Here is a 54732-nt window from a genome sequence, read left to right as displayed (position 1 = left end):
GAGCTTCGTCAGCATGTGGCCGACGTGGGTCTTCACCGTCGTCTCGCTGACCGTGAGGGCCCGGGCGATCTCCGCGTTCGAATGTCCCTTGGCCATCTCGAAACGCGCCGACAGCCGCACCGCGACGGTGACGCTGAGCTCGCCGGTCTCGATCGTCGCTTCGCCGCGGTAGTCCTCGTCCCGGCCGTCCTCGCCCGGCAGGTCCTGGTCCGCGCTCATCGCCCGGTCACCGCCAGCCCGCCCGGAGTGTCGGCGGCGGCCCGGATGCCGGCGATGCCGCCCCAGAGGAACGTCGTCAGATACTCCGCCAGGGCGGTCCGGCTGATCGGCTGCTGCTGCCGCAGCCACCAGTCGGCCACTGTCTGGACATAACCCACGATCCCGTACGCCCACGGCAGCGCCGGCCCGGAGTCCAGGCCCAGCGCCCGCAACCGGTCGCCCAGGATCCGGGCCAGCCCGCTGGCCACGGTGTCCATCGCGTCGGCGACCACGTCGGTGTCGCGGGCGATGCCGCGCTGGTGCACGACGAAGCGGTACACGTGCGGGTCCGCCTCGATGAAGGTCAGGTACGCGTCGATCGCGGCGGCGACCACGTCCCGTTCCTCCCGGACCGCGGCCACAGCCGGCGCGATGGCCTCGACCACCGCGGTCGCCGCCTGCCGGCCCACCGCCAGCCACAGCCCCGACTTGTCCTCGAAGTAGCGGTAGAGCACGGGCTTGCTGACCCCGGCGTGCGCGGCCACGGCGTCGATGCCGGGCTCGGGCCCGAGCTCGCGGATCGCCTCGATCACCGCTTCGACGAGCTCGGTGCGGCGGCGCTCGCGGTGATCGGCCCAGCGGCGGCTGCGCCCGTCGGGACGGTTGACGCCCTCATCGACAGAGTTCATAGTACGAGAAGTAGCTGTTACTTCCGGTAACGTCAACCCCTCTGGAGGTTCTCCATGGTCGTCTCCGACCGCGACCGGACCGCGACCCGGCTGCTGCGCTCGTCGGCCGAGCACTCGTACGACCCGGAAGTGGAGATCGACTGGGACGCGCCGCTGGCCGACGACCGGTTCTACACGCCCGAGCACCGGTCCAGCCTCTACGGCACCGAGCTGTGGCAGGGACTCAGCCAGGAGCAGCGGATCACCCTGACCCGGCACGAGGTGGCCAGCATCGCCGGGCTCGGGGTCTGGTTCGAGACCATCCTCATGCAGCTGCTGATCCGCGAGTACTACCGCGCCGACCCCACCGCCGCCCACTCCCAGTACGCCCTCACCGAGGTCGCCGACGAGTGCCGGCACTCGGTCATGTTCGGCCGGATGATCGCCAAACTGGACTGCCCGGTCTACCGGGTCGGCGCGTTCGACGACGCGCTGGGCAAATGGATCGCCGCCACCGCCACCGGCCCCCGGATGTACGCGGCCATCCTCATCGCCGAGGAGATCCTCGACGCCCTGCAACGCGAGGCGGCGGCCGACGAGACGGTGCAGCCGCTGGTCCGGATGGTGTCGCGGATCCACGTCATCGAGGAGGCCCGGCACGTGCGCTACGCCCGCGAGGAGCTCGCCCGCCAGGTGCGCGCGGCGGGCACCCGGCGCCTGGCGTTCGACCGGGTGGTGATCGCCCGGGCGGCGTACCTGACCGGCACCCGGATCATCTCCCCGCAGGTCTACCGGTCCGTCGGCATCGAGCCCGAGGTGGGACGGCGGGCGGCGCGGGCCAACCCGTACCACCGCGAGACGATGCGCTGGGCGGGTGAGCGGATCGTGGCGTACCTGCGGGAGCTGGACCTGATCGGCGGGCCCGGTATGGCTCTGTGGCGGCGCTCCGGCCTGCTCTGAGGCGGTCCTGGCACGATGTGCGGTGTCCGCCGCCACCCAGCCAGGGGAGATCCGCCGTGCCGTTCGCCGACGAGCTCATCGGGGACCAGACCGCCCGGGCGCTGATCGCCGCGCTGGCCGCCGCGGCGCCGGGCAACGGGTGGCCGTCGCTGCGTACCGCGGCGGGTGATCTCGCCGGGCGCGCGCTGCGCGAACGCAGCGACCTGTTGCGCGATGCCCTGCTGGCCGACCTGCCGGGCGGCTACCCGGAGCTGGCCGCGACGGTCCGGGCCGCCGCGGCCGGCCCGCTGCCGTTCGAGGGCTGGCTGATCTGGCCGGTCACCGGCGCGGTCGCGGCCCGCGCGGTCACCGACGGCAGCGGTACGGCGTTCGACGACGCGATGGCGTTGCTGGCCGCCCTCACCGGCCGGCTGACCGCCGAGTTCGCCATCCGGACGCTGCTGGACCACGACCCCGGCCGGGCGCTGGCCATCGTGGGCACCTGGACGGACTCGCCGGACGAGCACGTACGCCGCCTCGCCTCCGAGGGCACCCGGCCCTTCCTGCCCTGGGCCAAGCGGGTGCCGGCGCTGCTGGACCGGCCCGAGCACACCCTGGAGATCATCGGCGCGCTCCGCCGTGACGACAGCGAGTACGTGCGCCGCTCGGTGGCCAACCACCTCAACGACCTGAGCCGCCACCACGGCGACCTGGTGGTCCGGACCGCCGCCGGGTGGCTCGCCGAGCCCGACCGGCACACAGCCCGGCTGGTCCGGCACGGCCTGCGGACGCTGGTCAAGCAGGGGCATCCGGGCGCGCTGGCCCTGCTCGGCTTCGCCCCGGCCACCGTGGAGGTCACCGGCCCGCTCATCGCGTCCGGCGAGGTGCCCTTCGGTGGTGAGCTGGCCTTCACCGCGACCGTCACGAACACCGGGGCCGCCGCGGCCACGCTGGCCATCGACTACGTCGTGCACCACCGGAAGACCGACGGCCGGCAGACCGGCAAGACCTTCAAGCTGACCACGGCGACGCTCGAGCCGGGGCAGCTGCTGTCGCTGGAGCGCCGGCACTCGTTCCGGGAGATCACCACCCGGCGCTATCACCCCGGCGCGCACGCCGTCGAACTGCAGGTCAACGGCGTGCGCTCGGGCCGGGCCGACTTCGTGCTGGGCCGGCCCGCGGACTGACTCAGCGAGCCGGCGCCGCCTCGTACGCGGTGCGCAGCGCCTGCAGGAACACGTCGGCGGACTGGGCGCCGGAGACGCCGTAGGCCTGGTTGAGCACGAAGAACGGCACGCCGGAGGCCCCGTACAGGCGGGCCTGGCGGATGTCGTCCTCGACGTCGGAGGTGTAGTCGTCGCCGGCCAGCACCCGCTGCGCCTCCGCCGCCGGGACGCCGATCTCGGAGCCCAGCCGCACCAGCGTCGCGGTGTCCAGCGTCGCGCCCTCGATCAGGTTGGCCCGCATCAGCCGCTCGTGCGCCTCCGCGCCCAGCCCGTGCGCCTTGGCCAGGTGGATCAACCGGTGCGCGTCGAATGTGTTGATGCTCACCGCGCTCGCGAAGTCGTAGTGCAGGCCCTCGGCCTCGGCGAGTGCGGCGACCTGCGCCGTCATGGCCTTGACCTGGTCCTTCGACCCGCCGAACTTCTTGGCCAGGGCGTCGTGGACCGGCTCGACCGTGCCCCGGGGGATCGACGGGTCGAGCTGGAAGCTGCGCCACACCAGCTCGACGTCACCGGCGTGCTCGAACGTGCCCAGCGCCGTCTCGAGCCGCCGCTTGCCGATGTAGCACCACGGGCAGACGATGTCCGACCAGATCTCCACCAGGACGCCGGCCATCTCAGCCACACATCCCGTCGGCGCAGGTCGCGGCATCCTCGGCACCGAGCACGATCAACGGCTGCGGGGGGCTCGCGGGCTGCGCCGGAGGGGGCGGGGGCGGGGGCGCGGACTGCTTCTGCACATCGGTCACCGATCCATCATGCGTCGGGAACCGGAGATCGTTAAGAAGGCACTTCCGGGTAAGTGCCCCGCAGGTGTGAGGCATTTGCCCGATAGGTCGGGCGGCCCCGTCGATCGACCGCCGGTCGGCTAGCGTCGACCTTTCGTGCCGAGCTGTCAGGGGGAGTCGTGGCCAAGGCCGGGGGAGTGTTCTGCGTCGAGGGTCAATGGGAGGACGACCTGAACAGCCGCGGGTCGGTGCTGCCCACCCTCGAACTGCTCGAACGGCTCGGCAGCATCCGCTACATCCACCGGGACACGGCCACGACCGAGGAGCTGCACTACTACCTGGACACCTGGCTGTCCCGCAAGTACGCCGACTACAAGGTGGGCTTCTTCGCCCTCCACGGTCAGCCCACCCAGCTGTGCCTGACCAGCAAGCAGACGGTCGAGCTGGACGAGATCGCGGCCTGGATGTCGGGCCGGTGCGCGGGCCGCATCCTGTACTTCGGCAGCTGTCTGGTCCTGCGCGCCTCCGACCGGGCCCTGAAGGACTTCCTGCACGAGACCAAGGCGGCCATGCTCTGCGGCTTCACCAAGTCGATCGACTGGGTGGAATCGGCGGCCTTCGAGACCGTGGTCCTCAACACCCTGGTCAACGGCGGCAAGATCGACAGCGCGGAACGCCTGATGCGCTCGTCCCGCTGGACGGCCCTGTCGGACCACCTGGGCTTCCGCGTGGTCTACGCCAACGGCCGGAGCTGAGCCAGGAGTCGTGAATTGGCCGCAGCCGGGGCGGCGGTCCGCGCTCTACCGTACGGCCATGGATCACAGCGAGAACGTCGGTTTTCTGGGGCTGGGCATCATGGGCGAGCCGATGGCCCGCAACCTCGCCGCGGCCGGGGTGCCGGTGGTCGGCTGGTCGCGTACCCCCCGATCGGTCCCCGGGGTGAGTCTCGCGGACCGGCCGGCCGACGTCTTCGCCCGGGCCCGGATCGTCCTGCTCATGCTGGCCGGGAGCGACGCGATCGACGAGGTCCTGGGCCGCGGCGGCCCGGGCTTCGCGGAGCTGGTGCACGGGCACACGATCGTGCACATGGGCACCACCGCGCCGGAGTATTCGGCCGCTCTGCGTGACGACGTGGTGGCGGCTGACGGGCGCTATGTGGAGGCGCCCGTGTCCGGGTCGCGGACCCCGGCGGTCGCCGGGGAACTGGTCGGGATGCTGGCCGGGGACCCGGATGCCGTCAAGGAGGTACGCCCGCTGCTGGCCCCGATGTGCCGCGAGGTCGTCGAGTGCGGTCCGGTCCCGCAGGCGCTGCTGATGAAGCTGTCGGTGAACCTGTTCCTGATCAGCCTGGTCACCGGCCTGGCCGAGGCGACGCATTTCGCCCAGCGGCACGGTCTCGACCTGGACCTGCTGCGGGGCGTGCTGGACGCCGGGCCGATGGCCAGCGGCGTCTCCCGGGTCAAGGTGGAGAAGCTGGTCAGCCGGGACTTCACGGTGCAGGCGTCGATCCGGGACGTGCTGATGAACAACCAGCTGATCGCCGACGCGGCGCGGGCGTCCGGCATCGCGTCGCCGTTGCTGGACGAGTGCCACCGGTTGTTCGGGGAGGCGCTGGCGCTCGGTCACGGTGCGGAGGACATGGCGGCCGTGGTGCGCGCGATCGAGGCCCGTACCGACGCGGGCTGAGCCGAGCACGAGGGTCCGGCCGGTCAGTCGTCGTCCCACACCACGGCGTCGAAGGTGACCGAGTCCTGGCGGCTGTCGATCTTGCGTACGGTGAGCCGGGCGATGCGGTCCTGGTTGGTCCGCGCACAGATGACCGCGCCGGTCTCGACAGCGCTGAGTTTCACCACGCCCTGAGTCAGAGACGCCTCCTGGCACTGCGCGAACTCCGGCGTGCCGGAACCGTCCCACCGGGCGAAGGCGGACGGCAGGCCGAGGGCGGCCTTGCCCACGTCGACCTCCCCGGCGTCGAGCCGCCCGAGACTGAGATCGGCGGCGGCCGCGGTGTCGTCGGTGGCCCGGGGCGGCTCCCGGTCCAGGTCGACGGCGTCGCTCAGGCTCGGGACCGCGGAGACGACGAGCCGCCCGGACCACCGCACCGGTACGCCCGTCGCGGAGCTCGGTCCGGTGGTGGCGGACGCGCCCGGAGGAGCCGGCTGGGCGGCTGCTGGCGAAGCGGTGGTGGCGGCGGGCGCACCGTTGCCGGCGGCGGGCGCCGCCGGATCGTCGTCGCCGCCGCCGGCCGCGATGAGGGCGAAGATGCCGCCGATCACCGCGGCGAGCACGGTGCCGGCGAAGGTCAGCCACATGTTGAGGTGGGCCGGGTCCGTTCGCCGCCGGGGCGTGGCCCGCTGCTCGCCGCCGTTATGTCCTTGTCCCCGCTGGTCCGGTGTCATCGCCCCCGCCGTACGTTCTCGATGTGCCGTCCGTCGCATGAGGACACTAGTCGCGCCGGGCGTCGGGAATCCAGGTGTGCCCGGAGGGTGCCGAGCCGCTCGACCAGCCCGGGCCCGTCCTCGGCCGGCCGCGGTGACGGAGTTGCCCGCGGCTTGACCGGGGCAGTGGGAGGTTCGCCCCTTTGCTGGCGCGGCGGGCCTCGCTGTCCGAGCTGCGCGCCGATAAAAAGCCTGGTCAGGTAGGGTCTTGCGGGCGATCGGCCGACCTCTCGGCCGGATCGGGCGGGCATCGTGGAGCCGGATGCGACCGCCGTGTCCGCGTACCGGGGAGAGGAAGCCCACCATGACCGCCGAAACCCTGGGCGGCCGCGGGCTGCCCCGTCGCCGGCTGCTCGCGTTCGCGGCGCTGGCGCTGCCGGCTGCCTGTTCCACTGCGCCGTCCGCGGCCCCGCCACCCGTTTCGCCCACCACCGTCGCCCCCGCGGCGTCGTCCGGCTCACCCGTTGCCAGCGCCTCGCCGTCGCTGTCCCCGACGCCGTCGGCGAAGCCTTCGCCGGCGCCCAAGAAAGTGGCGCCCCGGCGGGGCGGGCCGGTGCCGGCCGAGACCGGCAAGGCGATGTTCGGCTCCTACCTGGCGCTCAGCGGCATGTCGCTCAAGGAGAGCCTCGCGCTGCGCCGCCGGCAGCTGGGCCGTGAGCAGCGCATCGTGCACGTCTTCTACCCGTGGGACGGCTACGTGCCCTCGTCCGAGCCGGCCGTGGCCTCCTCCAGCACGTTGATGGTGTCGTGGCACGGGGCGCCGTACCGGCGAATCCTCGACGGCTCGTCGGACCGGATCATCGCCCGGGTGGCCCGCAAGCTGGCCGGGATGAAGCGGCCGATCCTGCTGCGCTGGGGCTGGGAGATGAACGGCGACTGGTTCGAGTGGGACGGCAGCCACAACGGTGACGACCCGGCCGGCTACGTCAAGGCCTGGCGGCGGCTGCACCGGATCTTCCGGGAGCAGGGCGCGGACAACGTCGCCTGGGTGTGGAGCCCGAACTGGAACTCGTCGCCGGACACCTCGTGGAACAGGTTCCAGCGGTACTACCCCGGCGACGACTACGTCGACTGGGTCGGGGTCTCCGGCTACGACTTCTTCTCCGAGTCGCCGCGCACGCTGTTCAGTGCCGTCGTCACGGCGTACGGCGGCCGCAAGCCCATCATCCTCAGCGAGACCGCCGCGGTCGACCACGGCCGGGGCAGCAAGGCCGCATGGATCAGGAAGCTGTCCTCGTGGGTCGAGGACACTCCGGCCGTCGGCGCGGTGGTCTGGTTCGACACCGACACCCAGGACGACAGCCCGCACAACTTCCGGCCGGACACCGACAGCGCGGCGCTGGCCGCCTACCGGGCGATGGCGCGCGGGTCCCGCTTCGCCGGCTGAGGCACGGCCGGGTCCGGCGGCCGCGCGTCGGAGCCCCATCGGGCGGTCATCCACCGCGCGACCCGGCGCCCGAACCGCTGCCCGGGCACCTCCACGAACCGGTACGTGAGCCAGGAGATCCCGACCACCAGGCCCAGGTACGCGGCCGCGACCGGCACCTCGGCCAGGGCGGGCAGCCGCTCACCGAGCGGGATCAGCAGGGGGCGCAACAGCACGATCAGCACGTAGTGCACCAGGTAGACCGAGTAGCTGATCAAGCCCAGGCGGGCCAGTGCGCGCGGCGTGCGCCGGCCCCGGGTGAGCCGGCCCAGCGCGAAGGTGCCGCCGATGACGAGCAGGGTGACGACCGAGCGGGTCACGTACCGCGGGTTGAGCCCGCCGAGGAACTCCAGCTCGGCGAACCAGTTGACCAGGAGCGCGGCGGCCACCACCGCGGCCGCCAGGCCCGCCTGCCACCAGCGGATCCGGCCGTGGTCGGCGCGGTGGACCGCCGTACCGACCAGCATCACCGCGACGATCAGCAGGCCGTCCCAGACGTGAGCCGGATCCTGGCCGGCGACCAGCAGTGTCACCGCCAGGCCGCCCAGGATCAGCGCGCCGGCCACCACGACGGCGCGCCGCCCGGTCGCGACCGCACCCAGCCCGAGCACCAGCGTGACCGCCACGACCAGGGTCAGCTCCCGCGCGGCGCCGGGTGTCGGCGCGAGTAACCGGGGCGCCAGCGGGGCGGTGCCGACGGCCACCACGGCCAGGACGACCGCCAGCACCGTTCCGGCGCGGTGCAGCCGTACCGCGAACAGTGCGCCGACCAGCAGGTAGAACGCCATCTCGAAAGTGAGCGTCCAGATCACCGGCGTGATCAGCGGTATGCCCAGCAGGTGCGGCAGCATCGTCACGTGGGCCACGGCCGCGGTCAGGGGATCGGCCCGCAGCGCGGGGTCGAGCGGCATCAGTCCGGCGGCGCCCAGCGCGACCACCACGGCGATGACCACGAGATACAGCGGCAGCAGGCGGCAGAGGCGGCTCACCCAGAACGTGCGCAGGCTACCGTGCCGTTCCAGCGACGCCGGGATGATGTAGCCACTGACCAGGAAGAACAGCATGACTCCGGCGGTGCCGGCGTGCAACCACTCGGCCGAGACCTCGCGCGCGCCGCGGAACAGCATGCGGCTGAGATGGGCGTAGACGACCAGCAGGACCGCCACCGCCCGGAGCCCGTCGAGCCAGGCCAGCCGGTCCGCCGGCAGGACGGCGGGGGCGGTCGGCTCGGCGGGCATCCGCGAACGATAGCCGGAGGCGCGGGTTATCTCACCAGGGTGACCCGGCCGCTGTCGAGGTCGTACCGGGCGCCGACGATGCGCAGCTCGCCCGCCCGGACGTGCTCGGCCAGCAGCTCACTGCGGGCAGTCAGCTGAGCGGCCTGGGCCCGGACGTTGGCCCGGACGGCGTTGTCCACCACGTCGCCGGGGCGGCCCAGCTCCGGCTCGACGATCGGCCGCAGCGCGTCGACGATCGTGCCGATGTGCCCGGGGGCGGCGGCGCCGCTCTCGATGGCGTCGATGGTGGCGGTCACCGCGCCGCACCGCTCGTGGCCGAGCACGACGACGAGCGGGCTGCCGAACTCCTCGACGGCGAACTCGATGCTGCCCAGCAGCAGGTCGTCGACGATGTTCCCGGCCACCCGGTTGTCGAACAGATCACCCAGTCCCTGGTCGAAGAGGAACTCGGGGGAGACCCGGGAGTCGGCGCAGCCGATCGTGATCGCGAAGGGGTGCTGGCCCGCGGCGACCTCGTGCAGGTCGGCCAGGGTCTGGTGCGGGTGGCGGGCGTGCCCGGAGACGAAACGCCGGTTGCCGGCGAGCAGCCGGGCGAGGGCGGCGGCCGGGGTGACGGCGGGTTCCGCGGTGCGGGGCCGGGCCGCGGACGCGGGGGTCGCGCCGGCGAGCAGGCCGGCGCCGAGGGCCGCGGCGCTCCCGGTGAGCAGCAGCGAACGTCGGGACAGATCGGGCATGAGGGACTCCTGAGGGGTGCTGCCGGCGATGCCGGGCCGGTCCATGAGGGACAGACGCCGTTCTATCAGCCCGGCCGGCCCGCCCGGCAGCGTGGTCTCACGGCAGGGCCCAGCTCTGATCGGCCGCGCCCGTGCAGTCGGTGACCGTGACGGTCACCGCCAGGGCGCCGGGATCGGTCAGGCAGCGGCCGGTCTGCGGGTTGACCAGCGAGCCGTTCGGCCCGGCCCGCCACTGGGCCGCGGGCCGGTCGTCGCAACCGGCGATCCGTACGGCGGCGTCGGTGCCCACGGCGGCGCACCGGTTCGTGACCAGCAGGGTGCCGTCGGTGGCCAGCGTCCACCGCTGGTAGCTCACGTCGGCGCAGCCCGAGGTCTGCACGGGAGCACCCTCGAGACCGAGGAGGCTGCCGAGGGCCAGGCACCGTCCACCGGCCGCTTTGATCGCGCCGGTCCTGGCCGCGCCGGGAGGCGGCGACAGCGTCGGCGTCGGCGCGCCGGAGGCCGCTGTCGTGGTGGTCGCCGGCCCGGGCGCGCCCTGGGCCGCGCCGGTGGTGGCCGTGGTTCTCGTCGCAGTCGCGGACCGGTTGACAGGGCTGCTGCCCGGGGAGGCGGTGATCGTGCCCGCACTCGCCACCGGCGCTGCCCCGGCGGACCGGGTGATGCCCGGCGCCGAGGGAGCCGGAAGCGCCGTCACGGGCTGGTCGCTCCGGCCGGACGGCAGGAGCAGGAACAGGCCGGCCCCGCCGAGCAGGGCGAGCACCCCGATCCCGGCCAGCACCAGCAGCTTCTGGCGGCGCAGGGCAGTGTTCTTCGCCACCGGGTCGGTGACGGTGACGGAGGCCGGCGCGACAACCGGCATCTCGCCGGTTCCTTCCTCGGGCAGGTCCGCGGTCGCCGGCCAGGTGGGTGCCGGCCGGTCGCCGGACCCCGCCGGTTGGGTGGTGATGTACGGGCGGACCAGCACCGGGTCGTCGCGCTCGGAATCGTCAGCCATCTCGTCGTCCTGCCGTGGGAAAGGCCGGTGGCCACGGGGGTGCCGACCGGTACGTCAAGATACGCGAGGCCGCCGGCAAGAGATCACTTGATGTCCACCCTTTCTGGACCTTCGGGGGAAAGGCTGGTCAAGACGGGTAGACCTCCGGGTTCGGACGCCCCCCGGCGGGCCCGGCCGAGGCCTACGCTGAGCACACCCGTCACCGCCGAAGGTGAGCACACATGGATCTCGCGACCCTGGCCGCCGGCCCGGCCGCCAACGTGTCCGCTCCGGAGCCGCCGTCGTGAGCAGGGTGATCGTGGCGGCGATGGAGGCGGCCACGGTGGCCGCGCGGGCCGCCCGGGTGCTGGTCCGCCCGGTGAGCAGCCTGGCCGAGCTGACCACGCTGGACCGGATGCTGGCCGGCATCTGGCAGGACGACGCGAGCGGCCCGCTGCTGAGCACCGAGCTGCTGCGCGCGCTGGCGAAGTCGGGCAACTACGTGGCCGGTGCCTTCGACGGCGGCACCCTGGTCGGGGCCGCGGTGGCCTTCTTCGCCGCCCCGGGCGAGCGGGAGCTGCACAGTCACATCGCCGGGGTGTCCGCCACCGCGGCCGGGCGCAGCGTCGGCTTCGCGCTCAAGCAGCACCAGCGGGTCTGGGCGCTGCAACGCGGCATCAGCACGATCAGCTGGACCTTCGACCCGCTGGTGGCCCGCAACGCCTACTTCAACCTGGCCAAGCTGGGCGCGATCCCGACCGAGTATCTGGCGAACTTCTACGGCCCGATGCACGACCGGATCAACAGCGACGACGACAGCGACCGGTTGATGGTGCGGTGGGATCTCGCCGCCCCGGCCGTCGTCTCCGCCAGCGCGGGCAAGCCGGTGCGCTGCGTCCGGCCGGCGACCGCCACCGTGGCGCTGCGCCGCTCGGGCACCGGCGGGCCGGTGCCGGGCTCGTTCCGGGGGCAGACCGTGGTGGTGGCCGTCCCGGAGGACATCGAGACCCTGCGCCGCCGGGCTCCGGGCGCGGCCAAGGACTGGCGGGTCGCCGTACGGGAGACGCTGAGCACCCTGCTCGCCGACCGGTTGCGCTTCGCCGGCTTCGACCGTGACGGCTGGTACGTCCTCACCCGCGGCCCCGAGGAGTACGGCCGGTGACATCGACCGGCTTTGCCCCGATTCTGGCCAAGATCAAAAGAGGGCAAAAGCTGAGAACAACGTCACGTTAGGCCCCGGAGGTTGGCCCCGCGCCGGGGAACGTGGTTACGGTCGGCCGGTCCGCTGACGCGGGCCCCGCGGTCGGTAACGCCGAGTCCTGCCGCCGACCGGGCTGGGACACCAACTCAGGCATGGAGCGGGGGACCCACAGGTTCTCCGGCGCGCCCAGCGCGCCTCGGGGTGAAGCCGCGGCACCACAGCGGCCGGGCAACCTCAGCCCGAACCCGACAGCTGACCTCGCAGGCGTGGAGGTTCATTCAATGGCACAGATCCACAAGCAGTCCCTGCGCGCCCTCGGTCTGGTCGTGGCCGGCGCCGCGGGCACCGTCGCCCTGCTGGGCCCGGCCTCCCCGGCCGCGGCGCAGTCCGGCGTCAACTGGGACGCGGTCGCGCAGTGCGAGTCCGGTGGCAACTGGAGCATCAACACCGGCAACGGCTACTACGGCGGCCTGCAGTTCAGCCGCAGCACGTGGAAGGCGTACGGCGGCGGCAAGTACGCGAGCACCGCCAACAAGGCGAGCCGCGCGGAGCAGATCCGCATCGCCGAGAAGGTGCTCGACGGCCAGGGCATCGGCGCGTGGCCGGTGTGCGGCAAGAAGGCCGGCTCGACGAAGTCCTACAAGGCCAAGAACACCGGCGGTTCGTCGTCGGCCGGCAAGAAGGCCACGGCGTCGCGCACCACCACCCACAAGAAGTCGGCCACCCACAAGAAGTCGGCGGTGACCAGGCACTCCTCGGTCAAGGCCACCGGCCGGCACTACACCGTGAAGTCCGGCGACACGCTCGCCAAGATCGCGGCGGCCCAGCACGTCAAGGGCGGCTGGCGCTCGCTGTACCAGCTCAACCGCGCACAGCTCGGCGGCAACCCCAACCTGATCTTCCCCGGTCAGCGTCTGTCGCTGTGATGAGCCGGCCCGGCTGCCTTACCCCCGTGGGGCAGCCGGGCCTCACGGTCTCTTGACCGTCCCCTTACTGCTTTACTATGTTCCTAGTAAAGCAGTAAGGGGACTCCGTGTTCGTCTTCCGGCTCGACACCCGCTCCGGCGTGCCGCCGTACCTGCAGCTCGTCCAGCAGGTCCGCCAGGCGGTGCTGCTGGGCTTCCTGCAGCCCGGTGACCGCCTCCCGCTCATCCGCGAGGTGGTCGAGGACCTGGCGATCAATCCGAACACCGTCGCCAAGGCGTACCGGCAGATGGAGCAGGAGAAGCTGGTCACCGGCCGGCCCGGCCAGGGCACGTTCGTCGACGAGCAGCAGTCGGCCGCGATGCCGCCGTCGACGTACACGTCGCTGCACCGCGGCCTGGCGACCTGGCTCCGCCGCGCCTACGCGGCCGGCCTCGACGAGCAGGCGGTCAACGCGCTCTTCGCTTCCGTCCATCAGCAGACGAGGAACGAGGAAGTGGCGTGACCGCAACCGAGTTCGCGCTGCGCACCGACGCTGTGGGCAAGCGATACCGGAAGGGCTGGGCGCTGCGCGACTGCACCCTGGCCCTGCCGGCGGGCGGCGTCATCGCCCTGGTCGGGCCGAACGGCGCGGGCAAGACCACGCTGCTGCGCCTGGCCGTCGGGTTGCTGGCCCCGAGCACCGGCACGGTGGAGGTCCTCGGCCACGACGTCACCGCCAGCACCCTTCAGACTCTGTCCCGGGTCGGCTTCCTGGCCCAGGACCACCCGCTGTACAAGCGCTTCACCGTCGCCGAGATGCTCCATTTCGGCCGGGCCTGCAACCTGCGGTTCGACCAGGGGCTGGCCGAGCGCCGGCTGGTGAAGCTGGGCATCCCGCTCGACCGCCGGGCCGGCACGCTGTCCGGCGGCCAGCAGGCCCAGGTGGCGCTGGCCCTGGCCCTGGCGAAGCGGCCGGACCTGCTGGTCCTCGACGAGCCGGTGGCCAGCCTCGACCCGCTGGCCCGGCACGAGTTCCTCCAGGTCCTCATGGGCGCGGTGGCCGAAGGCGGCGTCACCGTCCTGTTCTCTTCTCACGTCGTGCACGAGCTGGAACGCGTCTGCGACCACCTGATCGTGCTCAACCAGGGCAGGGTCACGCTCACCGGTGACATCGACACCCTCCTCGCCGAGCACCGGCTGCTCATCGGCCCGCGCACGGACCATGACCTCGACCGGTCCGGCGCCGTCGTGGAGGCCGTCCACAGCGACCGGCACACGACCCTGCTGGTACGCGACGGCGGGATCCCGGCCGCGCCCGGGTGGCAGGCCCAGCCGGTCGCGCTCGAGGACCTGGTGCTGGCGTATCTGCGCCGGCCGTCCGGGCCGGGCGCCGCGGTCACGCCGGGGGTGGCCGCATGACCGCCCGCACCGAGCGGCGAAAGGTGGGCCCAGCATGACGTGGTTGATCTGGCGCCAGCACCGGACCGAGGTCTGCGTCCTGGGTCTGCTCGTCGGCATGTTCGGCATCGCCCTGCTCGTGCTCGGGACGCACGCTCACGACCTGTTCCCCGGCGGTCCCGCCCGGTGTGCGGGAGCGGGCGGTGTCAGCGACGCCTGCGCGGCCTCCTTCCGCCGGCTCGACGAGGGGTACGGCTACGTCGAGAACCTCCTGGCGGCCTTCTACCTGGTCCCCGTCGTCATCGGTGCGTTCCTCGGTGCACCGTTGCTCGCCCGCGAACTGGAGGACGGCACCTGGCAGCTCGCCTGGACGCAGGCCGTGCCGCGGATGCGCTGGCTGGCGGCCAAGCTCGCGGCCCTGGCCGGCGTCACCGTCGCGCTCACCGGGGTGTTCACCGCGGTGCTCACCTGGTTCCGTCAGCCGTTCGACGCGTGGGAAGGACGGTTCCAGTACGACGCCTTCGACCTGGAAGGCTTTGTGCCGGTGGCGTACGCGCTGTTCGCGTTCGCCGCCGCCACCGCCGCCGGGGCGATCCTGCGGCGCAGTCTGCCCGCCTTCGGCGTCGCGTTCGGGGCGTTCCTCGCCGTCCGGATGTCGGTGGCGCTGGTGGCCCGTCCGGCGTACGCCACACCACTCACCACCATGGAGCCGGTCCCCGTCGGCGGCTCGCCGAACCAGCCGGGGCCCGGTCCCCGCCTCGCTGACTGGACGATCGAACGCGGCTACGCGGACGCCACCGGGCGCAGGCTGAGCTGGACGGAGTACGACGAGCTGGAGGCCGCCGCCAACCGGGCCGGCACCAACCTCAACCAGTTCCTGCACGCCCGGGGCATCCAGCAGTTCGGGGTCTACCACCCGGCCGAGCGGTTCTGGACGTTCCAGATCATCGAGGCGGCCCTGTTCATCACCGTCGCGGCGGTCCTGATCGGCGTGGTGGCCTGGCGGGTACGGCGCCGGGTGATCTAGGGCCGCGGCCACCACCGTTCCCGGTGCCGGTCAGCGGGGGCGTGGGTCAGGGCCGGCCTGGCGCAGGAGGCAGCGGGGTGAGCGCACCGCGGCGCACACCCCGCTGCCCGCGGCTCAGCGGGACCGGAAGGTGATCGCCAGCGGCGTGGCCAGGAACACCGACGAGTACGTGCCCACCAGAATCCCCACCAGCAACGCCACCGCGAAGTCCACCAGTGACGCCCCGCCCAGGGTGGCCAGGGCGGTCAGGATGAACACCGCTCCCAGGCCGGTGTTGACCGTACGCGGGACCGTCTGCAGGCAGGCCGTGTTGGCCAGCCGCGCGAACGGCACCCGCAGCCTGGGGCTGATCCTGCGCTGGCCGTGGACCAGTTCCCGGATCCGGTCGAAGACCACGACCGAGTCGTTGACCGAGTAGCCGACCACGGTCAGCACCGCGGCCAGGAACACCCCGTCGACGGGTTTGCCGAGCCAGGCGAAGACCCCGACCAGGATGACCACGTCGTGGACCATCGCCAGCACCGCCGCCGCGCTCCAGCGCCACTGGAACCGCACCGACAGGTACGCCAGCTGCGCGCCGAGAGCGATCGCCACCGCGAGCAGCGCCTTGTCTCTCAGCTCGGCGCCGAGGTTGGGCCCGACCTTGTCGTCCCGCAGCTGCTGGACGTCCCCGCCGCCGGCCGTGCCGAGCGAGGCGCGTACGCGTTGCTCGGTGGCGTCGTCGAAGGCACCCGCCCGCACCGAGACGTTGCCCGGGCCGACCTGGGTGACCACGGCCCGGTCGACCCCCGCGGCCTGCACGGCCACCCGGGCCGCGTCGGTCGACAGCGGCCGGCTGGTGGCGTACTCGACCATGCGGCCGCCGGTGAACTCGACGCCGAGGTTCAGCCCGCGGGTGGCGACGCCGCCGATCGAGAGCAGCACCGCCGCCGCCGACACGGCCAGCCACAGTCGCCGGCGGCGCATCAGGTCCGGGCCGCGGGACTCGATCGCCCGGCGGACCCGGCCGGCGTGGGCGATGCCGCTCCACCGTGGGCGCACGACCAGCCACCGCCGGTGCACCAGGTCCTCGGCCGGGAGCCGGGTGAGCACCAGCGCGGTGAACATGGACGCCAGCACCCCGATGCCCAGGGTGACGCCGAAGCCGCGTACCGGGCCGGAGGCGAGCAGGAACAGCAGGGCGGCCGCCACCAGGGTGGTCACGTTGGAGTCGATGATCGCCGACCAGGCCCGGGCGAAGCCGCCGCGGATGGCGCTGCGCAGGGTGGGCCGGCCGGCGTACTCCTCCCGGGCCCGCTCGAAGACGAGCACGTTGGCGTCGACCGCCATCCCGATGGCGAGGACGAACCCGGCCAGGCCAGGCAGGGTCAGGGTGGCGCCGACCGCCAGCAGCGCGGCGTAGGAGATCAACCCGTACGCCACCAGCGCCACCGCCGCCAGCGCACCGACCACGCGGTACACCGCCACGATGAACGCGATGGTCAGGAGCGCCCCGATGAGCGCCGCCTGCGCCGACGCCTCGATCGCCTGCCGGCCCAGGGTGGGCCCGACCACCTGCTGCTGCACGATGTCCACGGGTACGGGCAGCGCGCCCGCCCTGATCAGCAGGGCGAGGTCGCGGGCCTCGGCCGCGGTGAACGAGCCGGTGATCCGCATGGCCGCGCCGGCGAAGCCGACCTCGCAGATCGCCTCCGGGCTCACCTCGGGCGAGCTGATCACCTCGTCGTCGAGCAGGATGGCGACCCGCCGACCCGGGTCACCCACGGGGGAGCAGGCGGCCTCGGCGGTCAGCCGCCGCCAGTCCCGGGCGCCGTCCCCGGCGAAGTCGACGGCCACCTCCCAGCCGCCCGGCGGCTGGACACCGGCCTGCGCGCCGTCGATCTGCCGGCCGGACAGCGCCGCCGGCCCCAGCCGCAGCGGGTTGCCGCGCTCGTCGGGCCGGACCAGCTCGCCGGTCCCGGTAGCCGCGGTGGGCGAGCCGGCCGGTCCCAGGACCGGCCGGAAGGTCAGTTGCGCGGTACGGCCGATGACCTCGGCCGCCTCCCGCGGGTCGGTGACGCCGGGCAGTTCGACGATGATCCGCCGGTCGCCGGAGCGGACCAGGCCCGGTTCGGCCACGCCGAGTTCGTCGACCCGCCGGCGCAGCACCTCCATGGCCTGGTCGGTGGTGGCGGCGTCGGCCTTGTTCTGGTCGCCGTCACGGGTCTGGAGCACGATCTGGGTTCCGCCGCGCAGGTCCAGCCCGAGCCGCGCCGGCCGGGTGGCGACGAGCCACCCGGATACGACGAGCACGACAAGGGCGAGAAATGCGCGCGCGGCAGTAGCGCGCGTCACGATGGGGTTGTCTCCTCAGGCAGGGTGGCGCGCCATGCCGCGCGCCGGGGTCAGGACGGGGCGTCTACCGCACGCCGTCCCGGTGGACCCCGGCCCTGATATGTCTCCCGGCGCGCCTGCGCCCGGTGCCCGTCGACGTCCTGCCGCTGGTGCCACCACGCCGCGATCCCGGCGCCGGCCCGGGCCGGCAGCCAGCCGAGGATCTGCAGCAGCGGGGCGGCAGTGCCCACCCCGCCGGCGGCGTCGACCCGGACGTCCGGGCGTTGACCGAGTGTCTGCTGCGCGGACGCGCTGATGGCCTGGACGGCCGGCGGCACGCGCCCGGGGCCGCTCGCAGCCGCTGTCCCGGTGAACGCGCCGACGGCCGTCGTGGCGAACAGCAGCGCCAGCAGGACCGGCAGGCTCGCCCACCGGCGCCACCACACCGGGGGCGGTGCGCCCTGTGCCGACATGGCTGCACCGTACCGTGGCCGCGCGCGGCCGGGGGGTCATCCGCGGCGGGAACTCGGAGGTGCCGTGCTGTCCCGCACCACCATGCGGGTCGGCACCAGCACCGTGCCCGGCCCTTCCGGCTCGTTGCGGATCTGCCGCAGCAGGCCCTGCACGCAGCGCCGGCCCACCTCGGCGAAGTCCTGGTGCACCGTGGTCAGGGGCGGGATGAACGAGGACGAGTCCGGGATGTCGTCGAAGCCGACGATGCTCACGTCGCGCGGGACCGTCCGGCCCTGTTCGTGGAACGCCCGCAGCAGGCCCAGCGCCATCTGGTCGTTGGCGGCGAACACCGCGGTGCACTCCGCTTCGGCCGCCAGCACCAGCCCGGCGCGGTAGCCCGAGTCGGCCGTCCAGTCGCCGCGCTGCACCGGGGGCACCGTGCGGCCGGCCTCCAGCAAGGTGCGGCGCCAGGCCTGGGTGCGGCGCTCGCTCGCGAACGACTCCGCCGGCCCGGTCACGTGCCAGACCGTCTCGTGGCCGAGCTCCAGCAGGTGCTGCACGGCCTGCCGGGCGCCGTCGGCCTGGTCGGTGTCGACCACGGGGTAGCGGTCGCCGGCGTCGGAGTCCACCACCACGACCTGGACGCCCGGCGGCAGGTTGAGGTTGGCCGCGTCGAGCAGGTGCACCTCCATGATCACGATGATGCCGTCCACCGCCAGCTCGCCGAGCCGGCTGAACGCGCCCAGCACGCCGTCCTGAGTGGGCGCCGCCACCGGGATGAGCGTGATCGCGTACCCCTCCTTGGCGGCGTAGCCGGCGATGGCCTCGACCGTGCGGCTGTTGCCGGTGGTCGCCAGGGTGAACAGGATGACGCCGATGGTGCGGAACTCGCCCCGCTTCAGCGCCCGGGCGGCGCTGTTGGGCCGGTAGCCGAGCTGGCGCATGGCCGCCAGCACCTGCTGACGGGTGGACTCGACCACGCTGGGGTGCCCGGTGGACACCCGCGAGACCGTCTGGGACGAGACACCGGCGAGCCGGGCGACGTCCGCCATCGAGACCCCTCGGGCCGGGCGGCGGGTTCGGCCAGCGGTCATCGTTGGCAACTCCTTCTTGACGAGCCGGAAACGCAGTGAAACTATCACCCCGATGTTTACGTAAACATACGCCTTCCGGGTCGGCGATGTTAACGCAAACATCGATGGATGCCGCGGCCACGGCCGAGCGGCGGGAAGGATGACAACGCATGGCCGACACCCTCGTCGTGAGCAGAAAACGCCGTTCCTGGGCGGGCTGGAAGTTCGTCGGTCCCTTCATGGCCGTCTTCGCCCTGGTCTTCCTGGCCCCGATCGGATACTCGATCTACCTGAGCCTGTACCGCAACCGGCTCATCGGCGGCAACTCGTTCGTGGGGCTCGACAACTACACCCAGGCGCTGCAGGACTCGCAGTTCTGGGCCGGCTTCGGCCGGGTCGCGCTCTTCCTGGTCGTCCAGGTGCCGATCATGCTGATCCTGGCCCTGCTGGTGGCCCTCGCCATCGACAGTGGACGGCTCTACGGCAAGGCGTTCTTCCGGGTCACCATCTTCCTGCCGTACGCGGTGCCCGCCGTGGTCGCCACGCTCATGTGGGGCTTCATGTACGGCCCCCAGTTCGGCCTGGTCGGCAACATCAACGACGCGCTGAACGTCACGCTGCCCGACCCGCTGGGCGGCAGCCTCGCGCTGGCCTCCATCGGCAACATCGTGACCTGGGAGTTCGTCGGCTACAACATGCTGATCTTCTACTCGGCGCTGCGCGTGGTGCCGGCCTCGCTGTACGAGTCGGCCGAGATCGACGGGGCCGGGCAGTTCCGGATCATCACGGCGATCAAGCTGCCGGCCATCCGCGGCGCCCTGGTGATCGCCACCATCTTCTCGGTGATCGGCAGCTTCCAGCTCTTCAACGAGCCGGCCATCCTGCGGCCGCTGGCCAAGAACGTGCTCACCACCGGCTACACCCCCAACATGTACGCCTACCAGCTGTCCTTCTCCGGCCAGCAGTACAACTACGCGGCCACCGTGGCGATCATCATGGGTCTCATCACGATGGTCATCGCCTATGTCGTGCAGCTCCGCGGCACGAGGGAGATCTGATGACCACCACAGTGCAGTCGTCGTCCTCCTCCGGGCGTACCGCTGACGTCCCGCGCACCAAGTTCCAGCCGTACCGCCGGGCCCCGCGCCGCAGCACGGTCCTGACGCTGCTCACCGGCCTGGTGGCCATCTACAGCCTGATCCCGCTGGTCTGGCTGGTGATCAACGCGACCAAGACGCAGCAGGGCCTGCTCTCCTCCTTCGGGCTGTGGTTCGACGACGGCGAGTTCGCCCTCTGGTCGAACCTGCGCCAGACCTTCACCTACGACGACGGCGTCTTCGTCCGCTGGCTGGGCAACACCGTCATGTACGTGGTGGTCGGCGCCGGCGGCGCCACGCTGCTGTCCACCCTGGCCGGGTACGGCCTGGCCAAGTTCACCTTCGTGGGCCGGCGCGCGGTCTTCGCCATCGTGATCGGGGCGGTCGCCGTGCCCGGCACCGCGCTGGCCGTCCCGACGTTTCTCATGTTCAGCAAGATGGGCCTCACCAACACCCCGTGGTCGGTGATCATCCCGTCGCTGGTCTCGCCGTTCGGGCTCTACCTGATGTGGACCTTCTCCGCCCAGGCCGTGCCCGACGAGATGCTGGAGGCCGCCCGGGTGGACGGCGCGGGGGAGTTCCGCACGTTCTTCCGGATCTCCGTGCCGTTGCTGGGCCCCGGCATCGTCACGGCGCTGCTCTTCAACATGGTCGTCACCTGGAACAACTACTTCCTGCCGCTGATCATGCTGAAGGACCCGGACTGGTACCCGCTCACCATCGGCCTGAACGCCTGGAACGAGCAGGCCCAGACGGCCGGCAGCGAGGCCGTGTTCAACCTGGTCATCACCGGATCGCTGCTCACGATCCTGCCGCTGCTCGCGGCGTTCCTCCTGCTGCAGCGCTACTGGCAGTCCGGCCTGGCGGCCGGCAGCGTCAAAGAATGAATTTCCCCCGAAAGGACACCAGATGACCCGATTCCTCAAGGTGGTCGCCGCGGCGACCGCCGCGACGCTGGCGCTCGCCGCCTGCGGCGGCAACGACGACAGCTCCGGCACCGGTACGTCCGGCGGCAGCGCCTCCGCGGCCGACGTCGACGCCGCGCTGGCCAAGGGCGGCTCGCTGACCGTGTGGGCGTGGGACAACACGCTCAAGAACGTGGTCTCCACCTTCCAGACCAAGTACCCCAACGTGAAGGTCGAGCTGGTCAACGCCGGCACCGGCGACAAGCAGTACACGGCGCTGCAGAACGCGATCGCGGCCGGTAGCGGCGTGCCCGACGTGGCGCAGATCGAGTACTACGCGCTGCCCCAGTTCGCCCTGGCCAAGTCCATCGCCGACGTCGGCGGGTACGGCGCGTCCGGCCTGAAGAGCACCTTCACCCCGGGCCCGTGGAACTCGGTGACGCTGGGCAGCGACAAGGTCTACGCCCTGCCGATCGACTCGGGCCCGATGGCGCTGTTCTACAACAAGGAGGTCTTCGACAAGCACGGCATCACCGTGCCCGCCACCTGGGCGGAGTACGTCGAGGCCGCCCGCAAGCTGCACAAGGCCGACCCGAAGGTCTACATCACCGGGGACAGCGGCGACGCCGGCTTCACCACCAGCATGATCTGGCAGGCCGGCGGCAAGCCGTTCCAGACCTCGGGCACCGACGTCACCATCAACCTCGCGGACCCGGGCGCGGCGAAGTTCGCCCAGACCTGGCAGCCGATGATCACCGAGAAGCTGGTCGCGTCGATCCCGCCGTGGTCCGACGAGTGGTTCAAGGCGCTCGGCGACGGCACCATCGCCAGCCTGCCCACCGGCGCCTGGATGCCGGGCAACCTGGTCACCGGCGCGGCGGCCGCGTCCGGCAAGTGGCGCGTCGCCCCGATGCCGCAGTGGGAGGCCGGCGGCAAGGCCAGCGCGGAGAACGGCGGCAGCTCGCTCGCCGTGCCGGAGAAGTCGGCCGACAAGGCGCTGGCGTACGCGTTCCTGAAGTACGCGGCGGTCGACGCGGGCAAGGACTCCCGGATCAAGGAGGGCGCGTTCCCGGCCACCTCGGCCGACATCGCCAAGCCGGAGTTCCTCAACGCCGAGTTCACGTACTTCGGCGGCCAGAAGGCCAACGAGATCTTCGCCCAGTCCGCGCAGAACGTGGTGCCCGGCTGGTCGTACCTGCCCTTCCAGGTGTACGCGAACAGCATCTTCAACGACACCGTGGGCAAGGCCTACGTGTCCGCGACGCCGCTGGCCGACGGCCTGAAGGCGTGGCAGGACCAGACCGCGAAGTACGGCAACGAGCAGGGCTTCACCGTCAAGTGACGTCCCCCCGAGGAGATCGCGTGCAAACCCCCTACCGCTGGCTGCGCCTGCACGACCGGGCACCCGCCCTGGCCTACGGCGCCGACTACAACCCGGAGCAGTGGCCGCGCTCCACGTGGGACGCCGACGTCCGGGCCATGCAGGCCGCGGGAGTCACCATCGTCTCGCTCGCGATCTTCTCGTGGGCACGGCTGGAGCCCGCCGAGGGTGAGTACGACTTCGGCTGGCTCGACGAGGTCATGGACCTGCTGCACGCGGGTGGCATCGCGGTCGACCTGGCCACGGCGACGGCGTCCCCGCCGCCGTGGCTGACCGCGAAGCACCCGGAGATCCTGCCGGTCGACGCCCACGGCGCGACCGTCTGGCCGGGCGGGCGCCAGCACTGGCGGCCGACCTCGCCGATCTTCCGGGAGCACGCGCTGCGGCTGGTCCGCACCATGGCCGCTCGCTACGGCGACCACCCGGCGCTGGCCGCCTGGCACATCTCCAACGAGCTGGGCTGCCACAACGTCTACGACTACTCCGACGACGCGGCGGCGGCGTTCCGCACCTGGCTGATCGAGCGCTACGGCGACCTGGACGCGCTGAACGCCGCCTGGGGCACCGCGTTCTGGTCGCAGCACTACAGCGACTGGGCGCAGATCCTGCCGCCGCGCCAGGCGGCGACCCATCCGAACCCGACCCAGCAGCTCGACTTCAAGCGGTTCTCCTCCGACGCGCTCAAGGACTACCTGCGCGCCGAACGGGACGTGCTGCGCGAGCTGACCCCGCAGATCCCGGCCACCACCAACTTCATGGTGATGGGCGAGCAGAAGCCGATGGACTACGCCGACTGGGCCGCCGAGGTCGACTTCGTCGCCAACGACCACTACGTGCAGCGCGGCCCCCGCTCCTCCGACGAGCTGTCGTTCTCGGCCAACCTGACCGGGCACATCGCCGGCGGCCGGCCCTGGTTCCTGATGGAACACTCGACCAGCGCGGTCAACTGGCAGCCGATCAACGTGCCGAAGAAGCCGGGCGAGCTGGCCCGCGACTCGCTGACGCACGTGGCCCACGGCGCGGACGCGGTCTGCTTCTTCCAGTGGCGCCAGTCCCGGGCCGGCGCGGAGAAGTACCACTCGGCGATGCTGCCGCACGCCGGGACCGACAGCGAGATCTACCGGTCGGTGGTCCGGCTGGGCGAGACGCTGCGGCAGCTGGCCCCGGTCGCGGGTACGGCGCTGACCCCGGCCCGCGCGGCGATCCTGTTCGACTGGACCTCCTGGTGGGCCTGCGAGCAGGACTCGCACCCGACGGACCGGCTGCGCTACCGCCAGGAGGCCCTGGACTGGTATTCGGCGTTCCTCGACCTGGGCGTACGGGCGGACGTGGTGCCGGTGGACACGGACCTGTCCGGCTACGACCTCGTGGTGGCGCCCGTGCTGCACGTCGTCCCGGCCACCCTGGGGGAGCGGCTGCAGGCGTACGTGTCGGCCGGCGGTCACCTGGTCACCACGTACTTCTCCGGCATCGTCGACGAGCACGACCACGTGTGGCTCGGCGGCTACCCGGGACCGCTGCGCGACCTGCTGGGCATCCGGATCGAGGAGTTCGCCCCGCTGGGGGACGACGAGCGGGCCGAGCTGGACAACGGCCTGACCGGCACGGTGTGGACCGAGGGCATCACGGTCACCGGGGCGGACGTGGAGGTGCTGGCGTCGTACAAGGGCGGCGCCCCGGCGATCACCCGGCGCGCGGTGGGGGCGGGCTCGGCGGCGTACGTGTCGACCCGCCTGGGCCCGGACGGCCTGGCGCCGGTGCTGCGTGACCTGCTCGGCCGGGCCGGTGTGCCGAGCGAGCTGCCGGCGGAGCTGCGCGGCCGGGTGGAGCTGGCGGTCCGCGGCGACTTCCACTTCCTGATCAACCGGACGGCCGAACCGGTCGAGCTGGCCGGCCTGCCCGGCGAGCTCCTGTACGGCACCCCGGGCCTGCTGGAGCCGCGGGGGGTGACGGTTCTGCGCGGCCCGGCCTGACGCCCCGGCCACGGGCACCACGAGTGTCCGTGGCCGGCACCGGCCCTCGCGGCAGGCGTCCATTCAGGCTTAGCGGGGCAAGGCGCTCCCAATCGGCGGCTCGGGTGCCGCCGGGGGCGCATCCCCGCACCTCCCGCAGCATCGATGACCGTAAGGACGGTTGTGGTCACCGTACGCACTCATGAGGCTCGATCTCGCGCCACGAGCGTCCTTCGTGGCCGGTCTCATGGGAGGGGCAGTGACAGCTCAACACGCACATTCCCGAGGATTTCGGTTCCTCATCGCCGGCGCGCTGTCGCCGGTGCTGGTTCTCGTCCCGGCGGTGACCGCCACGGCCGCCCCCGGCGACGACAGCCGGCCGGTGCCGTACCGCCACCAGGTGGAGCTGGCCGGCTGGCGGGTCCAGCACGCGGCCCAGCTCAGAACCCTCGACGCCGGCGAGGACGACGAGGGCGGCGAGGCCGAGGAGATCGCTGAGCGGGCCGAGCAGTGGGCCGAGGCGCGCAGCGCGCCGGGCATCGTCGCGCCGGGCGCGTACTCCGCCGCCTGGGCGCAGCAGCAGTCGCTGCCGCGGACCGCCGGCCGGTGGCACGAGATCACCGACCTGCCCTACAACTCCGACGATCCGCGTTACCGCGACATCGACAGCAACTCCTCCGGCGGCGCCGGCAAGGTGACCGGCCGGGTCACCGGGCTGGCCGCGGACAACGCCGGATACGTGTACGCGGGCGCGGCCGACGGCGGGGTCTGGCGTTCCCGTACCGGCGGCGGCCGCTGGCAGCCCATCTCGGAGCGGCTGCCGTCACCGTCGACCGGCGATCTGCGCCTGGACCGCACGGGCCGGCTCTGGTACGCGACCGGGGAGGCGAACACCAGTGCCACCTCGTTCGTCGGCACCGGCGTGTACGTGCTCCGCGACCCGCGCCACCGCACGTTCCGGCCCTCGGACCGGGTCGGCGGCACCGAACTCGAGAGCACGACCATCCGTAAGCTCCGGTTCTTCGGCAACACCGTGTGGGCGGCGACCAACCGTGGCGCCTACACGCACTCGCTCACGGATCTGTCCGGACCCTGGCGCGCCGAGTTCGTACCCAATCCGGCCTTCCTGCCGGGTGGTGCGCAGGCCGCGGATCCGAACGCGCCGTACAAGAACATCATCAACGACTTCGCCGTGGACCCCCGCGATTCCCGCCGGGTGATCATCGCCGCCGGCTGGCGCAGCGGCGACGACTACAACGGCTTCTACACGCGCGGCGGCGGCACCTGGCAGCGCACCGTCCTGGCCGGCCTGCCCTCCGGGGCCGGCGACGTCGGGACGGTCACCTTCACGCCGTCCGCCGACGGGTCGCGCTACTACGCGATCGAGCAGTCGCCCACGCTGCTGGCGACCAACCCGGACAGCGCCCTGCAGGGCTTCTACGTGTCGCTCTCGGGCTCGCCGTTCGGTCCGTGGACCCTGGGCGCGGACTACCACGAGCTCGCCGAGTCCGGCTCCGCGCTGACCGAGCCGGGTTACATGCCCGGCGTGCAGTCCTGGTACAACCAGTTCCTGCAGGTCGACCCGGCCGACCCGAAGCACGTGTACGCGGGCCTGGAGGAGGTCTTCGAGTCCACCGACGGCGGCCTGAGCTGGAGCACCCCGGGGCCGTACTGGAACTTCGACTTCCCGTGCTGGAGCATCGACCCGGCCGAGCAGACCGGTGACTGCCACCAGACCACCCATCCCGACCAGCAGTCGGTCGCGATCGGGTCGTACCACGGCAGGCGTTTCGTGGTCGTGGGCAACGACGGCGGTGCCTACCGCCGGCCGGTCCGGGGCGCGGCGGACGCCTCCGGGCACGCCACCGACTGGGTCTCGCTCAACGACGGCACGATCGACGTGCTGCAGTACTACTCGGTCGGCGTCGGCCGGGACCGGCGTGGCGTCGCGGTCTCCGGCGGCCTGCAGGACAACGGCCAGTCCATCCTGCGCCCGGGTGACCGGGTGATGGGTTCCAACTTCGGCGGCGACGGCGGCGACACCATCGTCGACCCGGCCAACGGCTGCAACATCGCCGAGGAGTACGTCTACCTGGACGTCTGGGTGACCAACAACTGTGCGGTCAACAACGGCGCGTGGACCCGGGACCCGGCCCTGGCCACCAGTTACGAGGTCGCCCCGCCGGACGCCGAGACCGGCGCCGCCCGGTTCATCGCGCCGCTGACCATGGATCCGCGCGACAGCCGGACCTGGATCGCCGGCGGCCAGCACGTCTGGCTGCAGACCAACGGCTTCGCGATCCGTTCCGGGGAGGAATGGCGCAACCTGTTCGACCTGGGCGAAGGCCACGTGGCCACCGCGGTCGCCACCTCCGGCGGCTATGTCTACGCCGGCTGGTGCGGGCCCTGCAACAACCAGGGCTTCACCCGCGGGATCGCGGTCGGCCGCACCGACGGGACGGGATGGCACCAGCTGACCCTGCCGGTCGACGGCACCGTGCCGAACCGGTACGTCTCGGGCTTCGACGTGGATCGGGCCGATCCCCGGCACGTCGTCGTGGCGATCAACGGCTTCTCCCGGAAGTGGACCGAGGGCCCCGGCGCCGGCGTCGGCCATGTCTTCGAGTCCCGTGACGCCGGGGAGCACTGGACCGACATCTCCGCCGATCTGCCGGACGTCCCGGCGAACACGGTGCGGATGGTCCGCGGCGGCGGTCTGGCCGTGGGCACCGACACCGGGATCTTCTACCGGTCCCGGCCGGCCGGCCGCTGGTCGGTGCTCGGCCGCAACCTGCCCACCACGACCACGCTGCAGCTCAAGCTCGGCCCGGACGGCCGCACGCTCTACGCGGCCACCCACGGCCGGGGCATCTGGTCGTACGACCTCACCCAGCTGACCCGCCACTGATCCCCGCGGAAAAAAACTTGGCGCCCGCCGGCAACCTTTTGCCGGCGGGCGCCCACTACGGGGCAAGTGACCTGCGAGGAGGCCGTTCCATCAGGACCTCACCCGGCCTCCTCGCGGGTTTCTTGACGTCGTCCCCCATACCTCGGAGTATTTCGTGTCGATCCACTGAACCCCGGCTGCTCCGGTTCCGTTTACCCCCACAGCCGGGGCAGCCGGCCTCCACCTGTACCGATGACCGGAGAGGAACGTGTGACGGACCCGGACGACGAGCGTGACTTCCGGCGCTTCTTCGAGCAGCACCACGCGGACCTCTCACGGCTGGCGTACCTCGTGACGGGGGAGTCCGGCGTGGCCGACGACCTGGCCGCGGACGCGTTCGTCGAGGTGTGGCGGCACTGGGAGCGGGTCCAGGCGGCGGACAGCCCGATCGCGTACGCCCGGGGCATCGTGGCCAACCTGGCCCGCCAGTGGATCAAGCGGCAGAGCCGGGAGCGGCTCGGGCTGCTCGGGCTGGGCCTGCTGCGCCGGGACCGGGCGGAACCGGACACCCCGGCCGTGCTCGACGTGCGGGCGGCCCTGCGGCACCTGCCGCTGCGCCGGCGCGAGTGCGTCGTCCTGCGGTACGCGTTCGACGTGCCGGAGCGCGAGGTCGCCGAGATCCTGGGTATCTCGGTCGGCGCGGTCAAGAGCCTGACGTCGCGGGGAGCGGCCCAGCTCAGCCAGTACCTGAAGGATCTGCCAGTGACGACGGGAGGACTGAGTGCGTCAGCATGACGAGCGTGACCTCCGCACGGCGCTGCGCGAGGAGGCCGACCGGCACCGGCCGGACCGGCAGGCGATGCTGGACCGGATAGCCCAGGGCCGGACGGCGTACGCCCGCCGCCCGATCGACCGGCTCTTCGCCCTGGTCCGTCCGGCCGCGGCCGCGCTGGCCGTGGCCGTGGTGCTGGTGCTGGCCGTCGCCGGGGTCCGGCTGAGCAACCGGGAGCCGGACGTGGACGACGCCCCGGTCGCCGCCCCGTCAGCCGTACCGGCCACGACGCCGGCACCGGCCACCACGAAGGCGCCCGAACCTACCACCCCGGCCACGACCGCCACCGACCCCGAGCCGCCCCGCACCACCTCCGGCACGCCTTCGTCCCCGTCCGTGACCACGCCGTCCAGCGCCGCGCCGCAGACCGACCGCGACGGTTACCTCAGCTCGACCACCAAGATCGACCCGAACACCAGCGACGGCTGGACGCAGGACAGCGTGGTGCTGAAGTCGACCCGCAAGATCACCGCCCTGGACGTCACCGTGGAGGTCGCGCTGACCCCCGGGGTGGGCGAGACCGGCCGGTGGAGCACGGTGTCCAACGAGCTGCTCACCACCAGCAGCAGCCGGACCGGCAAGAAGCTGGTCTTCCGATTCACGCTGCGGCCGGGCGCGACTCTGGCACCGGGCGAGTACACGTTCGCGGCGCAGTTCAACCACACCGTGGGCAAGCACTCCCCGGCCGGCGACAGCTACGAAGCCAAGATCACCGGGGAGGGCAAGGACGCGAAGGTGAGCGGCACCTTCATGCCGCGGCAGTGACCTCGTCGTCACAGACCCGGTCGCGGCCGGCGCGCTTCGCGGCGTACAGGTTGCGGTCGGCGGCGGCCAGTGCCGCCGCCGGAGTCGTTGCGGCGCCGTTCACGGTGGTGACGCCGATGCTGCAAGTCACCGGCAGGCCGCCGGTGAGCGCGGTCCAGTCCTCGCCGGCCACCGCCGACCGGATCCGTTCACAGTCCCGCCGGGCCCGCGCGGCGTCGGTCCGCGGCAGCAGGACGACGAACTCCTCGCCGCCGATCCGGGCGATCACGGCGTCCGGCGGTGCGGCCGCGGTGAGCACCCCGGCCAGGCGCCGCAGCACCAGGTCCCCGGTCGCGTGCGACCGTGTGTCGTTGACCCGCTTGAAGTGGTCCAGGTCGAGCAGCGCGACCGACACCGGCGTGCCCTCGGCCGCGGTGGCCAGCGCTGCGGGCAGCTCCTCGTCGGCGTGACGCCGGTTGTGCAGGCCGGTCAGGGCATCGCGGTGGGCCAGCTCGCGGAACGTGTCCGTGGCCCGGCGGGCCTCCTCGGCCTGGTAGACCGCCTGCAGGGCCCGGGACCGGGCGTCCTGCTGGGCCGAGGTGAGCTCCCGGGTCTCCCTGTGGAAGCGGCGGTACTCCTCGAACGCCTCCTGGTAGCGGCCGGTGGCGGCGTACAGCAGCGCCTGCTGTTCACGGCCCCGGGACTGCAGCCCGGCCAGATCGTGCTCGGCGCACAACCGGAACAGGCGGTCGAGCAGCGTCTGGGCCCGCTCGGCCGCGCCGAGCTCCCGGCACGCCTCGGCCGCGGTGAGCAGGGCCTCCTCCAGCGCGTTGCCCTCGTCGATGAGGTGCCGCGTCGCGTCGTCGGCCAGCAGCGGCGCGAGGATCTGCTCCACCTCGCGGTGCCGGCCGCCCAGCATCGCCACCCGGGCCAGAGTGTCCAGGCACGTGGCGCTCAACCGGATCCCGGCGCTCTCGGCGGTCGCCAGCATCCGGCGTACGAGCTCCTCGGCGGCCGGCCGGTCACCGCGCTCGTACGCGGTGTACGTCATGTTGTTGAGCAGGTGCAGGGCCAGGTCGCTGTCGTGGTGGGCGGTGGCGAGCCCGAGCGCCTCGGTGAACGCCCGCATCGCCTCCTGCGGTGAGCCGGTCTCGTCCAGCAGCACGGCCAGGCACATCAGGTGCCGGCTGCGGATGGCCGGCGGCACGTCGTCGCCGGTGTGCGACATGCACTGCACGGCGTGGGCCAGCGCGGTGGCGTTGTCGCCCAGCTGCCGGAAGAAGATCGACAGCGCCCGGTGGCAGCGGGCCAGCAGGTAGTCATCGCCCAGCTCCACGGCCTCCGGGTAGATCCGGTGGGTCAGCCGCCCGCCCTCCACGGTCTCGCCCTCGCGCAGCATGATCACGGCCCGGGCCAGGCGGGCCCGGAGCACCAGCTCCGGGTGGCCGGACCCGGCGGCGGCGCGTTCGATGCGCGCGGCCACGGCCGCGTCGTCGTGGAGGGAGGCGGTGAAGCCGATCTCCAGCCTCAGCAGGTCATCGGCCAGGCGGCCGGCCTCGACCGGCGCGGGTGTCGTGGTCACGATGCTCCCAGGGCTGGATGGCTCCCCAGACTGGCGGTCCGGGGGTGCAGCACGGGTGCGCGGCGGTGGCGATCGGGGAGCGGCCCGGCCCGGGGGTGACGGACCGGGCCGCTGTGGGAACCCCGGTTGGCGCGGGGCGTCAGGCGGCCGCGCAGGCGGCGGTGGTGACAGGTGCGGTGCGGGGAACGGTGATGCCGACCGGGGTCAGGCAGCCGCGCAGGTCACGGCCGGCGCGGTGTTGGTGCCGGTCGAGCTCGCGGTGAAGCCCCAGGTGGTGCTCGCGCCGGCCGCCAGCGAGCCGTTGTACGGCGCGTTGCGGGCGGTCACCGCGTCACCGGAGCTGGTGACCGTGGCGTTCCAGGTGTTGGTGAAGCGCTGGCCGCTGGGCCAGGTCCACGTCACGGTCCACGACGTGATCGCCGCGTTGCCGGCCTTGACGGTGACCGCGCCCTGGAAGCCGCCGCCCCACTGGCCGCCGACCGCGTAGGTGGCCGTGCAGCCCTTGCCCGCGGGCGGCGGGGTCGACGTGCCGGGCGTCGGCGAGACCGTCGGCGAGACTGTCGGTGAGGCCGTCGGCGTGGTGGGCTGCACGCCACCGAAGACCGACGCCTCCCGGGAGGTCGCCTTGATGCCGTTGGCCCCGTTGAACAAGCGCTGGCCCCAGGAGGTCAGGGCCGCGGCGTTGAAGTCGGTGACCAGGTCCAGGTATTCCACGCCGCCGCCGTTGCCGCTCCACGACCAGCCCAGATAGCCGATGCCGCGGGCCTGGGCGGTGGCCAGGATGGTGTCCTCGTCGGGGTCGCCGTCGGAGTGGTTGTGGCCGAACTCGCCGACCACGATGGGCAGCCCGGCGGTGATGAACCGGCCCAGGTAGTCGTTGATCTCGGCGGCGGTGTCGAACACGCCGTACATGTGGATCGAGAAGATGGTGTTGCGCTGCGGGTCGGTGGCGAACACCGAGGCCGCGTTGTCGCGCATGGTGAACGACCAGTCCTGGCCCCAGTTCGGGGCGTCCACCATGATCGAGTGCTCGAAGCCGGCGGCGCGCAGGCGGGTGATCGCGTTCTTGGTGTCCGCGACCCAGCCCGCGGCGTTGGTGTTGCCGTACGGCTCGTTGCCGATGTTGAGGATGACGTAGCGCTCCTGGCCGGCGAGCGCGCTCTTGACGCTGATCCAGTAGTCCACGGCCTGGGCCAGGGTCGCCGCGCCGGCCTGCTCGCCGTACCCGGTGGTGTCGTGGGCCTCCAGCACGCAGATCAGGCGGTTGGCCTTGCACTGGCTGATCACGGCGGAGACGTTGGCAGCGTTGTCAGGACCCCAGCGTGGCCCGCTGCCGAGCACGATCCGGACCGTGTTGGCGCCGAGTGCCTTGATGTCGGCCAGCGCCTGCGGCGTGCGGTCCTGGTACCAGGTGTGGGCGTGGTTGACGCCGCGCATGACGAAGGCGTTGCCGTTCGCGTCCAGGATGCGGCTGCCGCTGACGGTGAAGCCCGCCGCCGCCTGTGCGGGCTGGGCCGCCACAGCGACCAGGCCGGTCACCGTGGCGAGCACGGCGGCCAGGCCGCCGAGAAGTCTGCGTCGCGTGAAGCGATGTCTCATGTGGTCCTCCATCGATGTCGGAAGCGCTCCCACGATCGATTGACCGACATCTTCCTACCTACTCGGTTCAGTCCTTGTCAACACGGCAGAAACCTCGGCGTGACCGGTGGGTCATTTGTTTCCGGCTCTTGACAACGAAATGTCAACGGCCCACATTCATGGGAGCGCTCCCATGTTCATGACTGTCGATGGCGCATCCGCGGCGTCGCAGCCGTGCCCGGAGAGGAACCCCTTTGCGACGACCAAGATTCACCTCGGTGGCCGTTGCCGCGCTGCTCATCGGCGCGACGACCTTCGTTGCCACCGCGGCCGACCGTCCCCGGCCGGCCACCGCCGCCGCCGCTGCCGACGCGTACAGCTGGAAGAACGTCCGGATCGACGGCGGTGGCTTCGTGCCGGGCCTGATCTTCAACCGGACCGAGAAGAACCTGATCTACGCGCGCACCGACATCGGCGGCGCGTACCGGTGGAACCAGGCCGGACAGAACTGGGTGCCGCTCCTGGACTGGGTGGGCCAGGAGAACTGGGGCTACAACGGCGTCACGAGCATCGCGACGGACCCGGTCGATCCCGACCGGGTCTACGCGGCGGTGGGCATGTACACCAACAGCTGGGACCCCAACAACGGGGCGATCCTGCGCTCGGCCGACCGCGGCGCGACCTGGCAGGTCACCACGCTGCCGTTCAAGAACGGCGGCAACATGCCCGGTCGCGGCATGGGGGAGCGGCTGGCGATCGACCCGCACGACCACAGCCACGTGTTCTACGCCGCCGAGGGCGGCAACGGCCTCTGGCGCAGCACCGACTACGGCGTGACCTGGGCCAAGGTCGCCGCGTTCCCGAACGCCGGCAACTACGTGCAGGACCCGGCCGACACCAACGGCTACCTGAGCCAGAACCAGGGCCTGACCTGGGTCACCTTCGACGACGTCAGCCGTGACGTCTTCGTCGGCGTGGCCGACAAGGCCAATCCGGTCTACCGCTCCACCGACGGCGGCGGCACCTGGGCGCGGGTCCCCGGCCAGCCCACCGGCTACCTGCCGCACAAGGGGGTCCTGGACTCGGTCAACCACTACCTCTACGTGGCCACCAGCGACACCGGTGGCCCGTACGACGGGGGCAAGGGCCAGGTCTCGCGGCTCAACACGGTGACGGGGGAGTGGACCGACGTCAGCCCGGTCAAGCTCAGCGCCGGCGCCGACCTCTACTTCGGCTACTCCGGCCTGACCGTGGACCGGCAGCGGCCCGGCACGCTCATGGTCGCCACCCAGATCTCCTGGTGGCCGGACGCGATCTTCTTCCGCAGCACCGACAGCGGCGCCACCTGGACCCGGATCTGGGACTTCACCAGCTATCCGAGCCAGTCCAAGCGCTACACCATGGACATCTCGGCGAACCCGTGGTTGGACTTCAACACCAGCCCGCAGCCGCCCGAGGCCACGCCCAAGCTCGGCTGGATGAACGAGTCGGTCGAGATCGACCCGCTGGACTCGAACCGGCTGCTCTACGGCACCGGCGCCACCGTCTACGGCACCACCCAGCTGACCAACTGGGACAAGAACACGACGTTCACCATCAGGCCGATGGCCAAGGGTCTCGAGGAGACCGCGGTGCTCGACCTGGCCAGCCCGCCGTCCGGGGCGCCCCTGGTCAGCGCCCTCGGTGACATCGGCGGGTTCCACCACGCCGACCTGGACACCGTGCCGGCGAACTTCCACGACACGCCGAGCCTGGGCAGCAACACCAGCCTGGACTTCGCCGAGCTGAGCCCGGCCTTCTTCGTCCGGGTCGGCAACGCCGACGCGGCACCGCACATCGGCGTCTCCAACGACGGCGGCAAGAACTGGTACAACGGCCAGGAACCGGCGGGCGTCACCGGCGGTGGCAAGGTGGCCGTGGGGGCCGACGCCAACGCCGTGGTCTGGGCCCCGGCCGGCGTGGGCGTGCACCATTCGACCACCCGGGGCAGCTCCTGGACGGCCTCCACCGGCATCCCGGCCGGCGCCGAGATCGTCAGCGACCGGGTCGACCCGAAGACCTTCTACGGGTACGCGGCCGGCAAGGTCTACGTCAGCAAGGACGGCGGCGCCACCTTCACCGCCTCGGCGGCGACCGTGCCCGCGACCGGGAACGTCAAGCTGCACACCGTCGCCGGCCGTACCGGGGACGTGTGGCTGGCCGGAGAGACCGGGCTGCTGCACTCCACCGATGCCGGTGCGACGTTCACGGCGGTCGCCGGCGTCAGCAAGGCGATCAACGTCTCCACCGGCAAGGCCGCGCCGGGGGCCGCGTACCCCGCGGTCTTCACGATCGGCACGGTCGCCGGGGTCGCCGGGGTCTTCCGCTCCGACAACGGCGGCGCGGCCTGGGTCCGGATCAACGACGACGCCCACCAGTACGGCAACGCGGGCGAGGCCCTGGCCGGCGACCCCCGGGTGTACGGCCGCGTCTACCTCGGCACCAACGGCCGCGGCATCCTCTACGCCGACCGCACCGGCGGGTCCACGCCGCCGCCGGTGACCCCGTCCGCGTCGGCCTCGGCCACGCCGCCACCGGTGACCCCGTCCACGCCGCCGCCGGTGACCCCCTCCGCCTCGGCGTCGGTCACCCCGCCGCCGGCGGCGACCGGTTGCACCGCGACCTACAAGATCACCGGAACCTGGGGCGGTGGCTTCCAGGGTGAGGTGACCGTCCGCAACACCGGCACAGCCCCCACGAAGACCTGGTCCGTCGGCTGGACCTTCGGCAACGGCCAGGTCGTCTCGCAGGTCTGGGGCGGCACCGGTGGTCAGACCGGCACGGCCGTGACCGTGCGCGACGCCGGCTGGAACGGCGTGCTGGCCGCGAACGCGACCACCACGTTCGGCTTCCTCGCCTCCACCACCGGCACCAACCCCCTTCCGTCGCCGATCACCTGTGCGGCCACGTCATGACCCGCCCCACCCCCAGGAAGGACCCGCGATGAGATCCCCCCTGTCCACCCGATCGCGTTATCGACGCGGTCTCGCGGCCTCGGCTGCGGCGTTACTCGCCGCCGGCCTGGTCGTCGCCGGCTCGTCGCCCGCGCAAGCGGCCGCCGGCTGCACGGTCGTCTACCGTGTGCAGAGCCAATGGAGCGGCGGCTTCACCGGTGACATCGCCATCACCAACTCCGGTGACCCGCTGACCAGCTGGAAGCTGGAGTACGACTTCCCGGACGCGGGGCAGAAGGTCACCCAGGGCTGGAGCGCCACGTACGCGCAGAGCGGTCAGCACGTCACCGTCTCCAACGCGGCGTGGAACGGCACGCTCGGCAGCGGCGCCTCGGTCAGCACGGGCTTCAACGGCACCTTCGGCTCGGCCAACCCGGTCCCGACGGCGTTCACCCTCAACGGCACCGCCTGCAACCAGACCGCCGCCGTACCGACGGTGTCGATCAGCAGCCCGGCGGCCAACACCCGGTTCACCGCGCCCGCCTCGATCCCGGTCGCGGCGACCGCCACGGCGACCAGCGGCCGGACCATCAGCAAGGTCGAGTTCTACCACGACGGCCTGCTGCTGGGCACCGACACCACGGCGCCGTACGCCTACACCTGGGAGAGCGTCCCGGCCCAGACCGCGGCGTACCGCCTGCAGGCCATCGCGTACGACTCGACGAACGCCAAGAGCGCGACCGCCGACGTACCGGTGTTCGTCGACGCCGCCACCACTCCGGCGGTCGTCACCGATCCCACCTCGCTGACCGTCGCTCCGGGCGAGTCCGCGACCTTCAAGGTGGCGCTGTCCAAGGCGCCGGCCGCGACCACCACCGTGGCGATCGCCCGCAGCGCCGGGGCCACCACGGTTTCGGCGACGCCCGCGTCGCTGACCTTCACGACCGCGAACTGGAACACGGCGCAGACGGTCACCGTCGCCGCGACCGCCGCGGCCGCGCTGAACTCGACCGCCACCTTCAGTGCCACGGCCGCCGGGCACACCGCGGCCAGCGTGGTCGCGACGGTGCTGGCCAAGGGCAGCGCCGACGCCCGGTTCACCCAGCTCTACAGCGACATCAAGAACCCGGCCAACGGCTACTTCAGCCCCGACGGCCTGCCCTACCACTCGATCGAGACGCTGATCGACGAGGCGCCCGACCACGGCCACGAGACGACCTCCGAGGCGTTCAGCTACTGGCTGTGGCTGGAGGCCGAGCACGGTCAGGTGAGCGGGGACTGGGCGCCGTTCAACAAGGCGTGGCAGACGATGGAGCAGTACATCATCCCGTCGCACGCGGACCAGCCCACCAACGACAAGTACGACCCGAGCAAGCCGGCCACCTACGCCGCCGAGCACCTGCTGCCGTCGGAGTACCCGTCGCAGCTGGACAACAGTGTCTCGGTGGGCACCGACCCGCTGGCCAACGAGCTCAAGAGCGCGTACGGCACCTCGGACATCTACGGCATGCACTGGCTGATGGACGTCGACAACGTCTACGGCTTCGGCCACTGCGGCGACGGCACCACCAAGAACGTCTTCATCAACACCTTCCAGCGCGGCCCGCAGGAGTCGACCTTCGAGACCGTGCCGCAGCCGTCCTGCGACACGTTCAAGCACGGCGGCCCCAACGGCTACCTCGACCTGTTCACCAAGGACGCGTCGTACGCCAAGCAGTGGAAGTACACCAACGCCCCCGACGCCGACTCGCGGGCCGTGCAGGCCGCCTACTGGGCGCTGACCTGGGCGACCGCGCAGGGCAAGCAGTCGCAGCTGTCCGCCGCGGTGGCCAACGCCGCCAAGATGGGCGACTACCTGCGCTACTCCTTCTACGACAAGTACTTCAAGAACCCGGGCTGCACCTCGACGTCCTGCGCCGCGGGCTCCGGCAAGAGCAGCTCGAACAACCTGATGTCCTGGTACTACGCCTGGGGCGGGGCCACCGACACGCAGGCCGGCTGGGCCTGGCGGATCGGCTCCAGCACCAGCCACTTCGGCTACCAGAACCCGATGGCGGCGTACGTGCTGTCCAACGTCCCGGCGATGGCCCCGAAGTCACCCACGGCCAAGGCCGACTGGCAGGCCAGCCTCAACCGGCAGCTGGAGTTCTACCAGTGGCTGCAGTCCAGTGAGGGCGGTATCGCCGGTGGCGCGACCAACAGCTGGCAAGGTGCGTACAAGGCGCCGCCGGCCGGCACCCCGACGTTCTACGGCCTGTCCTACGTCGAGGCGCCGGTCTACGAGGACCCGCCGTCCAACCGGTGGTTCGGCATGCAGACCTGGTCGCTGGAGCGGCTCGCCGAGTACTACTACCTGACCAACGACGCCAAGGCGAAGTCCGTCCTGGACAAGTGGGTCACCTGGGCCCTGGACAACACCGAGATCGGCACGTCGAGCTTCGCCATCCCGTCGGACCTGGCGTGGACCGGCAAGCCGGTCACCTGGAACCCGTCGAGCCCGGCCGCCAACACCGGCCTGCACGTCGAGGTCACCAGCAAGGGCCAGGACCTCGGGGTCGCCGGCTCGTACGCCAAGCTGCTCGCCTACTACGCCGCCAAGTCGGGCAACGCGCGGGCCAAGACGGCCGCCAAGGGCCTGCTGGACGCCATCTGGGCGTACAAGGACCCGAAGGGCGTCTCGGTCACCGAGACCCGGGCCGACTACAACCGGATGGACGACCGCTACGACGCGGCCACCGGCCAGGGCATCTACATCCCGCCCGGCTGGAGCGGCAAGATGCCCAACGGCGACGAGATCAAGCCGGGCGTGTCCTTCCTGGACATCCGTTCCTTCTACAAGAACGACCCGGACTACCCGAAGGTCGACGCCTACCTCAAGGGCGGCGCGGCCCCGACCTTCAACTACCACCGATTCTGGGCCCAGGTCGACGTGGCCACCGGCTACGCGGACTACGCCCGCCTCTTCCCGAACGGCTGAGAGGACCGAGATGAAGAGAAGATTCCTGTACGCGGCCGCGGTACTGCTCGCCACCGGCGTGGGCGTGACCGTGGTCCAGACCAGCGCCTCGGCGCACGGGGCCATGATGGTTCCCGGTAGCCGGACCTACTTCTGCTGGAAGGACGGCCTCTCCGGGACCAACGGAGGGATATCGCCGAAGAACCCGGCCTGCGCCGCCGCGGTGGCCCAGGGCGGCACCACCCCGCTCTACAACTGGTTCGCCGTGCTGCGTTCGGACGGGGGCGGCCGGATGGCCGGCTTCATCCCGGACGGTCAGCTGTGCAGCGGCGGCACCGGGGGCCCGTACAACTTCACCGCCTACAACGCCGCCCGCAACGACTGGCCGCAGACCCACCTCACGGCGGGCGCCAGCATGCGCTTCGACTACAACAACTGGGCCAAGCACCCGGGCACGTTCTCGCTGTACATCACCAAGGACAGCTGGAGCCCGACCCGTCCGCTGGCCTGGAGCGACCTCGAGTCCACCCCGTTCTCCCAGGTGGTCAACCCCGAGTCGATCGGCGGCCCGGGCACCAACGACGGCCGGTACTCGTGGACCGGGCGCCTGCCCTCGGGCAAGAGCGGCAAGCACATCATCTACTCGGTGTGGTCCCGCTCGGACAGCCAGGAGACCTTCTACGGCTGCTCGGACGTGACCTTCGACGGTGGCAACGGTGAGGTGACCGGTGTCGGTGACGGGACCATCCCGCCGCCGCCGACCGATCCGACGACCCCGCCGCCGTCCACCCCGACGAGCCCGCCGCCGTCGTCAAGCGGACCGACCACCCCGCCGCCGGGCACCAACAGCGGCTGCTCCGCGATGTACAACCCCACGGGGTCCTGGGGCGGTGGCTTCCAGGGCGAGGTCATGGTCCATGCGGCGAGCACGCCGGTGACCAAGTGGAAGGTGTCGTGGACGTTCCCCGGCGGGCAGACGGTCAGTCAGCTGTGGAGCGGCAAGTACACCGGTAGCGGTTCCCTGGCCACGGTGACCAACGAGTCGTGGAACGGCTCGATCGCGGCCAACAGTTACACCACGTTCGGTTTCACCGGCACCGGATCGGTGCCGCTCACGGTGCAGAACCTGAGCTGCACGACCGCGTGAGCTGACCGGAGGCCCGGGGTGCGGATGCGCCCCGGGCCTTCGCATGTCCGGACGCTACCGGCGGGCCCGGCGCTTGGGCGGGGCCGCGGTGCTGGCTCGCACGGCCAGCTCGGGGGTGACGACGACGTGCGCCGGGGACTCGGGGCCGGCCATGTGCTCCAGCAGCAGCGCCAGGCTGAGCCGGCCGAGCTCGGCGAAGTCCTGGCGCACCGTGGTCAGCGGGGGCAGGAAGTATCCGGAGTCCGGCATGTCGTCGAAGCCGACGACGCTGACCTCCTCGGGCACCTTGCGGCCGGCCTCGTGCAGCGCGCGCAGCACGCCGAGGGCGATCCGGTCGTTGGCGCAGAAGATCGCCGTGACCGCCGGGTCCCGGGCCAGCGCCTGGCCCTGCACGTAGCCGGTCTCGGCGTTCCAGGACTGCGGCAGGATCGGCGGCACCTCGGCGCCGGCCGCGGTCAGGGTGTCGCGCCAGCCGGCGATGCGTTCCTGCGCCTCCGGCCAGTCGCCCGGTCCGGCGACGTGGTGCACCGTGCGGTGGCCCAGGTCGAGCAGGTGCCGGGTGGCGAGCTGGGCGCCGCCGGCGTTGTCCACGCGGACGGTCGGGACCCCGTCGGCGCCACCGGCCCCGCCGACCGCCACACAGGACAGGCCGGCCGGGGCCTGCGTCAGGGCATCGGTGACGGCGTGCTTGGGGGCGATGGCGATGATGCCGTCCACCGCGTGCTGGCGGAGCCGGTCGACGGCCTCCAGCACGGGCCGGCGTTCCAGGTTGCGGAAGGTGGCGATGCTGACCAGGTATCCGGCGGTGCGGGCGGCGTCCTCGATGCCGTACAGCATGGAGGCCGGGCCGAACAGCGTGGTCTCGAAGCCGATGATGCCCAGGGTGTGCGACTGCCGGGTGACCAGCGTACGGGCGGCGAGGTTGCGGCGGTAGTCCAGCGACTCCATCGCCTCGAGCACCCGGGCGCGGGTCTCCTGCCGGACGTTCGGGTGCTCGTTGAGGACCCGCGACACCGTCTGGTGAGAGACGCCCGCGAGCTTCGCGACGTCACGCATGACCGCCGCCGGCTTCTTCGATGGCACGCAGTTCCCCTTGTCGCTCCCGCACCGGTGTCGGCCACAGTGTAGTTCTTCCAAGTTTCCGAACAGTGCCCTTGACCTCGGTGTCGGCGCCCTGTCGGCGCTTGCTAGGTCACGATACGGAACGATCTCTTGACGCCGGGATTGGGAACGGTAACACTCCTGAAACGCACCGTGTGACGGGAGCCACTGCATCGAGCGGTGTGGCTGTCGTCTGGCTGCTCCGCGCGTTCCCACCCCCGAACGCCGTGGGACTGCCGCTCCCCTTCCTGTCAATTGAAAACCGGCTTCGCGAAGTTCAGATTGTGAACGCTAACAAATGAGATACCTGGAGGACGTTGTGCTCAAGAAATGGTCCGCTGCGGTCCTGGCCGGCGCGCTGGCGGTCGGCGCCCTCGCGGGATGTGGTGGTGACGGCGACGACGCCGGCAGTGGCAGCGGTGGTGGCGGCGGCAAGATCACCATGGGCTTCTCCCAGGTCGGCGCCGAGAGCGGCTGGCGTACGGCGAACACCAAGTCGATCCAGGACTCGGCCGCCTCGGCCGGCATCGACCTGAAGTTCTCCGACGCCCAGGGCAAGCAGGAGAACCAGATCAAGGCGATCCGGTCCTTCATCGCCCAGCGCGTCGACGTGATCGCCTTCTCGCCGGTCGTGGAGTCCGGCTGGGACACGGTGCTCAAGGAGGCCAAGGACGCGAACATCCCGGTGATCCTCACCGACCGTTCGGTGGACTCCCAGGACAAGTCGCTGTACAAGACCTTCATCGGCTCCGACTTCGTGCTCGAGGGCAAGAAGGCCGGCGAGTGGCTGGTCAAGGAGTACGAGGGCAAGACCGGCGACGTCAACATCGTCGAGCTGCAGGGCTCGCCCGGCGCGGCCCCGGCCAACGACCGCAAGGCCGGCTTCGCCGACGTCATCAAGGCCGACCCCAAGTTCAAGGTCATCGCCTCGCAGACCGGTCAGTTCACCCGGACCGACGGCAAGGAGGTCATGGAGGCCTTCCTCAAGGCCCACCCGAAGATCGACGTGCTCTACGCGCACAACGACGACATGGGCCTGGGTGCCATCGAGGCGATCGAGGCGGCCGGCAAGAAGCCCGGCACCGACATCAAGATCATCACGGTCGACGCGGTCAAGGACGGCATGACGGCGCTCGCCGCGGGCAAGATCAACTACATCGTGGAGTGCAGCCCGCTGCTCGGCCCACAGCTGATGGACCTGGCCAAGAAGGTCAAGGCCGGCGAGACGGTGGAGCAGCGCGTGCTCACCGAGGAGACCACCTTCACCCAGGAGCAGGCCAAGGCCGCTCTGCCGGACCGCAAGTACTGAGGTCTGTTCAGGTCACCCTGAACGATCACCGATCACGCACGAGCGGCACCGCCCCGGCCGGCAAGCCGGGGCGGTCCGCCGCCGACCAAGGAGCAAAACGATGGGTGACCCGCCGATCCTGCAGATGACCGGCATCCGCAAGACCTTCCCGGGCGTGGTCGCGCTCGACGGCGTCGACTTCTCGCTGCGCCCGGGCGAGGTCCACGCCCTGATGGGCGAGAACGGGGCCGGCAAGTCGACCCTGATCAAGGTCCTGACCGGGGTGTACGACATCGACGCCGGCGACATCCGGCTCAACGGCACCCCGGTGCGCTTCGGCGGGCCGCTGCAGGCCCAGCAGGCCGGCATCAGCACGGTCTACCAGGAGGTGAACCTCTGCGCGAACCTCTCCGTGGCCGAGAACATCTTCATCGGCCGGGAGCCCCGGCGGTTCGGCAAGATCCGCTGGTCGGAGATGCGCCGCCGCTCGGCCGCCCTGCTCGCCGGGCTGGACCTGCACCTGGACGTGGCCGCGCCGCTGAGCACGTACTCGCTGGCCATCCAGCAGATGGTCGCGATCGCCCGGGCCATCGACATCTCGGCCAAGGTGCTGATCCTGGACGAGCCGACCTCCAGCCTCGACGCCTCCGAGGTGGAGCGCCTGTTCGAGGTCATGCGCCGGCTCAAGCGCGACGGCGTGGCCATCCTGTTCATCTCGCACTTCCTGGACCAGGTCTACGCGGTGGCCGACCGGATGACCGTGCTGCGCAACGGCACCCTCATCGGCGAGTACGCCACCGCCGAGCTGTCCCAGATGCAGCTGGTCACCAAGATGATCGGCAAGGAACTGACGGTGCTGGAACGCCTCGAGGAGGAGCCGCGCACGGTCACGGCCGACGCGCCGCGAGAGCCCATCCTCGAAGCGCACGAGCTGGGCCGCACGGGCGCCATCGCGCCGTTCGACCTGACCATCCGCGGCGGGGAGATCGTCGGGCTGGCCGGGCTGCTCGGCTCGGGCCGGACCGAACTGGCCCGGCTGCTGTTCGGCGCGGACCGCCCCGACGAGGGCACCATCAAGATCGACGGCAAGCCGGTCGCCCTGCGGACCCCGCGGGTGGCGATGAACCACGGCATCGCGTTCTCCTCGGAGAACCGCCGGACCGAGGGCGTCGTCGGCGAGCTCAGCGTGCGGGAGAACATCGTGCTCGCGCTGCAGGCGTCCCGCGGCTGGTCCCGGCCGATCCCGCGGCGCAAGCAGGACGAGCTGGTCGAGCGCTACATCAAGACCCTGGGCATCCGTCCGGCCGACCCGGACGTGGCCGTACGCAACCTCAGCGGCGGCAACCAGCAGAAGGTGCTGCTGGCCCGCTGGCTCATCACCGAACCCCGGCTGCTCATCGTGGACGAGCCGACCCGCGGCATCGACGTCGGCGCCAAGGCCGAGATCCAGCGGCTGCTGGTCGAGCTGGCCGACGGCGGGATGGCCGTGCTGTTCGTCAGCGCCGAGCTCGAAGAGGTGCTGCGGCTCAGCCACAAGATCGAGGTGCTGCGCGAGCGGCACCTGGTCGAGGAACTCGACAACACCGGCGGCGGCGTCGACGCCGACCGCGTCATGCAGGCCATCGCGAGTGGAGCGAACCCGTGACCGCCATCGTCAAGCACCGGCTCTTCTGGCCCGCCGTCGTGCTCGTCCTGCTGCTGGTCAGCAACGTCTTCTTCGCCCCGCGCTTCTTCACGATCACGCTGCAGGACGGCCACCTGTACGGCTCGCTGATCGACGTGCTGCGCTCGGCCACCCCGCTGGCCCTGGTCGCCCTCGGCATGACGATGGTCATCGCCACCGGCGGCATCGACCTGTCGGTCGGCTCGGTGATGGCGATCTCCGGCGCCGTGGCCTGTCTGTTCATCGGTGACCTGAGCGATCAGGGCAGCGTCGGCGGCGTGCTGCTGGCGGTCGGCCTGGCCCTGGTCCTGTCGCTGGTGGCGGGCATCTGGAACGGCGTCCTGGTGTCGGTGATCGGGATCCAGCCGATCATCGCCACGCTGATCCTGATGGTGGCCGGGCGGGGCATCGCCCAGCTGCTCACCGGCGGCCAGATCATCAACGTGTCGTCACCGCCGTTCCGGGTGATCGGCGCGGGCTACGCGCTGGCCGTCCCGGTCTCGGTGATCATCGTCGCGGTCGTGGTGGCCGCGGCCGTGCTGCTCATCCGCCGCTCGGCGCTGGGCGTGCTGGTCGAGGCCGTGGGCGCCAGCCCGACCGCGAGCCGGCTGGCCGGCATCCGGTCCCGCGGGCTGACGATCATGGCGTACATGTTCGCCGCCGTCTGCGCCGGCATCGCCGGCCTGATCTTCAGCTCGAACGTGGCCAGCGCCGACAGCAACGCGGCCGGCAACCTCATCGAGCTGGACGCCATCCTCGCCGTGGTGATCGGCGGTACGGCGCTGACCGGCGGCCGCTTCTCGATCGCGGGCAGCGTGCTCGGTGCGGTGCTGATCTCGGCGCTGGACATCACGACGTACACGATCGGCGTGCCGGCCGAGACGACCCTGTTGTTCAAAGCGGTCGTGGTCGTCATTCTGTGTCTGAGCCAGTCCGCCGCCTTCCGCGCCGCGGTGTTCCGCCGCCGGCGTACCCCCGCCGTCACTCCCGCAGCCGAGGTGCCCGCATGACCGACGTGAAGGCTCCGCCCCAGCCGGCGGTCACCGTGACCCCGCCGCCCAAGCGGCGCCGCCTGGACCGGCGGCACATCCCGGTGCTGGCCACCCTGGCCCTGCTGGCCCTGATGTACGGCCTGGGTGTCGCCAACTACGACAACTTCTCCGACACCCAGGTCCTGCTCAACGTCTTCGTCGACAACGCCTTCCTGCTCGTCGTCGCGGCCGGCATGACGTTCGTGATCCTCACCGGCGGCATCGACCTGTCGGTGGGCGCGGTGGTCGCCCTGACCACCGTGGTCGCCGCGACGCTGCTCAACGACGGCTGGCCGGCGGCGCTGGTGCTGCCGCTGGTGCTGCTGATCGGCACGACGCTGGGCCTCGGCATGGGCCTGGTCATCCACTACTTCAAGGTGGAGCCGTTCATCGCCACGCTGGCCGGCATGTTCCTGGCCCGCGGCCTGTCGCTGCTGATCAACCGCAACTCCATCCCGATCACCGACCCGTTCTGGACCTCGATGGCCCAGGAGCGGATCCGGTTCGGGCCGGGCATCTTCATCTCCACCAGCGTGGTGATCGCCCTGGTGGTGGTGCTGGCCGGGGCGTTCGTGCTGGCGTACACCCGGTTCGGCCGTACGGTCTACGCGATCGGCGGCAACGCCGACTCGGCCCTGCTGATGGGTCTGCCGGTGGGCCGGACCCGGATCGCGGTCTACACGATCAGCGGGTTCCTGTCGGCGCTGGGCGGCGTGCTGCTCAGCTTCTACATGCTGTCCGGATACAGCCTGCACGCGCAGGGCATGGAGCTCGACGCGATCGCCGCGGTGGTGATCGGCGGCGTGATCCTGACCGGCGGCTCGGGCTACCTGTTCGGCACCGTGCTGGGCGTGCTGGTGCTGGGCCTGATCCAGACGATCCTCACCTTCCAGGGCACGCTGAGCTCCTGGTGGACCCGGATCGTGGTGGGCATCCTGCTGTTCGCGTTCATCGTGCTGCAGCGCCTGGTCACCAGACGGGCCCGTTAGCCGCACCATGTGAGCTGCCCGGCGGACCGCCATCCGCCGGGCAGTTCCCGTTCCCGGTCAGTCGCCCCGCACGCGGGCGTGCAAGTGCATGTCGTGCCGGCCGTCGGCGTGCACGGCGGCGCTGCGCCTGGTGCCCTCCAGCCGGAAGCCGGAGCCGGTGGCGACCCGGCACGACGCCTGGTTGCCGGTCGAGTGATCCAGCTCCAGGCGGTGGAACCCGGCCGGGCCGAGAGCCCAGTCGCTCACCGTGGTGAGCGCCCGCGAGGCCACACCGGCGCCCCGGGCGGCCGGCAGCACCCAGTACGCGCACACAGCGATGCCGTCGGCGAAGTCGAAGCCGCGCAGCGCGATGCGCCCCAGCACCGCACCGCCGGCCCGGGTCACCGCCCAGTGCCCGCCCCGCTCCTGTGCCCAGTCCCGCCGGTACTGGTCGAACCACTCACCGACCTGCTCCGCCGAGGCAGGCCGGCGGGTGTGCCAGCGCCGGATCTCCGGATCGCTGTAGGCGTCCAGGAAGACCTCGGCGTCCGTCGCCTCCCATGGCCGCAGCAGCAGGTCACCGGGGGCGGACAGGACGGGTTGCGGGCCGGCGGCGAGGGTGCCGGCGACGATGGTGGGTGGCGTCGAGAAGGCGGTCACACAGGTCAGCTTCGCAGCACGGCCACCCGGGATGGCACACAGGTCATCTTCCCGGGTGCGGCCCGGCGGGGGAGAATCGACCGAGGTCACGCTGCTCGCACCCGGAGGCGGACACATGAACGAAGCGGTCACCCGCCGGCGTCAGCGGGGCCTGGTCGAGCGGCTCCGCGCCGCGGCCGGCGCTCTGTCCCCGCAGTCACCCGCCGAGCCTGATCCCGGGCCCGCTGCGCCTCCCGGCCATCGGCGTCACCAGGACGCCCTGGCCGTGCTGACGGCCGCCCGGGCCGTGGTCGCGCGGGGCTGGACGCAGCAGACCTGGTACGTGATGGAGACGCCCGCCGGACGCCGGCGCACCATGTCGTCGATCTTCCCGAGCCGGCTGGACCGCACCCGGGTCGTCGAGGCCTGCCTGGTCGGCGCGGTCATGCACGCGGCCTGGCAGCAGAGTCCCCGGCCCGAGCACGCGTACCCGGCGGTGGACGCGCTCTGGTGCACTCTGCTCGGCGGCGGCACCCCGGACGCCGATCCGGTCGGCCCGCTGTCCTCGCCGCCGGTGCGTGTCGCCCGCGTCCGCGACCTGACGACCTGGAACGACCGGCCCTACCGCACCCGGGCCGAGGTGCTCGACCTGCTGGACCGCACCACGGCCCGGATCGCGGAGGCGGACCGCCGGCTCACCCCACAGTGACCCGGGCCCGGTGGTCCTTGGCCAGTCCGTGCCGGGGGCACGGCTCGCGCGGCTCCCGGGGGCACAGCACCCACATGTCCGACACCGTCACCCGGTAGAGCCGGTACGAGGACGACCCGGTCACGTCCTCCCGGGTCACCGGCGCGGCCCCACCGCCGTCGGCCCGGGGATAGCTGCGCAACGCCTGCTCGAGGTCCGCACCGGAGACCTCCCGTGCCTCACCGACCGCATAGACGGCCCGGCCGTGATACGGCGCCACGGTGGAATCGAAGACGACCATGCTCACCCGTGGATGCGCGGCCAGGTGATCGGAGTGGACAGCGTCCCGCTCGGACACCCAGAGGAAGTCCCGGTCGCCGGACGGGGCGAAGTAGACCGGGGCGGTCCACGGATGCCCGTCCGGCCCGGTCGTGCCGAGCACGAGGTAGTGGTTGCTCGCGATGATGCCCCGCGCGTGGGCCAGGAGATCGTCGTCGGTCATGCGAGCACTCTGCCCCAAACGCACGTCAGTGGCAGCGCCACACCACGGCCTGGATCGTGCCGGATGCGTCGTCCGACTGGCCGCCGATGGTGCGGCCGTCGTCGCTCAAGGTGGTCGCGATGTTGCCCAGCCCGCCCGGCTCGTGCGCGGCCAGATCCGGCAGCACCACCGTCTTCGCGCCGGCCACCAGCACCGCGCGTCCCTGCTTGTCGGTGCCGACCTGCCAGCCGTGGGCGTTCGCCGTGTTCGCGCCGATCTCCAGGCCGTCGATCAGCCGGACCTCGCCGGTGCGGACGTTCCAGCGGACGGCCGTCATGCGCGCCGGTGCCTTCTTGTCGCTGCCCTCCGTTCCGGGCGAGGGCTTGCTGCCGTCGCGGCCGGAGCCGTCGGTGGCCACCCCCGTCGCCCAGCCGTTGCGGATGCTGAACGCCCGGGCCGTGATGGCCGGCTTCCCGCCGATGGCCGGCATGGGCAGCTCGCGGTGGGTGCCGTCCGGGAACCAGACGTACGGCCGTTCGTCGTCCAGGGTGCCGACCGCGGTACCGTCCTCGTCGATGTCGGTGGCCTGGGCGCGGGAGGTGCCGGCGGGCACCGGCAGGCGGATCGCCTTGGCGGTCGCCGAGCGCCACAGCAGCGCGGCGTTACCGGTGTCGTCGTCGCCGACGATCGCGCCGGCCTCGTTGATGGCCAGCGCCGAGCCGCGCCGCACGCCCGGCAGTTTCGCCACCTGGCCGTCGCGGTAGACGTACGGCACCGGGCTGCTGCCGGCGTAGCTCCAGCCCACCGCGGTGCCGGCCGAGTTGACGTCGCGCAGAGACTCCTCCAGGTCGCCCGGGAGCAGCACCTTGCGCGCCTGGCCGTCGTGCCAGATGACCGCCTGGTAGCCACCGGCCTTCGGGTACGAGCGGCCGACGATGTACCGGCCGCTGGGATCGGCCCCGGAGACCAGGGCCATCGGTGCGTTGTCGGGCGCGGGCAGTTGTTCCAGCGTGCAGCTGCCCGGCGGGGTGGCGGCGGGCGCGGTCCAGCCGGGGGTGCCCGGGATCGTGTAGAGCGGCGGTTTCACCGAGGCGGTCGGGGGAGCGGCGACCTTCGGACGGGGCTCGGCGACCGATCCGGCCGCCACCGAAGCGCCGGCCACGGCGAGTGCGGTCACCGCGGCGGCGCCGGTGTAGCCGGCCGCGCGGCGGGTGCGGTGCCGGCGGCGCCCGTCAGCCATCGCCCGGCCGATGTCCACGGTGGACGGCGTACGGGGCTGGTCATCGAGCGACCGCAGCAGGTCGAAATCGGACGGCATCATCGGCTCCTCAGTTCCTGGGTGGAAAAGCCCGTCAGTTCCCGCTCGCCCAGCAGGCGTCGCAGGGTGGTCAGGCCGCGGGAGGTGTGGCTCTTGACCGTGCCGGCCGAGCAGCCGAGGATCGCGGCCACCTCGTCGACCGGCAGGTCGTAGAAGAAGCGCAGCACCAGCACGGCCTGTTGCCGGCGCGGCAGCCGGCCCAGCGCGACCCGGACGACCTGGCGGTCCTCGATGCCGCCGCCGTCGGCCGGCGGCAGCGGCTCCGGTGTCTCGCGCAGCAGCCGGACCCGGGCCCAGGCCAGCCGTCGCTCGTCGACGAACGTGCGGACCAGCATGGTGCGCACGTACCCGTCGAGGTGCGTGGCCGTAGCCGCCCGCTGCCATTTCACGTACAGCGTGGTGATGGTCTGCTGCACCAGGTCGTCAGCGCGGTGCTCGTCACCCGCCAGCAGGAACGCCAGCCGCCGCAGCGCGGGTAACCGCGCCGTGACGTAGTCGACGTACTCCGCTCGAGAACCGTCCCGCATCGTGCCGCCCTCCGTCGGGTCATCACTTCTCAGACGGGTGCGGAGGACCACCCGGTTGTCCGGTCGCCGGGCCCGATCGCGGTCCGGGCACAATCGCTGGCGTGGATGTGCCCGGACTCCTGCGCCAGGCGGCGGGCGAGCTGCCCGCCGGGCTGCCCCGGGCCGACGTCGACGAGTACCTGGCCCACGACGAGTGGGAGCTCGCCCTGGACGTGCTGCTCGACCGGGGCGACGACCACCCGGTCACCACGTCGTACTTCCAGATCCTCGAGGAAGCCGCCTTCCGGATGGGCCTGGCGCGCAGCGCGGCGTGGTGCGCGTGGCGGCGCCGCGAGGTGCTGCACGGCGTCATCCGCGCCGAGCTGCACCTGATCCCCGGCACGCGCAGTGCGCCGATCCCGGGCGCCGGGACGGTACGGCCGCTGTGGGACACCGGTCTGCTCACCCCGGCCGGCGCGCCCGACCTGGCCGTCGCGCTGATCTGGGTCGAGTACGCCCAGGAGCTGCCACCGGGCGGCGCCGGTCCGGTCCGGCTGGCCCCGCTGACCGCCGTCCGCTGGCATCATCTCGAGCCCGGCGACCGGATCACCATGCACGAGCGGGGCGCGACGACCGGCACGGCCACGATCACCGAGGTGGTGTTCCCGGGATCGCCAGATCGCCGATGACGGCGTCGAGCGCGGCGACGGTCCCGGTCAGCTCGGCGATCTCGGCGACGATGCGTTCCCGCTCGGCCCGCAGCCGGTCGGTGAGCCAGGGGGTCCGGATCGCCGGGTCGCTCAGGCAGGGCAGCAGGTCGGACATCGTCCGGCTGCCGATGCCCGCGTCGAAGAGCCGCCGGATCAGCAGCACCCGCTCGACCGCCGCCTCCGGGTACGTGCGCTGACCGCTGCCCGAGCGCACCGACGTCAGCAGGCCCTGCTCCTCGTAGTAGCGGATCGACCGCGTGCTCGCGCCGGTCCGGGCGGACAGCTCACCGATCCGCATCACAACTCCCTTGCCTCTCACACCGATGTCAACTTCTAGTCTCATCGGATGACCACCGTTGATGTCAATGCGCTGATCGGCGTCCCGCTCGACGAGGGGGCGGCGCTGGCCCGTACCGTCGAACTGGCTCTGCACCAGGCCGCCACCGGCCGGCTGCCCTTCGCGGCGCTGGTCGTGCGCGACGGCGTCGTGCTCGGCGGCGGCGCCAACACCGTCGTGGACGACCACGACCCGTCCGGGCACGGCGAGGTCGTCGCCGTCCGCGACGCCACCCGGCGGCTCGGCTCGGCCGACCTGTCCGGCGCCGTCGTCTACTCCAGCTGCGAGCCGTGCGCCATCTGCCGGCTGGTCGCCGCCGCGGCCGGGATCGGCGAGATCGTGTACGCCGCGGACAAGTCCCTGGTCCCGGCGGCGATCGACGGCGACGCGGCGACCACGGCCCGGCTCATCGACGCCGTCACGGCGGTCCTGCCCGGCATCGCCCGCCCCGGGCACACCGACGCCGACGCCGCCGCCCCCTTCCGCCGCTACGAGCAGGCGGTCGCCCGATGATCCGGCTCGGCGTGAACGTGCCCAACTTCGGGCCCGGGTCCAGCTACGACGCGCTGCTCGGCTGGGCCCGCTTCGCCGAGGACGGCGGCTTCGACACCCTGGTGGTCTCCGACCACGTCGTGCTCACCCCGGAGGTCGCCGCGATCTATCCCGAGCCGTTCCACGACCCGTTCGTGCTGCTCGCCTGGCTGGCCGGGCAGACCTCGACCGTGCGGCTGGGCACCTCGGTGGTGCTGCTGCCGTACCGGCACCCGCTGCACACCGCCCGGATGAGCGCGATGCTGCACCTGATGAGCGGCGGCCGGTTCGTGCTCGGCGTCGGGGCCGGCTGGTCGGCCACCGAGTTCGCCGCGCTGGGCGCCGACCACGCCCGGCGTGGCCCGGTCACGGACGAATACCTGGAGATCATCACGGGGGCGTGGGCCGCGGACCGGGTCGACGGGCCCGGATATCAGGGCGTGCGGACGGGCCCGCGACCGCCGGAGGGCCGGGTGCCGGTCTGGGTCGGCGGAGCGTCACGCCGGGCCATCCGGCGCGCGGTCCGCTCGGGGAGCGCCTGGCATCCCATCAACCCCGACCTGGACTGGCTGCGGGACAAGGGGCTGCCGGCGTTGCGTCAGGAGGCGGCCGAGCAGGACAGGCCGGTGCCGGAACTGGTCGTGCGGGTGAAGGCGCGGCTGCAGGCCGAGCCGGCCGGCCCGGAGCGCCCGGCCGGGGTCGGCACGCTGGAGCAGGTCGTCGGGGACGTGCACGCGCTGGCCGGGCTGGGCGCGAGCGAGGTGATCCTCGACCCCAACCCGGACGAGCCCCGGCCGCGCGACTACGCGGCCGAGCAGCGGCAGCTGGCCGAGATCAGGCAGGCGTACGCGGCCGGAGACACGAAACCGGCGGCCACCCGGTGAGGGGTGCCGCCGGCTGCGCGGTGACGGTCTACTTTCCGCCGCGGGCGCGGGCGTACTTGGCGCGGAACTTCTCGACCCGGCCGGCGGTGTCGAGCAGACGCTGCTTGCCGGTCCAGAACGGGTGGCTGCCGCTGGAGATGTCGACGTCGAGCACCGGGTAGGTCTGCCCGTCGCTCCACTCGACCGTCTTGTCACTGGTCGCCGTGGACCGGGTCAGGAACGAGTAGTCGGCGCTGCGGTCGCGGTAGACGACGTAACCGTACGCGGGGTGGATTCCGGTCTTCATATCTCAGTCCTCCAAGTGGATCCAGGTGGTAGAACGCAGGAGGACGCCGGTTATTCCATCCACCCCGGGCTATCGGTAGACGCTCGCGATCGCCCGGACATCGGCGTGCGGCACCGGTGCCGGCTGCCCCGCCAGCAGCTCCGCGGCCCTGCGCCGTTGCCGGCGCGGCACCCCGCCGTTGAGTCCGAGGTACGCCAGCGTCGGATGCCCCTGCACCGCCGCCACCAGCCGCCGGGCCCCGCGTCCGCCGATCTCCGTCCGCCGCAGGTCCAGCCGCTGCAGCCGGGCCCCGCCGAGGGCGTCGGCCAGCGCGTACGCGCCCTCGTCGCCGACCACGTTGCCGTGCGCGCCCAGGGACCGCTCCGACGGCGGCCGGGCCAGGTCCAGCGCCGTCCACGCGCTCAGGTGCCGGGCCAGCGCCACGGCCCCGGCCGGGCTCAGGCCGTTGCCGCCCAGCCCGAGGGTCAGCGCCACCCCGTCCGCGAGCCCGGCCAGCGCCGCCGCCCCGGCGTCACCGAGGTGGTTCGCGGCCAGGTAGATCTCGTGCACCCCGGCCTCGTGGATGAGCGTGCCCAGCACCGGCACGACGTCCGGCCCGAAGCCGTTGCCGCCGAGGTAGAGCCGCTGCAACCGGGCCGGGCGGGCGGCGAGCGCGGTGGCCAGCGTCCGCAGGCCGTGCCCGGTCATGCCGACGTTGACCAGGTCGAGCGTACGGATCGCCCGGTTGGTGGCCAGCGCGGCGGCCAGCCGGGCCACGCCGTCGTCGCCGACCGGGTTGCGTTTGAGCCAGAGTGCCCGCACGGTGTCGTCCTGAGCCAGCCGCGTGGCGATCGCGTCCACGCCGTCCGGGTCGATCCGGTTGCACCCGAGGTAGAGCGTCTCGACGTGGTGGCCGGGTCGCAGCGCGCCGGCGACCGCGCGGGCGCCGTCGGCACCCAGGCCGTTGGTGCCGAGCAGCAGGTGACGCACCAGCGGCGAGCCGACAGCCGCCGCGACGACCCGGGCCGCCTGCTCGGGGCCGAGGCCCTGCTTGCAGAGGTCGAGCCGGCCGTCGGGCTGGACCGTCCCGCGCGGGAACTCCTCGGCCTGCGCGACCGCCCCGGCGTCGGCCAGCCGGGCGAGCAGGGCAGTGAAGTCGCCGGGTTCGGCCAGACCGGCGCCGGGGTCGGTGATGGCCGGGCAGCGCACCGGGGTCGCGTCGCTCACCAGGGCACACTCCGGTAGTCCTTGAGGAACAGGCCGCTCACCGGCGCACCGCGCAGCCCGCGCACGATCGGGTCGTAGACCCGGGCGGCGCCGTCCACGACGTCGAGCGGCGGCCGGAAGCCGGCCTCCCGTACGGCCGCCTTGGCCGGGTGCGGGCGCTCGTCGGTGACCCAGCCGGTGTCCACGCTGTTCATGTGGATGCCGTCCCGCGCGTAGTCCGCGGCCACCGTGCGGACCAGCATGTTCAGCGACGCCTTGGCCATGTTGGTGTGCGGGTGCCGCACGGTCTTGCCCCGCCGCGAGAAGCTGCCCTCCATCGCCGACACCTGCACGACGTGCCGCTGCGGGTGCCGGGCGGCGGCCAGCAGCGGGCGCAGGCGCGAGGTCAGCAGGAACGGCGCGAACGCGTTCACGACGTGCACCTGGAGCCACTCGTGCGGGCTGACGTCGCCGTCGCGCAGCACCCACGAATTGACCGCGCGCAGGTCCAGCTGCTGGCCCGTCTCGTCGCGGTGCCCGGCCGGGAACAACGGGTCGCCGGTGGTCACCGGCACGCCCGGGTCGCCGGCGGTGATCGCGATGCGGGCGGCCGGTCCGGACAGTGCCGCGGTCTCGGCCTCGCGCACCTCACGGTGGTACGCCTCGGGCCGGTACAGCGTCTGCGCCGCGTTGTTGACCAGGATGTCCAATCCGGCGAAGCGCCGCCCGGCCAGCGCGACGAACTCCAGGGTGGCGTGCAGGTCCAGCAGGTCCAGCTCGTGCACGGACAGCCGGTGCCCCCAGGCGGCGAAGTCGGGCACGGCCGCGTACCGGCGGGCGGCGTCGCGGGGGAAGCGGGTCGTGACGATGACCTCGGCGCCGTCGCGCAGCAGCTTCAGCGCGGTGTGGAAGCCGATCTTCACCCGCCCGCCGGTGACGACAGCCGTACGCCCGGACAGGTCGCACCGGGCGTGCCGGCGCACCCTGTTCTCCTCCGCGCAGGGCGGGCAGAGCAGGTGATAGTCGGCGTCGACCTCCCGGTACGCCGTCTTGCACACGTAGCACCGGCGCTCGCGCCGCAGCGTGCCCGCCGGTATGGGCGCGGCCGGGGAAGGACCGGGCAGCTCCGGCGGGATCTCGGTGTGGAAGCGGGTGGCCGCGGCCAGCACGGCCCGGTCCGCGGCCCGGGTCTCCCCGTCGCGGCGCACCTTGGCGCGGCGCTTCACGTCACGGGCGGCCGAGGTCACGGCTCGTTCCAGCGTCAGCCGGGTGGCGTCGTCCAGGCCGGGGTCGTCGAGTCGCGCGAGCACGGAAAGGCACACGGCCAGCTCCGTACGGTCGACCGACACTGCGCCCTCCTCCGGCCCGGGGGCGAGACCGGCCGGAATCGAACCGGCGTCCCCCCGCTTGAGAGGCGGGTGCGTCGACCTCTGCGCTACGGCCTCGCCGCGCGGAAGCATAACCAACCGCCGCTATGCGCCGCGTACCTCGGCCAGCACCCGCGCCGGAGTGCGCCCACGCTGGTCGCGGGCCTCCGGGTCGGCGCCCGCCGCGATCAGGGCCGCCATCGTGGCCCCGGCGGACGACTCGGCCGCGGCGTGCAGAGCCGTACGCCCTTCGTGGTCGCGGTCCTCGAGCGACAGCCCCGTGCCCAGCAGCACCGGCAGCAGCCGATCGTGGTCCAGGTGGGCGAGCCAGTGCAGCAGGGTGCCGCCGCCCGGGCTGCGCAGGCCCGGGTCGAGACCGTCCGCCAGCCGCGCGAGCAGCCCGTCGGTGTCGCCGTGCAGGGCCAGGGCGAACAGCGCCTGCCGGTCCTTGCGAACGTCCTTGGGCATCGGCCGGACGCCGGTGCGCCAGCCCCGCACCGCGGCCGCGCAGCCGCTCATCGGCCCACCCGCGTCGGCGTCGCCGTGGTGCGGGGTGCGCAGGTGCCCGCCGGTGGCGACGACCGTGTGCCACTCGGTGCCGCAACGGACTTGGATCAGCTCCGGCACGTGCGGCACCTGGGCCCGCCACTGCTGAACGCGGTCCGGGAACAGCGCCTCGTGCACCAGCGGATGCAGCTCGTCCGGGCCGATGTCACCGAAGCGCAGCAGGCTCACCTCGGCCGGGGCCGGCACCTCGAACAGCCACGGACCGGAGGCGGCGCGGGAGTAGTCCTGCCGGCGCACGGTGAACCGCGAGAC

50 protein-coding genes, 1 tRNA gene, 1 pseudogene and 1 riboswitch (1 of these 53 only partly in view) are annotated in these 54732 nt (G+C 72.2%); of the genes and pseudogenes, 28 read left to right on the top strand and 24 right to left on the bottom strand.

The window, feature by feature from the left end; all coding sequences use genetic code 11:
* Positions 1–99, bottom strand: a pseudogene (locus tag ACWEOZ_RS05285) (LuxR C-terminal-related transcriptional regulator); the annotation flags it as partial.
* 116 nt (positions 100–215) lie between these two features.
* Positions 216–887 carry a TetR family transcriptional regulator gene (locus ACWEOZ_RS05280; RefSeq protein WP_451909511.1) on the bottom strand — a complete coding sequence of 224 codons (672 nt, stop codon included), beginning with the start codon at positions 885–887 and terminating at the stop codon, positions 216–218.
* Between the two features lie 54 nt (positions 888–941).
* On the opposite strand from ACWEOZ_RS05280, the gene ACWEOZ_RS05275 reads away from it, so the two are divergent.
* Positions 942–1826: an AurF N-oxygenase family protein gene (locus ACWEOZ_RS05275; protein WP_451909510.1), complete on the top strand. Its 885-nt coding sequence runs from the start codon at positions 942–944 to the stop codon at positions 1824–1826.
* Between the two features lie 56 nt (positions 1827–1882).
* The gene (locus ACWEOZ_RS05270; RefSeq protein WP_451909509.1) at positions 1883–2992 is read left to right on the top strand and encodes a DNA alkylation repair protein; all 1110 of its coding nucleotides are present in this window, start codon (positions 1883–1885) and stop codon (positions 2990–2992) included.
* 1 nt (position 2993) lies between these two features.
* On the opposite strand, the gene ACWEOZ_RS05265 is transcribed toward ACWEOZ_RS05270, so the two are convergent.
* Positions 2994–3644, bottom strand: coding sequence for a DsbA family oxidoreductase (locus ACWEOZ_RS05265; protein WP_451909508.1), 651 nt, complete (start codon positions 3642–3644; stop codon positions 2994–2996).
* A 1-nt stretch (position 3645) separates the two neighbouring features.
* A complete protein-coding gene (locus ACWEOZ_RS05260) occupies positions 3646–3777 on the bottom strand; it encodes a hypothetical protein (RefSeq protein WP_451909507.1) in 132 nt (43 codons plus the stop codon).
* A 158-nt stretch (positions 3778–3935) separates the two neighbouring features.
* Between ACWEOZ_RS05260 and ACWEOZ_RS05255 the strand changes: the two genes are divergently transcribed.
* Together ACWEOZ_RS05255 and ACWEOZ_RS05250 are read left to right on the top strand one after the other, a co-directional pair.
* Positions 3936–4511 (top strand): DUF6642 family protein, encoded by a 576-nt coding sequence (locus ACWEOZ_RS05255; RefSeq protein WP_451909506.1) that lies wholly within the window; start codon positions 3936–3938, stop codon positions 4509–4511.
* A gap of 58 nt (positions 4512–4569) precedes the next feature.
* The gene (locus tag ACWEOZ_RS05250) at positions 4570–5442 is read left to right on the top strand and encodes an NAD(P)-dependent oxidoreductase (RefSeq protein ID WP_451909505.1); all 873 of its coding nucleotides are present in this window, start codon (positions 4570–4572) and stop codon (positions 5440–5442) included.
* A gap of 23 nt (positions 5443–5465) precedes the next feature.
* Here ACWEOZ_RS05250 and ACWEOZ_RS05245 read toward each other — a convergent pair whose 3' ends face one another.
* Entirely contained in the window at positions 5466–6155 is a 690-nt protein-coding gene (locus ACWEOZ_RS05245; protein WP_451909504.1) for a hypothetical protein, read from the bottom strand.
* 343 nt (positions 6156–6498) lie between these two features.
* Here ACWEOZ_RS05245 and ACWEOZ_RS05240 point away from each other — a divergent pair, with 343 nt between their 5' ends.
* Positions 6499–7581, top strand: a complete 1083-nt coding sequence (locus tag ACWEOZ_RS05240) for a glycoside hydrolase family 26 protein (RefSeq protein ID WP_451909503.1) — start codon at positions 6499–6501, stop codon at positions 7579–7581.
* On the opposite strand, the gene ACWEOZ_RS05235 is transcribed toward ACWEOZ_RS05240, so the two are convergent.
* The 3 genes from ACWEOZ_RS05235 to ACWEOZ_RS05225 all read right to left on the bottom strand — a co-directional run bounded on the left by ACWEOZ_RS05235 (position 7542) and on the right by ACWEOZ_RS05225 (position 10586).
* Complete coding sequence (locus ACWEOZ_RS05235) at positions 7542–8858, bottom strand: acyltransferase family protein (RefSeq protein WP_451909502.1); 1317 nt, start codon at positions 8856–8858, stop codon at positions 7542–7544. The genes ACWEOZ_RS05240 and ACWEOZ_RS05235 overlap by 40 nt on opposite strands.
* Before the next feature lie 26 nt (positions 8859–8884).
* Positions 8885–9592, bottom strand: coding sequence for a carbonic anhydrase (locus tag ACWEOZ_RS05230; protein WP_451909501.1), 708 nt, complete (start codon positions 9590–9592; stop codon positions 8885–8887).
* 97 nt (positions 9593–9689) lie between these two features.
* A complete protein-coding gene (locus tag ACWEOZ_RS05225; RefSeq protein WP_451909500.1) occupies positions 9690–10586 on the bottom strand; it encodes a ricin-type beta-trefoil lectin domain protein in 897 nt (298 codons plus the stop codon).
* A gap of 283 nt (positions 10587–10869) precedes the next feature.
* On the opposite strand from ACWEOZ_RS05225, the gene ACWEOZ_RS05220 reads away from it, so the two are divergent.
* The 5 genes from ACWEOZ_RS05220 to ACWEOZ_RS05200 all read left to right on the top strand — a co-directional run bounded on the left by ACWEOZ_RS05220 (position 10870) and on the right by ACWEOZ_RS05200 (position 15097).
* Complete coding sequence (locus tag ACWEOZ_RS05220) at positions 10870–11727, top strand: GNAT family N-acetyltransferase (protein ID WP_451909499.1); 858 nt, start codon at positions 10870–10872, stop codon at positions 11725–11727.
* Between the two features lie 168 nt (positions 11728–11895).
* Positions 11896–12048, top strand: a riboswitch (cyclic di-AMP (ydaO/yuaA leader).
* The gene (locus tag ACWEOZ_RS05215; protein ID WP_451909498.1) at positions 12048–12692 is read left to right on the top strand and encodes a transglycosylase family protein; all 645 of its coding nucleotides are present in this window, start codon (positions 12048–12050) and stop codon (positions 12690–12692) included. Its footprint overlaps the riboswitch before it by 1 nt.
* Before the next feature lie 107 nt (positions 12693–12799).
* On the top strand, positions 12800–13195 hold the full coding sequence (locus ACWEOZ_RS05210) for a GntR family transcriptional regulator (RefSeq protein WP_451909497.1): 396 nt from the start codon (positions 12800–12802) through the stop codon (positions 13193–13195).
* Positions 13192–14091 (top strand): ABC transporter ATP-binding protein, encoded by a 900-nt coding sequence (locus tag ACWEOZ_RS05205; protein ID WP_451909496.1) that lies wholly within the window; start codon positions 13192–13194, stop codon positions 14089–14091. Before ACWEOZ_RS05210 ends, ACWEOZ_RS05205 begins: the two co-directional genes overlap by 4 nt.
* 34 nt (positions 14092–14125) lie before the next feature.
* The gene (locus tag ACWEOZ_RS05200; protein ID WP_451909495.1) at positions 14126–15097 is read left to right on the top strand and encodes an ABC transporter permease subunit; all 972 of its coding nucleotides are present in this window, start codon (positions 14126–14128) and stop codon (positions 15095–15097) included.
* Between the two features lie 114 nt (positions 15098–15211).
* On the opposite strand, the gene secD is transcribed toward ACWEOZ_RS05200, so the two are convergent.
* The 3 genes from secD to ACWEOZ_RS05185 are packed head-to-tail and all read right to left on the bottom strand — an operon-like array spanning position 15212 to position 18957.
* The gene (gene secD, locus ACWEOZ_RS05195) at positions 15212–17431 is read right to left on the bottom strand and encodes a protein translocase subunit SecD (protein ID WP_451909494.1); all 2220 of its coding nucleotides are present in this window, start codon (positions 17429–17431) and stop codon (positions 15212–15214) included.
* A gap of 50 nt (positions 17432–17481) precedes the next feature.
* Positions 17482–17883 (bottom strand): hypothetical protein, encoded by a 402-nt coding sequence (locus ACWEOZ_RS05190; RefSeq protein WP_451909493.1) that lies wholly within the window; start codon positions 17881–17883, stop codon positions 17482–17484.
* 36 nt (positions 17884–17919) lie between these two features.
* Entirely contained in the window at positions 17920–18957 is a 1038-nt protein-coding gene (locus ACWEOZ_RS05185) for a LacI family DNA-binding transcriptional regulator (protein WP_451909492.1), read from the bottom strand.
* 149 nt (positions 18958–19106) lie between these two features.
* On the opposite strand from ACWEOZ_RS05185, the gene ACWEOZ_RS05180 reads away from it, so the two are divergent.
* The 7 genes from ACWEOZ_RS05180 (at position 19107) to ACWEOZ_RS05150 (ending at position 28755) form a co-directional block, all read left to right on the top strand.
* Positions 19107–19994, top strand: coding sequence for a carbohydrate ABC transporter permease (locus ACWEOZ_RS05180; protein ID WP_451909491.1), 888 nt, complete (start codon positions 19107–19109; stop codon positions 19992–19994).
* On the top strand, positions 19994–20920 hold the full coding sequence (locus tag ACWEOZ_RS05175; RefSeq protein WP_451909490.1) for a carbohydrate ABC transporter permease: 927 nt from the start codon (positions 19994–19996) through the stop codon (positions 20918–20920). Before ACWEOZ_RS05180 ends, ACWEOZ_RS05175 begins: the two co-directional genes overlap by 1 nt.
* 22 nt (positions 20921–20942) lie before the next feature.
* Complete coding sequence (locus tag ACWEOZ_RS05170; protein WP_451909489.1) at positions 20943–22280, top strand: ABC transporter substrate-binding protein; 1338 nt, start codon at positions 20943–20945, stop codon at positions 22278–22280.
* A 20-nt stretch (positions 22281–22300) separates the two neighbouring features.
* Positions 22301–24292 (top strand): beta-galactosidase, encoded by a 1992-nt coding sequence (locus tag ACWEOZ_RS05165; RefSeq protein WP_451909488.1) that lies wholly within the window; start codon positions 22301–22303, stop codon positions 24290–24292.
* 238 nt (positions 24293–24530) lie between these two features.
* On the top strand, positions 24531–27179 hold the full coding sequence (locus ACWEOZ_RS05160) for a glycosyl hydrolase (protein ID WP_451909487.1): 2649 nt from the start codon (positions 24531–24533) through the stop codon (positions 27177–27179).
* Positions 27180–27410: 231 nt separating this feature from the next.
* On the top strand, positions 27411–27953 hold the full coding sequence (locus ACWEOZ_RS05155) for a SigE family RNA polymerase sigma factor (protein ID WP_451909486.1): 543 nt from the start codon (positions 27411–27413) through the stop codon (positions 27951–27953).
* Positions 27940–28755, top strand: a complete 816-nt coding sequence (locus ACWEOZ_RS05150) for a hypothetical protein (RefSeq protein ID WP_451909485.1) — start codon at positions 27940–27942, stop codon at positions 28753–28755. The genes ACWEOZ_RS05155 and ACWEOZ_RS05150 overlap by 14 nt, the downstream gene beginning before the upstream one ends.
* Here ACWEOZ_RS05150 and ACWEOZ_RS05145 read toward each other — a convergent pair.
* Both ACWEOZ_RS05145 and ACWEOZ_RS05140 read right to left on the bottom strand, forming a co-directional pair.
* The gene (locus tag ACWEOZ_RS05145; protein ID WP_451909484.1) at positions 28739–30316 is read right to left on the bottom strand and encodes a tetratricopeptide repeat-containing diguanylate cyclase; all 1578 of its coding nucleotides are present in this window, start codon (positions 30314–30316) and stop codon (positions 28739–28741) included. The genes ACWEOZ_RS05150 and ACWEOZ_RS05145 overlap by 17 nt on opposite strands.
* 204 nt (positions 30317–30520) lie before the next feature.
* Positions 30521–31915: a cellulase family glycosylhydrolase gene (locus ACWEOZ_RS05140; RefSeq protein WP_451909483.1), complete on the bottom strand. Its 1395-nt coding sequence runs from the start codon at positions 31913–31915 to the stop codon at positions 30521–30523.
* Positions 31916–32148: 233 nt separating this feature from the next.
* On the opposite strand from ACWEOZ_RS05140, the gene ACWEOZ_RS05135 reads away from it, so the two are divergent.
* Genes ACWEOZ_RS05135 through ACWEOZ_RS05125 form a run of 3 tightly spaced genes read left to right on the top strand, consistent with a single transcriptional unit; the run spans position 32149 to position 38930 of the window.
* On the top strand, positions 32149–34848 hold the full coding sequence (locus tag ACWEOZ_RS05135) for a cellulose binding domain-containing protein (protein WP_451909482.1): 2700 nt from the start codon (positions 32149–32151) through the stop codon (positions 34846–34848).
* Between the two features lie 28 nt (positions 34849–34876).
* Positions 34877–37804, top strand: coding sequence for a glycoside hydrolase family 48 protein (locus ACWEOZ_RS05130; RefSeq protein WP_451909481.1), 2928 nt, complete (start codon positions 34877–34879; stop codon positions 37802–37804).
* 10 nt (positions 37805–37814) lie between these two features.
* A complete protein-coding gene (locus ACWEOZ_RS05125; protein WP_451909480.1) occupies positions 37815–38930 on the top strand; it encodes a lytic polysaccharide monooxygenase in 1116 nt (371 codons plus the stop codon).
* Positions 38931–38984: 54 nt separating this feature from the next.
* Here the strand turns inward: ACWEOZ_RS05125 and ACWEOZ_RS05120 are convergent, their stop codons facing one another.
* Positions 38985–39986: a LacI family DNA-binding transcriptional regulator gene (locus tag ACWEOZ_RS05120; protein ID WP_451909515.1), complete on the bottom strand. Its 1002-nt coding sequence runs from the start codon at positions 39984–39986 to the stop codon at positions 38985–38987.
* Between the two features lie 343 nt (positions 39987–40329).
* Between ACWEOZ_RS05120 and ACWEOZ_RS05115 the strand changes: the two genes are divergently transcribed.
* The 4 genes from ACWEOZ_RS05115 (at position 40330) to yjfF (ending at position 45002) form a co-directional block, all read left to right on the top strand.
* Positions 40330–41340 carry an ABC transporter substrate-binding protein gene (locus ACWEOZ_RS05115; RefSeq protein WP_451909479.1) on the top strand — a complete coding sequence of 337 codons (1011 nt, stop codon included), beginning with the start codon at positions 40330–40332 and terminating at the stop codon, positions 41338–41340.
* Between the two features lie 100 nt (positions 41341–41440).
* Positions 41441–42964: a sugar ABC transporter ATP-binding protein gene (locus ACWEOZ_RS05110; RefSeq protein WP_451909478.1), complete on the top strand. Its 1524-nt coding sequence runs from the start codon at positions 41441–41443 to the stop codon at positions 42962–42964.
* Positions 42961–43992: an ABC transporter permease gene (locus ACWEOZ_RS05105; protein ID WP_451909477.1), complete on the top strand. Its 1032-nt coding sequence runs from the start codon at positions 42961–42963 to the stop codon at positions 43990–43992. The genes ACWEOZ_RS05110 and ACWEOZ_RS05105 overlap by 4 nt, the downstream gene beginning before the upstream one ends.
* On the top strand, positions 43989–45002 hold the full coding sequence (gene yjfF, locus ACWEOZ_RS05100; RefSeq protein ID WP_451909476.1) for a galactofuranose ABC transporter, permease protein YjfF: 1014 nt from the start codon (positions 43989–43991) through the stop codon (positions 45000–45002). Before ACWEOZ_RS05105 ends, yjfF begins: the two co-directional genes overlap by 4 nt.
* 57 nt (positions 45003–45059) lie before the next feature.
* Here yjfF and ACWEOZ_RS05095 read toward each other — a convergent pair whose 3' ends face one another.
* Positions 45060–45641: a GNAT family N-acetyltransferase gene (locus ACWEOZ_RS05095; RefSeq protein ID WP_451909475.1), complete on the bottom strand. Its 582-nt coding sequence runs from the start codon at positions 45639–45641 to the stop codon at positions 45060–45062.
* 115 nt (positions 45642–45756) lie between these two features.
* Here ACWEOZ_RS05095 and ACWEOZ_RS05090 point away from each other — a divergent pair, with 115 nt between their 5' ends.
* A complete protein-coding gene (locus tag ACWEOZ_RS05090) occupies positions 45757–46329 on the top strand; it encodes a DUF6197 family protein (protein WP_451909474.1) in 573 nt (190 codons plus the stop codon).
* Here the strand turns inward: ACWEOZ_RS05090 and ACWEOZ_RS05085 are convergent.
* The 3 genes from ACWEOZ_RS05085 to ACWEOZ_RS05075 are packed head-to-tail and all read right to left on the bottom strand — an operon-like array spanning position 46316 to position 48634.
* Entirely contained in the window at positions 46316–46810 is a 495-nt protein-coding gene (locus ACWEOZ_RS05085; RefSeq protein WP_451909473.1) for a pyridoxamine 5'-phosphate oxidase family protein, read from the bottom strand. The genes ACWEOZ_RS05090 and ACWEOZ_RS05085 overlap by 14 nt on opposite strands.
* 25 nt (positions 46811–46835) lie before the next feature.
* Positions 46836–48107, bottom strand: coding sequence for a hypothetical protein (locus ACWEOZ_RS05080; protein ID WP_451909472.1), 1272 nt, complete (start codon positions 48105–48107; stop codon positions 46836–46838).
* The gene (locus tag ACWEOZ_RS05075) at positions 48107–48634 is read right to left on the bottom strand and encodes a SigE family RNA polymerase sigma factor (protein WP_451909471.1); all 528 of its coding nucleotides are present in this window, start codon (positions 48632–48634) and stop codon (positions 48107–48109) included. The genes ACWEOZ_RS05080 and ACWEOZ_RS05075 overlap by 1 nt, the downstream gene beginning before the upstream one ends.
* A gap of 101 nt (positions 48635–48735) precedes the next feature.
* Between ACWEOZ_RS05075 and ACWEOZ_RS05070 the strand changes: the two genes are divergently transcribed.
* On the top strand, positions 48736–49302 hold the full coding sequence (locus ACWEOZ_RS05070; protein ID WP_451909470.1) for a hypothetical protein: 567 nt from the start codon (positions 48736–48738) through the stop codon (positions 49300–49302).
* Here the strand turns inward: ACWEOZ_RS05070 and ACWEOZ_RS05065 are convergent.
* Positions 49262–49621 carry a MerR family transcriptional regulator gene (locus ACWEOZ_RS05065; protein ID WP_451909469.1) on the bottom strand — a complete coding sequence of 120 codons (360 nt, stop codon included), beginning with the start codon at positions 49619–49621 and terminating at the stop codon, positions 49262–49264. The genes ACWEOZ_RS05070 and ACWEOZ_RS05065 overlap by 41 nt on opposite strands.
* Positions 49622–49669: 48 nt before the next feature.
* On the opposite strand from ACWEOZ_RS05065, the gene ACWEOZ_RS05060 reads away from it, so the two are divergent.
* A complete protein-coding gene (locus ACWEOZ_RS05060) occupies positions 49670–50173 on the top strand; it encodes a nucleoside deaminase (RefSeq protein WP_451909468.1) in 504 nt (167 codons plus the stop codon).
* Positions 50170–51075, top strand: coding sequence for a TIGR03619 family F420-dependent LLM class oxidoreductase (locus tag ACWEOZ_RS05055; RefSeq protein WP_451909467.1), 906 nt, complete (start codon positions 50170–50172; stop codon positions 51073–51075). Before ACWEOZ_RS05060 ends, ACWEOZ_RS05055 begins: the two co-directional genes overlap by 4 nt.
* Before the next feature lie 28 nt (positions 51076–51103).
* On the opposite strand, the gene ACWEOZ_RS05050 is transcribed toward ACWEOZ_RS05055, so the two are convergent.
* The 5 genes from ACWEOZ_RS05050 to ACWEOZ_RS05030 form a co-directional block, all read right to left on the bottom strand.
* Positions 51104–51361, bottom strand: a complete 258-nt coding sequence (locus tag ACWEOZ_RS05050) for a type B 50S ribosomal protein L31 (protein ID WP_360542768.1) — start codon at positions 51359–51361, stop codon at positions 51104–51106.
* A gap of 69 nt (positions 51362–51430) precedes the next feature.
* Positions 51431–52567: a gala protein gene (locus ACWEOZ_RS05045; RefSeq protein ID WP_451909466.1), complete on the bottom strand. Its 1137-nt coding sequence runs from the start codon at positions 52565–52567 to the stop codon at positions 51431–51433.
* Positions 52564–53895, bottom strand: a complete 1332-nt coding sequence (locus ACWEOZ_RS05040) for an SDR family NAD(P)-dependent oxidoreductase (RefSeq protein ID WP_451909465.1) — start codon at positions 53893–53895, stop codon at positions 52564–52566. Before ACWEOZ_RS05040 ends, ACWEOZ_RS05045 begins: the two co-directional genes overlap by 4 nt.
* Positions 53896–53918: 23 nt before the next feature.
* Positions 53919–53991, bottom strand: a tRNA-Glu gene (locus ACWEOZ_RS05035).
* Between the two features lie 27 nt (positions 53992–54018).
* Positions 54019–54732 carry the 3' end of an ankyrin repeat domain-containing protein gene (locus ACWEOZ_RS05030; RefSeq protein ID WP_451909464.1) on the bottom strand. The gene runs 816 nt beyond the window's last position, so the window shows 714 of its 1530 coding nt (coding positions 817–1530); the start codon falls outside the window, past its right edge — the gene reads right to left on this strand; it ends in the stop codon at positions 54019–54021.

The sequence above is a fragment of the Actinoplanes sp. NPDC004185 genome (genome assembly GCF_053603475.1).
The sequence above is the reverse complement of the archived record's forward strand: the minus strand, read 5'-3'. Positions and strand labels throughout refer to the sequence as shown.

Bases quoted from the DNA above. Each gene is read 5' to 3' on its own strand.
- ACWEOZ_RS05130 (WP_451909481.1), top strand. From the start codon at position 34,877: ATGAGATCCCCCCTGTCCACCCGATCGCGTTATCGACGCGGTCTCGCG.
- ACWEOZ_RS05110 (WP_451909478.1), top strand. From the start codon at position 41,441: ATGGGTGACCCGCCGATCCTGCAGATGACCGGCATCCGCAAGACCTTC.
- ACWEOZ_RS05075 (WP_451909471.1), bottom strand. From the start codon at position 48,634: ATGCGGGACGGTTCTCGAGCGGAGTACGTCGACTACGTCACGGCGCGG.
- yjfF (WP_451909476.1), top strand. From the start codon at position 43,989: ATGACCGACGTGAAGGCTCCGCCCCAGCCGGCGGTCACCGTGACCCCG.
- ACWEOZ_RS05200 (WP_451909495.1), top strand. From the start codon at position 14,126: ATGACGTGGTTGATCTGGCGCCAGCACCGGACCGAGGTCTGCGTCCTG.
- ACWEOZ_RS05225 (WP_451909500.1), bottom strand. From the start codon at position 10,586: ATGGCTGACGATTCCGAGCGCGACGACCCGGTGCTGGTCCGCCCGTAC.
- ACWEOZ_RS05170 (WP_451909489.1), top strand. From the start codon at position 20,943: ATGACCCGATTCCTCAAGGTGGTCGCCGCGGCGACCGCCGCGACGCTG.
- ACWEOZ_RS05175 (WP_451909490.1), top strand. From the start codon at position 19,994: ATGACCACCACAGTGCAGTCGTCGTCCTCCTCCGGGCGTACCGCTGAC.
- ACWEOZ_RS05240 (WP_451909503.1), top strand. From the start codon at position 6,499: ATGACCGCCGAAACCCTGGGCGGCCGCGGGCTGCCCCGTCGCCGGCTG.
- ACWEOZ_RS05080 (WP_451909472.1), bottom strand. From the start codon at position 48,107: ATGCCGTCCGATTTCGACCTGCTGCGGTCGCTCGATGACCAGCCCCGT.
- ACWEOZ_RS05115 (WP_451909479.1), top strand. From the start codon at position 40,330: ATGAGATACCTGGAGGACGTTGTGCTCAAGAAATGGTCCGCTGCGGTC.
- ACWEOZ_RS05055 (WP_451909467.1), top strand. From the start codon at position 50,170: ATGATCCGGCTCGGCGTGAACGTGCCCAACTTCGGGCCCGGGTCCAGC.
- ACWEOZ_RS05065 (WP_451909469.1), bottom strand. From the start codon at position 49,621: ATGCGGATCGGTGAGCTGTCCGCCCGGACCGGCGCGAGCACGCGGTCG.
- ACWEOZ_RS05050 (WP_360542768.1), bottom strand. From the start codon at position 51,361: ATGAAGACCGGAATCCACCCCGCGTACGGTTACGTCGTCTACCGCGAC.
- ACWEOZ_RS05245 (WP_451909504.1), bottom strand. From the start codon at position 6,155: ATGACACCGGACCAGCGGGGACAAGGACATAACGGCGGCGAGCAGCGG.
- ACWEOZ_RS05180 (WP_451909491.1), top strand. From the start codon at position 19,107: ATGGCCGACACCCTCGTCGTGAGCAGAAAACGCCGTTCCTGGGCGGGC.
- ACWEOZ_RS05230 (WP_451909501.1), bottom strand. From the start codon at position 9,592: ATGCCCGATCTGTCCCGACGTTCGCTGCTGCTCACCGGGAGCGCCGCG.
- ACWEOZ_RS05120 (WP_451909515.1), bottom strand. From the start codon at position 39,986: ATGCGTGACGTCGCGAAGCTCGCGGGCGTCTCTCACCAGACGGTGTCG.
- ACWEOZ_RS05125 (WP_451909480.1), top strand. From the start codon at position 37,815: ATGAAGAGAAGATTCCTGTACGCGGCCGCGGTACTGCTCGCCACCGGC.
- ACWEOZ_RS05060 (WP_451909468.1), top strand. From the start codon at position 49,670: ATGACCACCGTTGATGTCAATGCGCTGATCGGCGTCCCGCTCGACGAG.
- ACWEOZ_RS05155 (WP_451909486.1), top strand. From the start codon at position 27,411: ATGACCGGAGAGGAACGTGTGACGGACCCGGACGACGAGCGTGACTTC.
- ACWEOZ_RS05235 (WP_451909502.1), bottom strand. From the start codon at position 8,858: ATGCCCGCCGAGCCGACCGCCCCCGCCGTCCTGCCGGCGGACCGGCTG.
- ACWEOZ_RS05185 (WP_451909492.1), bottom strand. From the start codon at position 18,957: ATGACCGCTGGCCGAACCCGCCGCCCGGCCCGAGGGGTCTCGATGGCG.
- ACWEOZ_RS05085 (WP_451909473.1), bottom strand. From the start codon at position 46,810: ATGACCGACGACGATCTCCTGGCCCACGCGCGGGGCATCATCGCGAGC.
- ACWEOZ_RS05140 (WP_451909483.1), bottom strand. From the start codon at position 31,915: ATGAGACATCGCTTCACGCGACGCAGACTTCTCGGCGGCCTGGCCGCC.
- ACWEOZ_RS05280 (WP_451909511.1), bottom strand. From the start codon at position 887: ATGAACTCTGTCGATGAGGGCGTCAACCGTCCCGACGGGCGCAGCCGC.
- ACWEOZ_RS05250 (WP_451909505.1), top strand. From the start codon at position 4,570: ATGGATCACAGCGAGAACGTCGGTTTTCTGGGGCTGGGCATCATGGGC.
- ACWEOZ_RS05090 (WP_451909474.1), top strand. From the start codon at position 45,757: ATGAACGAAGCGGTCACCCGCCGGCGTCAGCGGGGCCTGGTCGAGCGG.
- ACWEOZ_RS05190 (WP_451909493.1), bottom strand. From the start codon at position 17,883: ATGTCGGCACAGGGCGCACCGCCCCCGGTGTGGTGGCGCCGGTGGGCG.
- ACWEOZ_RS05215 (WP_451909498.1), top strand. From the start codon at position 12,048: ATGGCACAGATCCACAAGCAGTCCCTGCGCGCCCTCGGTCTGGTCGTG.
- ACWEOZ_RS05275 (WP_451909510.1), top strand. From the start codon at position 942: ATGGTCGTCTCCGACCGCGACCGGACCGCGACCCGGCTGCTGCGCTCG.
- ACWEOZ_RS05265 (WP_451909508.1), bottom strand. From the start codon at position 3,644: ATGGCCGGCGTCCTGGTGGAGATCTGGTCGGACATCGTCTGCCCGTGG.